The organism is Sphaerisporangium rufum (assembly GCF_016863395.1).
Lineage (GTDB): Bacteria > Actinomycetota > Actinomycetes > Streptosporangiales > Streptosporangiaceae > Sphaerisporangium > Sphaerisporangium rufum.
Genome location: NZ_BOOU01000088.1, coordinates 1 through 57,671, shown reverse-complemented (window position 1 = coordinate 57,671; position 57,671 = coordinate 1). Strand labels below are relative to the sequence as shown.

Annotated in this window: 46 protein-coding genes (1 of these 46 running past the window's edge); 20 read left to right on the top strand and 26 right to left on the bottom strand. The window is 73.6% G+C overall.

All coding sequences use genetic code 11. The features are described 5' to 3' along the window. Positions 1-561 carry the 5' end (the start) of a glutamate-cysteine ligase family protein gene (locus Sru01_RS30525; RefSeq protein ID WP_203992947.1) on the bottom strand. It extends 927 nt beyond the left edge of the window, so the window shows 561 of its 1,488 coding nt (coding positions 1-561); it begins with the start codon at positions 559-561; its stop codon lies beyond the left edge, outside the window. A 273-nt stretch (positions 562-834) separates the two neighbouring features. Between Sru01_RS30525 and Sru01_RS30520 the strand changes: the two genes are divergently transcribed. From Sru01_RS30520 to Sru01_RS30505, 4 genes are all read left to right on the top strand, one after another. After that, complete coding sequence (locus tag Sru01_RS30520; protein ID WP_203992944.1) at positions 835-1,953, top strand: hypothetical protein; 1,119 nt, start codon at positions 835-837, stop codon at positions 1,951-1,953. Between the two features lie 90 nt (positions 1,954-2,043). Further along, positions 2,044-3,369 (top strand): TIGR03118 family protein, encoded by a 1,326-nt coding sequence (locus tag Sru01_RS30515; protein ID WP_203992941.1) that lies wholly within the window; start codon positions 2,044-2,046, stop codon positions 3,367-3,369. A gap of 172 nt (positions 3,370-3,541) precedes the next feature. Further along, a complete protein-coding gene (locus Sru01_RS30510; protein WP_203992938.1) occupies positions 3,542-4,750 on the top strand; it encodes a TIGR03118 family protein in 1,209 nt (402 codons plus the stop codon). Between the two features lie 397 nt (positions 4,751-5,147). Next, a complete protein-coding gene (locus Sru01_RS30505) occupies positions 5,148-6,530 on the top strand; it encodes a DUF418 domain-containing protein (RefSeq protein WP_203992935.1) in 1,383 nt (460 codons plus the stop codon). A gap of 154 nt (positions 6,531-6,684) precedes the next feature. Here the strand turns inward: Sru01_RS30505 and Sru01_RS30500 are convergent, their stop codons facing one another. Then, a complete protein-coding gene (locus Sru01_RS30500) occupies positions 6,685-7,704 on the bottom strand; it encodes a phosphotransferase enzyme family protein (RefSeq protein WP_203992932.1) in 1,020 nt (339 codons plus the stop codon). A 130-nt stretch (positions 7,705-7,834) separates the two neighbouring features. Here Sru01_RS30500 and Sru01_RS30495 point away from each other — a divergent pair, with 130 nt between their 5' ends. The 9 genes from Sru01_RS30495 (at position 7,835) to Sru01_RS30455 (ending at position 17,064) form a co-directional block, all read left to right on the top strand. Then, positions 7,835-8,614, top strand: coding sequence for a CoA transferase subunit A (locus tag Sru01_RS30495; protein WP_239137871.1), 780 nt, complete (start codon positions 7,835-7,837; stop codon positions 8,612-8,614). Then, on the top strand, positions 8,614-9,294 hold the full coding sequence (locus tag Sru01_RS30490) for a CoA transferase subunit B (RefSeq protein WP_203992928.1): 681 nt from the start codon (positions 8,614-8,616) through the stop codon (positions 9,292-9,294). The genes Sru01_RS30495 and Sru01_RS30490 overlap by 1 nt, the downstream gene beginning before the upstream one ends. Next, on the top strand, positions 9,291-10,469 hold the full coding sequence (locus Sru01_RS30485) for a thiolase family protein (protein WP_203992926.1): 1,179 nt from the start codon (positions 9,291-9,293) through the stop codon (positions 10,467-10,469). Before Sru01_RS30490 ends, Sru01_RS30485 begins: the two co-directional genes overlap by 4 nt. A gap of 49 nt (positions 10,470-10,518) precedes the next feature. Further along, positions 10,519-11,373: a protocatechuate 3,4-dioxygenase subunit beta gene (pcaH, locus tag Sru01_RS30480; RefSeq protein WP_239137870.1), complete on the top strand. Its 855-nt coding sequence runs from the start codon at positions 10,519-10,521 to the stop codon at positions 11,371-11,373. A gap of 181 nt (positions 11,374-11,554) precedes the next feature. Continuing rightward, positions 11,555-12,127 carry a protocatechuate 3,4-dioxygenase subunit alpha gene (gene pcaG / locus Sru01_RS30475; RefSeq protein WP_203992924.1) on the top strand — a complete coding sequence of 191 codons (573 nt, stop codon included), beginning with the start codon at positions 11,555-11,557 and terminating at the stop codon, positions 12,125-12,127. 323 nt (positions 12,128-12,450) lie between these two features. Further along, a complete protein-coding gene (locus Sru01_RS30470) occupies positions 12,451-13,362 on the top strand; it encodes an NADP-dependent oxidoreductase (RefSeq protein WP_203992922.1) in 912 nt (303 codons plus the stop codon). A gap of 28 nt (positions 13,363-13,390) precedes the next feature. After that, positions 13,391-14,392, top strand: a complete 1,002-nt coding sequence (locus Sru01_RS30465; RefSeq protein WP_203992920.1) for an LLM class flavin-dependent oxidoreductase — start codon at positions 13,391-13,393, stop codon at positions 14,390-14,392. Between the two features lie 480 nt (positions 14,393-14,872). Beyond that, entirely contained in the window at positions 14,873-16,222 is a 1,350-nt protein-coding gene (locus tag Sru01_RS30460) for a hypothetical protein (RefSeq protein WP_203992918.1), read from the top strand. Positions 16,223-16,446: 224 nt separating this feature from the next. Continuing rightward, the gene (locus tag Sru01_RS30455; protein ID WP_203992916.1) at positions 16,447-17,064 is read left to right on the top strand and encodes a hypothetical protein; all 618 of its coding nucleotides are present in this window, start codon (positions 16,447-16,449) and stop codon (positions 17,062-17,064) included. 108 nt (positions 17,065-17,172) lie between these two features. Here the strand turns inward: Sru01_RS30455 and Sru01_RS30450 are convergent, their stop codons facing one another. The 3 genes from Sru01_RS30450 to Sru01_RS30440 form a co-directional block, all read right to left on the bottom strand. After that, positions 17,173-18,828, bottom strand: coding sequence for an OmpA family protein (locus tag Sru01_RS30450; RefSeq protein WP_203992913.1), 1,656 nt, complete (start codon positions 18,826-18,828; stop codon positions 17,173-17,175). Positions 18,829-19,355: 527 nt separating this feature from the next. Continuing rightward, positions 19,356-26,444: a polymorphic toxin-type HINT domain-containing protein gene (locus Sru01_RS30445; protein ID WP_203992910.1), complete on the bottom strand. Its 7,089-nt coding sequence runs from the start codon at positions 26,442-26,444 to the stop codon at positions 19,356-19,358. A gap of 46 nt (positions 26,445-26,490) precedes the next feature. Further along, the gene (locus Sru01_RS30440) at positions 26,491-30,000 is read right to left on the bottom strand and encodes a LamG-like jellyroll fold domain-containing protein (protein WP_203992907.1); all 3,510 of its coding nucleotides are present in this window, start codon (positions 29,998-30,000) and stop codon (positions 26,491-26,493) included. Positions 30,001-30,298: 298 nt separating this feature from the next. Between Sru01_RS30440 and Sru01_RS30435 the strand changes: the two genes are divergently transcribed. Together Sru01_RS30435 and Sru01_RS30430 are read left to right on the top strand one after the other, a co-directional pair. Continuing rightward, positions 30,299-31,525 carry a sensor histidine kinase gene (locus Sru01_RS30435; RefSeq protein ID WP_203992904.1) on the top strand — a complete coding sequence of 409 codons (1,227 nt, stop codon included), beginning with the start codon at positions 30,299-30,301 and terminating at the stop codon, positions 31,523-31,525. Continuing rightward, entirely contained in the window at positions 31,522-32,193 is a 672-nt protein-coding gene (locus Sru01_RS30430; protein WP_203992900.1) for a response regulator, read from the top strand. The genes Sru01_RS30435 and Sru01_RS30430 overlap by 4 nt, the downstream gene beginning before the upstream one ends. Before the next feature lie 277 nt (positions 32,194-32,470). On the opposite strand, the gene Sru01_RS30425 is transcribed toward Sru01_RS30430, so the two are convergent. The 5 genes from Sru01_RS30425 to Sru01_RS30405 all read right to left on the bottom strand — a co-directional run bounded on the left by Sru01_RS30425 (position 32,471) and on the right by Sru01_RS30405 (position 36,564). Beyond that, complete coding sequence (locus Sru01_RS30425) at positions 32,471-33,598, bottom strand: methyltransferase domain-containing protein (protein WP_239137869.1); 1,128 nt, start codon at positions 33,596-33,598, stop codon at positions 32,471-32,473. Between the two features lie 152 nt (positions 33,599-33,750). Next, entirely contained in the window at positions 33,751-35,055 is a 1,305-nt protein-coding gene (locus Sru01_RS30420) for an NsdA family TPR-like regulatory protein (RefSeq protein ID WP_507763326.1), read from the bottom strand. A 69-nt stretch (positions 35,056-35,124) separates the two neighbouring features. Further along, positions 35,125-35,679 (bottom strand): PIN domain-containing protein, encoded by a 555-nt coding sequence (locus Sru01_RS30415; protein WP_203992894.1) that lies wholly within the window; start codon positions 35,677-35,679, stop codon positions 35,125-35,127. A gap of 1 nt (position 35,680) precedes the next feature. Beyond that, positions 35,681-36,133 carry an excisionase family DNA-binding protein gene (locus Sru01_RS30410; RefSeq protein WP_203992891.1) on the bottom strand — a complete coding sequence of 151 codons (453 nt, stop codon included), beginning with the start codon at positions 36,131-36,133 and terminating at the stop codon, positions 35,681-35,683. Positions 36,134-36,342: 209 nt separating this feature from the next. Beyond that, a complete protein-coding gene (locus tag Sru01_RS30405) occupies positions 36,343-36,564 on the bottom strand; it encodes a hypothetical protein (RefSeq protein ID WP_203992888.1) in 222 nt (73 codons plus the stop codon). 134 nt (positions 36,565-36,698) lie between these two features. On the opposite strand from Sru01_RS30405, the gene Sru01_RS30400 reads away from it, so the two are divergent. Continuing rightward, positions 36,699-37,340, top strand: coding sequence for a TetR/AcrR family transcriptional regulator (locus Sru01_RS30400; protein ID WP_203992885.1), 642 nt, complete (start codon positions 36,699-36,701; stop codon positions 37,338-37,340). Between the two features lie 10 nt (positions 37,341-37,350). Here Sru01_RS30400 and Sru01_RS30395 read toward each other — a convergent pair whose 3' ends face one another. The 3 genes from Sru01_RS30395 to Sru01_RS30385 all read right to left on the bottom strand — a co-directional run bounded on the left by Sru01_RS30395 (position 37,351) and on the right by Sru01_RS30385 (position 38,921). Continuing rightward, positions 37,351-37,758 carry a hypothetical protein gene (locus tag Sru01_RS30395; protein WP_203992882.1) on the bottom strand — a complete coding sequence of 136 codons (408 nt, stop codon included), beginning with the start codon at positions 37,756-37,758 and terminating at the stop codon, positions 37,351-37,353. A gap of 271 nt (positions 37,759-38,029) precedes the next feature. Beyond that, complete coding sequence (locus tag Sru01_RS30390; RefSeq protein ID WP_203992879.1) at positions 38,030-38,269, bottom strand: hypothetical protein; 240 nt, start codon at positions 38,267-38,269, stop codon at positions 38,030-38,032. 223 nt (positions 38,270-38,492) lie between these two features. Beyond that, a complete protein-coding gene (locus Sru01_RS30385; protein WP_203992876.1) occupies positions 38,493-38,921 on the bottom strand; it encodes a winged helix-turn-helix transcriptional regulator in 429 nt (142 codons plus the stop codon). Between the two features lie 107 nt (positions 38,922-39,028). Between Sru01_RS30385 and Sru01_RS30380 the strand changes: the two genes are divergently transcribed. Continuing rightward, complete coding sequence (locus tag Sru01_RS30380) at positions 39,029-39,976, top strand: NADP-dependent oxidoreductase (RefSeq protein ID WP_203992873.1); 948 nt, start codon at positions 39,029-39,031, stop codon at positions 39,974-39,976. Positions 39,977-40,160: 184 nt separating this feature from the next. Here Sru01_RS30380 and Sru01_RS30375 read toward each other — a convergent pair whose 3' ends face one another. The 12 genes from Sru01_RS30375 to Sru01_RS30320 all read right to left on the bottom strand — a co-directional run bounded on the left by Sru01_RS30375 (position 40,161) and on the right by Sru01_RS30320 (position 53,053). Then, complete coding sequence (locus Sru01_RS30375) at positions 40,161-40,958, bottom strand: HpcH/HpaI aldolase/citrate lyase family protein (protein ID WP_203992870.1); 798 nt, start codon at positions 40,956-40,958, stop codon at positions 40,161-40,163. A 19-nt stretch (positions 40,959-40,977) separates the two neighbouring features. Beyond that, on the bottom strand, positions 40,978-42,150 hold the full coding sequence (locus Sru01_RS30370; RefSeq protein ID WP_203992867.1) for a CaiB/BaiF CoA transferase family protein: 1,173 nt from the start codon (positions 42,148-42,150) through the stop codon (positions 40,978-40,980). After that, a complete protein-coding gene (locus Sru01_RS30365) occupies positions 42,147-43,043 on the bottom strand; it encodes a ribokinase (protein WP_203992864.1) in 897 nt (298 codons plus the stop codon). The genes Sru01_RS30370 and Sru01_RS30365 overlap by 4 nt, the downstream gene beginning before the upstream one ends. Further along, positions 43,040-44,653 carry an ADP-ribosylglycohydrolase family protein gene (locus Sru01_RS30360; protein ID WP_239137868.1) on the bottom strand — a complete coding sequence of 538 codons (1,614 nt, stop codon included), beginning with the start codon at positions 44,651-44,653 and terminating at the stop codon, positions 43,040-43,042. Before Sru01_RS30360 ends, Sru01_RS30365 begins: the two co-directional genes overlap by 4 nt. A 76-nt stretch (positions 44,654-44,729) precedes the next feature. Further along, a complete protein-coding gene (locus Sru01_RS30355; RefSeq protein WP_203992861.1) occupies positions 44,730-45,884 on the bottom strand; it encodes an ADP-ribosylglycohydrolase family protein in 1,155 nt (384 codons plus the stop codon). After that, on the bottom strand, positions 45,881-46,852 hold the full coding sequence (locus Sru01_RS30350; RefSeq protein WP_203992858.1) for an ADP-ribosylglycohydrolase family protein: 972 nt from the start codon (positions 46,850-46,852) through the stop codon (positions 45,881-45,883). The genes Sru01_RS30355 and Sru01_RS30350 overlap by 4 nt, the downstream gene beginning before the upstream one ends. Positions 46,853-46,861: 9 nt before the next feature. Next, a complete protein-coding gene (locus Sru01_RS30345) occupies positions 46,862-47,869 on the bottom strand; it encodes an ADP-ribosylglycohydrolase family protein (RefSeq protein WP_203992854.1) in 1,008 nt (335 codons plus the stop codon). Further along, entirely contained in the window at positions 47,866-49,185 is a 1,320-nt protein-coding gene (locus Sru01_RS30340) for an ABC transporter substrate-binding protein (RefSeq protein WP_203992850.1), read from the bottom strand. Before Sru01_RS30340 ends, Sru01_RS30345 begins: the two co-directional genes overlap by 4 nt. 43 nt (positions 49,186-49,228) lie before the next feature. Further along, positions 49,229-50,047: a carbohydrate ABC transporter permease gene (locus Sru01_RS30335; RefSeq protein WP_203992847.1), complete on the bottom strand. Its 819-nt coding sequence runs from the start codon at positions 50,045-50,047 to the stop codon at positions 49,229-49,231. A 1-nt stretch (position 50,048) separates the two neighbouring features. Continuing rightward, on the bottom strand, positions 50,049-50,993 hold the full coding sequence (locus Sru01_RS30330; RefSeq protein WP_203992844.1) for a carbohydrate ABC transporter permease: 945 nt from the start codon (positions 50,991-50,993) through the stop codon (positions 50,049-50,051). After that, positions 50,990-52,003 carry a LacI family DNA-binding transcriptional regulator gene (locus tag Sru01_RS30325; protein WP_203992841.1) on the bottom strand — a complete coding sequence of 338 codons (1,014 nt, stop codon included), beginning with the start codon at positions 52,001-52,003 and terminating at the stop codon, positions 50,990-50,992. Before Sru01_RS30325 ends, Sru01_RS30330 begins: the two co-directional genes overlap by 4 nt. Before the next feature lie 153 nt (positions 52,004-52,156). Beyond that, a complete protein-coding gene (locus tag Sru01_RS30320; RefSeq protein ID WP_203992838.1) occupies positions 52,157-53,053 on the bottom strand; it encodes a helix-turn-helix transcriptional regulator in 897 nt (298 codons plus the stop codon). Positions 53,054-53,273: 220 nt separating this feature from the next. Here Sru01_RS30320 and Sru01_RS30315 point away from each other — a divergent pair, with 220 nt between their 5' ends. After that, the gene (locus Sru01_RS30315) at positions 53,274-54,674 is read left to right on the top strand and encodes an MFS transporter (protein WP_239137867.1); all 1,401 of its coding nucleotides are present in this window, start codon (positions 53,274-53,276) and stop codon (positions 54,672-54,674) included. A gap of 17 nt (positions 54,675-54,691) precedes the next feature. Here Sru01_RS30315 and Sru01_RS30310 read toward each other — a convergent pair whose 3' ends face one another. After that, complete coding sequence (locus Sru01_RS30310; protein WP_239137866.1) at positions 54,692-55,780, bottom strand: GNAT family N-acetyltransferase; 1,089 nt, start codon at positions 55,778-55,780, stop codon at positions 54,692-54,694. 71 nt (positions 55,781-55,851) lie between these two features. Here Sru01_RS30310 and Sru01_RS30305 point away from each other — a divergent pair, with 71 nt between their 5' ends. Both Sru01_RS30305 and Sru01_RS30300 read left to right on the top strand, forming a co-directional pair. After that, a complete protein-coding gene (locus Sru01_RS30305) occupies positions 55,852-56,241 on the top strand; it encodes a spore germination protein GerW family protein (RefSeq protein ID WP_239137865.1) in 390 nt (129 codons plus the stop codon). 405 nt (positions 56,242-56,646) lie between these two features. After that, the coding region (locus Sru01_RS30300; RefSeq protein ID WP_203992831.1) for a M28 family metallopeptidase at positions 56,647-57,671 on the top strand (1,025 nt) is incomplete at its 3' end.

Here is a 57,671-nt window from a genome sequence, read left to right as displayed (position 1 = left end):
GTTGGCGCTCTCCATCACGACGTCCTCGATCTCCAGGTCCAGGCGCTCCACCCCCTCGATCCGGACCCGGAACGGCTCCTCGCGCAGCCGGCGCACCCCGCGGCTCAGTGCCCGGTAGCGGGTCTCGTCGCTGATCGCGTCCCTGGTGAAGTCGAACTCGCTGAACGTCGGCAGGATGCCGATGGGCACCACCCCGCCGCCCAGCGCGCCGGCCGCCTCGTCCACCCGCGCGACCAGCTCGCGCGCCTCGGCCTCGAACGCGGAGAACGGCCGGCCGGCCAGCGGATGCGGGCTCAGGTTCACCTCGATGTTGAAGCTGCCGAGCTCCAGGACCACCCGGTCGTCGGCGACGGCGTCCCGCACGTCCTTGTTGCGGCGCAGCGGCCGGCCGTCCGCGTCGATCAGGAACAGCTCCAGCTCGGCGCCCACGCTGGCCGGACCGGCGCCGAATCCCGGCCGGTTGATCAGCTCGCGCAGGGCGATCACGGAATCCTTCAGGCGCTCGCCGAAGCGCCCGTACTCCGCCTCGGAGAAGCGCTCCTTGGCCACTTCCTGTCCCATGCCACGTCTCCCACAGGTGCTGGTCTCCCGGTCGCCTCCTCACTGTCCAGGCGCGGGCGGTTCATGCGTTGCGCACCGGGCCGCGCGGGCGCGGAGGCGGGGAGACACCGCTCGACCTACCCCCGCCGGCGGGCCGGTACCCACCGGGCGGCGCGACCGGCCCGCGCCGGCGGATCGCGGAGATCCCGGCGGGCCGTTGACGCGGCCCGGCCGAGTCGGTATTCCTTTACGGCGCCGGCCGGCCGGCGAGGACCCGCGGGAAAGGCGGTGGCAATGCGCGTGCTCGTCCACGCCTATCCGTGGGACGTGATCGGCGACCCGCTGTTCATCGGGCGGATGCACGCCCTCGGCTGCGACGGGGTGAACCTGGCGGCGAGCTACCACACCGTCCGGGCCGCGACCCCCTGGCATCCCGAGCACGCGTACCTGGACGCCCGGCACGCCGCCCTGTACCGCCCGGTGCGGCCGCAGGCGTGGACCGGCCGCCGGCTGGTCCCGGGCGAGGCCGGCTGGATGGCCGGCCCCGACCCGTTCGGCGATGCCACGCGCGCGCTGGCCGAGGCGGGCGTCCCGGTCACCGCGTGGATCGTCCTGACGCACGACTCGCGGCTGGGCGCGGCGAATCCGGACGTCTCGGTGGTCAACTGCTTCGGCGAGCACTACCCGTGGGCGCTGTGCCCCTCGCACCCCGAGGTGGGCGAGTACGCCGCGACGCTGGCGCGGGAGGCGGTCCGCGACCTGCCGCTGGACGGGGTGCTGCTGGAGGCGTGCGGCCAACTCGGCGCGGTGCACGGCGGCCACCACGACAAGACCGACGGCGCCTACGACGCCCGCGCCCGCCGCCTGCTGTCGGTGTGCTGCTGCGCGGCCTGCCGGGCCGGGTGGGCGGCCCGGGACGTCGATCCCGAGCCGGTGGTGCGCGACCTGCGCGCCGCGGTGCGCTCCCACCGGCACGAGCCCGCCGCCGAGACCGCCGCCGCGCTGCTGGCCGTCCGGCACCGGGCGGCGCTGGAGCTGCGCCGCCGGGTCGTCGCCGCGCTGCCCGGCCTGCGGGTCGGCCTGAACGCCGACCCCGACCCGTGGGCGACCGGCGCCGACCCCGGCCTCGGCCCGGACGCGGGCGAGGGGGCGGACACGGTGGTGGTCAAGTGCTGGTCCACCGGCCCGGACTCCGTCGAGCGGCTGCGGCGGGCCCGCCGGCTGCTGCCCGGGCGGACGGCGCTCGGCGCGTACCTGACGGTGCTGCCGCCGGTGCGCCCGGAGGAGGTCGCCCCGCACGTGCGCCGGCTGGTGGAGGCGGGTGCCGAGGAACTGCACCTCTACCACGCGGGCCTGGCCGGTCCGGCCCGGCACGCCATGCTCGCCGAGGCCGTCCAGGCCGCCGGCCAATAAATCCTTACCTTCCGCACCGGCCGCGATCCGATGACCGTGCGCGAGCGTCTGCTTACCGTGGGCGCACGCTGAACGATCAGAGGAGATCTGATGATCATCAGGCTGCGATCACGCATGACCTTCGGTGCCGTCGCCTTCGCCGTCGTGACGGCCGCCGGCGGCGCGCCCCCGGCGGCCGCCGGCCCGCTGCCGCCGCCACCGCCGGTCGGGCAGACGAGGTTCGTCCAGGTGAACCTGTTCTCCGACCTGCCCGGCCGGGCCCAGGTGCTGGACCGGGACCTGGTCAATCCGTGGGGGCTGGCGATGGGCCCGCGGCTGTGGGTGGCCAACGCGGGGAGCGCGTCGGCGACCGTCTACGGGGTGGGCGTCACCGGTCAGGGGGTGAAGGAACCGGTCCGGGTCGGCGTGTACGGCGGCCCCACCGGCCAGGTGTACAACCCGGGCCGCGGATTCGTGGTGAGCGGGACCGGCGGGTACGGCCCGGCCCGGTACCTGTTCGCCACGTTGCGCGGCACCATCGCCGGGTGGAACCCGACCGCCACACCCGGCCAGGCGACCACCGCCGTGGTGGTGCCGGGCGCCGCCTTCACCGGGCTGGCGCTGGCCGGCGACCGGCTGTACGCCGCCGACTTCGCCGGGCGCCGGGTCCGCGTCTTCGACCGGTTCTTCCGCGAGCTGCCAGGCGGGCTGCGCACGCCGTCCCGGCCGCGCGGCTACGCGCCGTTCAACGTCGCGGTGGCCGGGCGGAGCCTCTACGTCACCTACGCCGCGCGGCGGCCGGGGGGCGCCGACGCGCTGACCGGCCGGGGACGCGGCCACGTGGACCAGTTCACCCTGGACGGGCGGCACGTCCGCCGGTTCGCCACCGGCGGCGTGCTGAACGCGCCGTGGGCGGTGACGATGGCACCGCCGGGATTCGGCACCTATGCCGGGACGATCCTGGTCGGCAACTTCGGCGACGGCCGGATCAGCGCCTTCGACCCGCGCACCGGCCGGTACCGGGGGACGCTGCGCCACCTGACCGGCCGGCCGATCGCCATCGAGGGCCTGTGGGGGCTGCAGGACGACGGCGCCGGCGCGCTGTGGTTCGCCGCCGGGATCGAGGACGAGCGGCACGGCCTGGTCGGGCTGATCCGCCCGGCCCACGGCCCCGTGCGGCCGGTGCCGGTGACCCCTGGGCCGGGGGCGCCGGGCGGGCCGGGGACGCCGCCGGGTGGGCCCGGTACCCCGGGGCCGGGCGGACCGGGCATGCCCGGTGAGCCGGGTGAGCCGGGTGAGCCCGGCATGCCCGGCGGATCGCGGACGCCGGTTCGGCCCGGGACGCCGGGCGCCGACCTGAAGGCGCCGCCGGCCGGCGGGCCGGCGGCCCCGGGACCGATCAGGAGCACCCCGATGACCCCGCCCGCGCACCGCTGACCGGCCGCGCCGGTCGAGCCGCACGCGCCGCGTCCTGCCCGCCCGGGCGGGACGCGGCGCCGTGACCTGCTTGGACGTCTTCGCCGGCCGCCGCGGAAAAAGTCGTTGAACCGGTGCTCCACCGGCCGCGTACCTCCCACCGTAAGCGCATGCAGACGTCATAGGAGGCCTGATGCGGCCACGCACCGTCACGCTCTGCGCTGCGGCACTCGTCCTGGGCATATCCACCGGCACGATCCCGGCGCACGCCATGTCAGAGTCCACGCAGTCCAAGGAGACCGCCAAGACCGCCACCACCCCCCGCAACTCGGCCGCGATCACTCGCGTCCCCCTCATCTCTGACCTGGCAGGCAAGGCGGACGTCACCGACGCCAAGGTGGTGAACCCCTGGGGGCTCGCCATGGGCAAGACCCTGTGGGTCTCCAACGCCGGCACCGGCACCGCCACCGTCTATTCCGGCATGCCGGGCAACCTGACTAAGGAGAAGACGGAGGTCTGGATCCCCGGCGGCACCCCGACCGGGCAGGTGTTCAACAGCGAGGGCGGCTTCGAGATCGCGAGCAAGGGCAACAAGGGCCCGGCCTCGTTCATCTTCGCCAGCCCGAGCGGCGCGATCACCGGCTGGAACGCCGAGGTCGACCCGGCCAACGCGATCATCGCGGCGTTCACCCGCGGCGCCGACTACAAGGGCCTGGCGCTGATGCGCACCAACCGCGGCCCGTTCCTGCTCGCCGCCGACTTCAAGAACAACCGGATCGACGTGTGGGACGACGACTTCCGCAAGGTGCGGCTGTCGAAGCGCTCCTACCGCGACCCGCGGATGCCGCGCGACTACCACGCCTACAACGTGGAGATCATCGGCAACTCGGTCTTCGTCGCCTACGCCAAGCGCGACCCGGCGACCGGCAAGTCCATCGCCGGCAAGGGCCTCGGCTTCATCAGCCAGTTCGACGCGACCGGCAGGTACATGCGGCGCGTGCAGTCGCGCGGCCCGCTCAACGCCCCGTGGGCGATGGCGGTGGCCCCGCGCAACTTCGGCGCCTACAGCGGCGCGGTGCTGGTCGGCAACTTCGGCGACGGTGTGATCAACGCGTGGAACCCGCGCAACAACCGCTACCTCGGCCCGCTGCGCGATTCGGCCGGCAAGGTCATCGCGATCGAGGGTCTGTGGGACCTGGAGCGCGGCACCGCGGCGGTCGGCGGCGAGAACGCGATGTGGTATGCCGCGGGCATCCAGAAGGCTCAGCACGGCGTGATCGGCGTGCTGATGCCGGCCTCGGCCGCGGGCGGCTCGGGCAGCGGCTCGGGCAGTGGCTCGGCCACGCCGAAGTCGAACTCCGGCGGCTCCCAGAACTACAACTCCAACTCCTCGGGTTACTGACAGAGAGCGAGGTGATCGACGGCCCGGCCGCTCCGGCGACGGGCACTGACCAGTAAGGATTCACCATCTTCTTTCCGAAACAGCACGACCCGCCCGAATGAGCGGAAGTCGGCTGCGGGGTGGCGCGCCCCGCAGCCGGCTTTCGGTTGTTCGGACATTTCACGTTCCCGAGCCGGCCGCCTCCCGGCCCGGGGCCGCTCGCCGTCTCATCGGCCCGCCCCGGCCGCGCGGGCATCGGTACCGCGCCGGCTCAGGCCGCCATCGGCCGGGTACGGTCCGGCCGGCGGGTACCGCGCGGCCGGATCATGCGGTTCGTACCGCCTCACCATCGCCGGCGCCGCCGGATCGGCGGAAATCCCGGCGGCGGCGCCGCGCAGACCGTAGGATCCATGGTTTCGTGACGGAGAGCAACCCGCCGCCTACCCAGGTGGCCGGCGAGCCGCCGCCGCGGCCCGCCCCGCCGGGCGCCGCCGCGGCTCCACCGGCCGCCTCCCCGGCCGCCGACCTGGTCCCCCGCCCGGCCGCGGACCCGGACCCGGCCGCGGACCCGGACCCGGCCGCGGGCGCGATGTCCGGCCCGGCCGCGAGTCGCCCACCGGATGGCTCCGCCCGGTCCCCCGCCGCGGCCCCGGCCGGGGACGCGTCCGGCGGGGGCCGGCTGGCGGGCATCGACCTGGCCCGCTCGCTGGCCGTCCTCGGCATGTTCGCGGTGCACCTCGGCCCGCGGCCGGAGAACGTCGCCTGGGTGCCGGCCGCGCTGCTGCGGGCCTGCCAGGGCCGGTCCTCCGCGCTGTTCGCCACGCTGGCCGGGGTGTCGCTGGTGCTGATCAGCGGGCGCGACCGGCCCAGGCGGGGCCGGGAGGGACGCCGGGTCGCCGCGCGCATCGCGGTGCGCGCGGTGATCCTGATCGCCGGCGGCACCGCGCTGACCGCGCTCGGCACCACCATCTCGGTGATCGTCCCCTACTACGGGATCTACTTCCTGCTCGCGCTGCCGATGCTGCGCTGGCGGGCCCGCGACCTGGCCGGCGCGGCCGCGGTGGCCGGGCTGGCCGGGCCGCTGTTCACCTTCCTCCCCGAGGTGGTGCCGGGCGGCTGGCTGGACGCCTTCGCCGCGGCCGACCCGGTGAACATGGCCGACGGGCGGGGGTTCATCGACCTGCTGCTCGTCGGCGAGTACCCCGCCGCCACCTGGATGTCGTACGTCCTGGCCGGCATGGCGCTGGGCCGGCTGGACCTGCGGGCGGCCGCGGTGCGCGGCCGGCTGGCCGTCACCGGTGCCGCGCTGGCCCTGGCCGGGTACGGCGGCTCGTGGCTGGTGCTCGACGTGCTCACCGGCCTCGGCCCCGCGGTCCGGGCGGCGGCCGCCGCGCGCGGGCCGGAGTTCTCCGGGCCGGCCGAGGGCGCCTCGCTCGCCGAACGGCTGCTGGTGGCCACCCCGCACAGCGGCACGTCCTTCGAGCAGGCCGGAAATATCGGCGTCGCCCTGCTGGTGATCGTGGCCGCGGTGGCGGTGCTGGAGGCGTTCCCCGGGCTGCGCCGCCCGGCCGGGCCGCTGGTGGCGCTGGGCACGATGTCGCTGACCGTCTACGTGGCGCACATCCTGGCCGTCCGGTTCGTCGACCTGGACGCGGTGTTCGGCTCGCCGCAGGCGTCGCTCGCCGTGGTGGTCGCCGGGGCGGTGCTGTTCGCGGCCGGCTGGTCGCGGGTGTTCCGCCGCGGCCCGCTGGAGGCGGTGCTGCACGAGGCGGCCGTGCGCCCGGCCAGGCTGGTCCGCTGATCTCCTCCCCGACGCACGGACGGACGGCACCGCACCCGGCCGGATCCGATGGGCCCGCCCGGCACGGGCCGCCGGCCGGCGCCCGAGCCGCCGTCCCGGCCATGACGCCGTCCCGGCCGCCGCGTCACCCGGCGGTGGCGTCACGGCAGTGGCGTCACCCGGCCAGGGCGGCGCCGGGCCCGGCGGCGAGGTAACGTTCGGCCAGCTCGCAGGTGTCGCGGGTGTAGCCGGCGCCGAGCTCGCGGGCCAGGTCCACCGCCGGGTGCGAGCCGATCCAGGCGACCAGCATCAGCCGGCGCAGCAGCACGAACGTCCACGCCTCGGCTTCGTCGGCCGCCGGGAGCGTGGCGACGCTCCGGTAGCCGCGCAGCCACGACTCCACCATCTCCGGCGCGCGAGGGTGGTGCTCGATGAAGCTCAGCGCGGCGCCGAGGTCGTACAGGTACCAGCCGAAACCGCAGTCGTCGAAGTCGATCACCGAGGTGCCGGCCGCGCCGTCGACCAGCAGGTTGGCGGCCCGCAGGTCGGCGTGGATGAGCCCGAACCGGTCCGGTCCGGTGCCGAACCCGGCCAGCCGGTCGCGCAGCGCCGCCTCCAGCCGGGACAGCACCGCCCGGGCGGCGGCGTCCACGCCGGCCCCGTCCTGCCAGCGGCCCCACCGGGGCGCCGGGCCGAACGCGGCGTCCTCGTCCCAGCGGAACCGGGTGAAGCCGGCCGGCCGCGGCCAGCCGCGCGCGTGCCGGTGCATCCGGGCGGTGATGGCGCCGAGCGGCTCGAAGTGCGCCGGCAGCCGGTCGCCGGCCGGCTCGTCGCCGGGGAGGAACTCGAACATGACGCAGTGCCGCGGCGGGGCTCCGGGGTCCTCGACGGTGACGACGCGGCTCCCGTCCAGGGCGGGCAGCACCGCCGGGGTGCGCACGCCGGCCTCCTCGCGCAGCGCGGTGAGCCAGTCGAGCTCGGCGGCGATGGCCGCGGGCGGGTGGTAGCCGAGCCGATGCACCCGCAGGATCGTCCGCGCGTCGCCGCCGCCGACGGTGAAGGTGGCGTTCTCCGACACGTTGGTGAGCGCCACCGGGGTGCCCGGCGGCAGCCCGTAGCGGGGCAGCGCCCGCCGGGCGACCTCGCCCATCCGGGCGAGCACCCCGCCGCCGGCCGACAGGTCGTGCAGTTCCACGCGCCGCCTCCCTGATCGCTGCGAATCCGCCTCGAAGCAGGACGGTAGCGCGCCGGGCCCAGGCGGGTGGCGCCGCCCCGGCCCGCCCCGGCTAGACTGGCGCCGTACGCACAGGGAACCTACGTTCGCTGTGCGAACAGAAGGGCGGCAGCGGATGGACAAGGTGGTGGCGAGCGCCGCGGCGGCGGTCGCGCGGATCGGCGACGGGGCCTCGCTCGCCGTCGGCGGCTTCGGGCTGAGCGGGGTGCCCACCACGCTCATCCGCGCGCTGCACGACTCCGGGGCGCGCGGCCTGCACGTGGTCTCCAACAACTGCGGCGTCGACGGCGGCGGCCTCGGCGTGCTGCTCGCCGCCGGCCGCATCTCCCGGGTGACCGGCAGCTACGTCGGCGAGAACAAGGAGTTCGCCCGGCAGTACCTGGCCGGCGAGATCGAGGTGGAGCTGGTCCCGCAGGGCACCCTGGCCGAGCGGCTGCGGGCCGGCGGCTGCGGCATCCCGGCCTTCTACACCCCGGCCGGCGTCGGCACCCCGGTCGCCGATGGCGGGCTGCCCTGGCGGTACGGCCCGGACGGCACCGTCGCGGTCGCCTCGCCGGCCAAGGAGGTGCGCGCGTTCGCCGGGCGGGAGCACGCGCTGGAGCTCGCCATCACCACCGACTTCGCCCTGGTGCGCGCCGCCCGCGGCGACCGGCACGGCAACCTGGTCTTCCACCGCGCGGCACGCAACTTCAACCCGCTCGCCGCGATGGCCGGCCGGGTGACCATCGCCGAGGTCGAGGAACTGGTCGAGCCCGGCGAGCTGGACCCCGACCTGGTGCACGTGCCCGGGGTGTTCGTCCAGCACGTGCTGGCCCTCACCCCCGAGCAGGCCGCCGAAAAGGGCATCGAGAAGAGGACGGTGCGCGGCTGATGGCGTGGACCAGGGACGAGATGGCCGCCCGCGCGGCCCGCGAGCTGCCCGACGGCGGGTACGTCAACCTCGGCATCGGCCTGCCCACCCGCATCCCCGAGCATCTGCCGCCCGGGGTGGACGTGGTGCTGCACTCGGAGAACGGCGTCCTCGGCGTCGGCCCCTACCCGCGCGAGGACGAGGTCGACCCCGACCTGATCAACGCGGGCAAGGAGACCGTCACCGTGCTGCCCGGCGCCGCCTTCTTCGACTCGGCGCTGTCATTCGGCATGATCCGCGGCGGCCACATCGACGTCGCGGTGCTCGGCGCCATGCAGGTGTCGTCCGGCGGCGACCTGGCCAACTGGCTGATCCCCGGCAAGATGGTCCGCGGCATGGGCGGCGCGATGGACCTGGTGCACGGCGCCCGCCGGGTGCTGGTGCTTATGGAGCACACCGCCAAGGACGGCTCCCCCAAGATCCTGGAGGAATGCACGCTGCCGCTCACCGGCCGAGCCTGCGTGCACCGGATCATCACCGACCTCGGCGTGCTCGACGTCACCCCCGCCGGCCTGGTACTGGTGGAGACCGCGCCCGGCGTCACCGCCGAGCAGGTCAGGGCCGCCACCGGCGCCGGCCTGCGCGACGGCACCGGGCCGCCCCCGCACCCGGCCGGCTCCAAGGAGGCGAAGGCCCGATGAGCGACGTCTACATCGTCGACGCGCTGCGCACCCCGATCGGCAGGCACGGCGGCGCGCTGGCCGGCACCCGCCCCGACGACCTGGCCGCCCACGTGCTGCGCGCCCTGCTCGACCGCTCCCCCGCGCTGGACCCGGCCCGGGTGGACGACGTGTACTTCGGCAACGCCAACGGCGCCGGCGAGGAGAACCGCGACGTCGCCCGGATGGCCGTGCTGCTCGCCGGGCTGCCGGTCACCGTGCCCGGCGCCACCGTCAACCGGCTGTGCGGCTCGGGCCTGGAGGCCGTCATCCAGGCCTACCGGGCCATCGCCACCGGCGAGGCCCGGGTGGCGGTGGCCGGCGGGGTGGAGTCGATGACCCGCGCCCCCTGGGTGCTGCCCAAACCCGACCGCGCCTTCCCCGCCGGGCCGCAGGAGCTGCCCTCCACCACGCTCGGCTGGCGGCTGGTCAACCCGCGGATGCCGTCGGAATGGACGGTCGCCCTCGGCGAGGGCGCCGAGCTGATCGCCGGTAAGCACACCGTCTCCCGCGAGGCGCAGGACGCCTTCGCGCTGGCCAGCCACCGCAAGGCGGCCCGCGCCTGGGCCGAGGGCCACTACGCCGCCGAGGTCGTCCCGGTGCCCGGCGTCGACCTGCCCCGGGACGAGAGCATCCGGGACGCCACCTCGATGGAGGCGCTGGCCCGGCTCAAGCCGGCCTTCCGGGCCGGCGGCACCGTCACCGCGGGCAACTCCTCGCCGCTCAGCGACGGGGCCGCCGCCCTGCTGCTCGCCGATGAGGAAGGGCTCGCCGAGATCGGCCGCCCGCCGCTCGCCCGCATCCGCTCGTGCGCGGTCAGCGGCATCGAGCCGCAGTTCTTCGGGCTCGGCCCGGTCGAGGCGGCCGGCCGCGCGCTGCGCCGGGCCGGCCGCGGGTTCGGCGACCTGGCGCTGGCCGAGCTGAACGAGGCGTTCGCCGTCCAGGTGCTCGGCTGCCTGGCCGAGCTGCCCGACCTGGACCCCGGCATCGTCAACCCGCGCGGCGGCGCCATCGCGATCGGCCACCCGCTCGGCGCCTCCGGCGCCCGGCTGGCCGGCGCCGTCGCGCACCAGCTCGCCGCCGCCGGGTCCGGTGTCGGCCTGGCAGCGCTGTGCATCGGTGTCGGCCAGGGCATCGCCATGGTCCTGGAACGCTAGCCACCCGCCCGCTCCCCCGCCGGCCGGCGGGGCTCCTCGGAGGTGTCCGATGACCGATGCCGACGCCCGGGCCGCCCGGGCCGCCGTCCCGATCGCGCCGGGCCGCGCCCCGGCGGACCGGCAGGCGCCCGGCGGCGCCGGGCCGCTCGCCCAGGACCAGATCACCGCCGAGATCGTCCAGGAGCACGAGGCGTACGCCAAGCGGGTCGCCGCCGGGGAGCCGGAACTGCACCACGCGGCCCGCGACTTCACGCCGTACCGCAGCAGCCTGCTGCGCCACCCCGAGCAGCCGCCGGTCACCGTGCGGGATCCGGAGGCGGTGGAGCTGACCGGGCCGGTGTTCGGGGTCACCGACGTGACCGCGCTGGACAACGACCTGACCCGGCAGCACGCCGGCGAGCCGCTTGGCGAGCGCATCACGGTCACCGGCCGGGTGCTGGACCGGGCCGGCCGGCCGGTGCGCGGGCAGCTGGTGGAGATCTGGCAGGCCAACGCCTCCGGCCGCTACGCCCACCAGCGCGACGACCACCCGGCGCCGCTGGACCCGAACTTCACCGGCGTCGGCCGCTGCCTCACCGACGGCGAGGGGAACTACACCTTCACCACGGTCCGGCCCGGGGCCTATCCGTGGCGCAACCACGCCAACGCCTGGCGGCCGGCGCACATCCACTTCTCGCTGTTCGGCACCGCGTTCACCCAGCGGCTGGTCACCCAGATGTACTTCCCCGGCGACCCGCTGTTCCGGTTCGACCCGATCTTCAACTCGGTGCCGGACGAGCGGGCCCGGCAGCGCATGATCGCCGGTTACGACCACGACCTGTCGGTGCCCGAGTGGTCGCTGGGGTACCGGTTCGACATCGTGCTGGACGGCCCGGCCGCGACCTGGACGGAGCCGGCCGAGTGAGCCCGGCCCCCGCAGCGGACGCCCGTCCCATCGCCATTCAGACCCGCGCCGCCCGGACCGGCGACGGCCGTTCCACCGCCGGCCGGACCGGCGCCACCCGTCACACCGCCACCCGGTCCCATCGCCGCCCGGACCGGCGACGGCCGTTGCGGCCCACGCTCGCCACCACGATGGAGTGCGCATGACCGCCCTGCCGCCCACCCCGTCCCAGACGGTCGGCCCGTTCTACGGGTACGCGCTGCCGTTCCCCGGCGGCGGCGACCTCGTCCCGCCCGGACATCCGGACGCGATCCTGCTGCACGGTCACGTGTACGACGGCGCCGGGGCGCCGGTGCCGGACGCGCTGCTGGAGTTCTGGCAGGCCGACCCGGCCGGCGGCCTGGCCGGCGCGCCCGGGACGCTGCGCCGCGACCCGGTCACCGGCGCGGTCGCCGGACGCGACCCGGTCCGCTTCACCGGGTTCGGCCGGGTGCCCACCGACGCCGACGGCCACTGGACGCTGCGCACCCTGCGCCCGGGCGGCGCGCCGTACCTGGCGGTGTGCGTGCACGCCCGCGGCCTGCTGCACCACCTCTACACCCGCGCCTACCTGGCCGCCGAACCGGGCGACCCGCTGCTCGACTCGCTGGACCCGGCCCGCCGCGCCACCCTCATCGCCGGCGAGGAGTCTCCCGGCGTCCACCGCTTCGACATCCGCCTCCAGTCCGCCGACCCCGCCGAGGAGACCGTCTTCCTCGACTTCCCCACCACCTGAGACCGGCGCTCGGACCTCTTCGCCGGCCGGCGAGCGGAGCGATCGAGCGGCACCGCCGCCCGGCCGGCGCGGCGGCGAAGCCATGCCGAACCGCCGCTATGAGGCCGACGCCAGAGCGCTGCCTTGCCGCCTGTTCGGCCCCATCGGAGGCGATCGTCCCGTAGCTGCCGGCCTGAGGAGGCAGCGCATCGACCGCACGGTCATCCGTACGTGCGCGACCGGTCCAGGCCGGACTCGCCGGCCGAGACCCGCCCTGGAGTTGACGTCAAGTCGGCTTGAGGTTGCAGGGTTGCTCTTCGTCAGCGGACGACGAAAGGGCTTCGATGAAGGCGGCGGTGTTCTCGCGGTTCGGCGGGCCGGAGGTACTGGAAGCGGCCGAGGTGGCGACGCCGGTGGCCGGCGCCGGGCAGGTGCGGGTGCGGGTGAAGGCGGCCGGCGTACAGCCGATCGACTGCGCGGTGCGGGCCGGCCGGACGCCGCCGGCGATGACGCCGGTGCCGCCCGCGGTGCCCGGCAACGAGTTCGCCGGCGTGGTCGACCAGGTCGGCGCCGGGGTCACCGGTCTCTCGACCGGCGCGGAGGTGCTGGGGTTCGGCCGGCTGGGCGGCTACGCCGAGTACGTGGTCGTCCCGGCGGAGCAGGTGACCGCCAAGCCGGCCGGCATGCCCTGGGAGGTGGCCGGCGGGTTCAGCGCGGCCGCCCAGACGGCGCACATCACGCTGGAGGAGCTGAAGGTCGGTGCCGGCGACACCCTGCTGGTGCACGGCGCGGCCGGTGCGGTCGGCACGGTGGCGGTCCAGCTGGCGGTGCTGTCGGGGGCGACCGTGATCGGCACCGCCCGGGAGGAGAACCACGACCACCTGCGGGCGTTCGGCGCGATCCCGGTCCGCTACGGCGACGGGCTGGCCGGCCGGATCCGGGCCGCCGCGCCGGCCGGGGTGGACGTCGTGCTGGACGGCGCCGGCGGTGACGCGCTCGACCTGTCGCTGGCCCTGGTGGCCGACCGCGGGCGGATCCTCACCCTGGTCGAGCACGGCCGGGCGGCGGAACTCGGCATCCGGACCACGCCGAACCTGCGCTCGGCGGCCCGGCTCGCCGAGCTGGCCGGCCGGTACGCGCAGGGCCGGTTGCGCATCCTGATCCGGTCCACCTATCCGCTGGAGCGCGCGGCCGACGCGCAGCGCGAGGTGGAGTCCGGGCACGGCCGCGGCAAGGTCGTCATCACCGTCGGCTGAACCCATCGAGCATCGGAAGGTGGTCTCCGTGACCTCACTGGAGATCGGGGTGGTCCTCCCCTCCGTCGGGACGCAGCGCGACCAGCGCCTGGACCTGGCGGCGGCCGCGCGGCACGCCGAGAGCGCCGGCCTGGACGGCGTGTGGCACGGCGACCATCTGGCCGCCGGCGCCGGCACCCTCGACTGCGCCGTCGCGCTGGCCGTGGCGGCGGCCGCGACCGGGCGGATCCGGATCGGCGCCGGGGTGTTCGTCCCGGCGATCCGCCCGCTGGCCTGGGCCGCCAAGCAGATCGGCACCCTGCAGTACGTGTCCGGCGGCCGGCTGGTGCTCGGCGTCGGCTCGGGCGGCGGCGCCGCGCAGTGGGCCGCCGCCGGCGTGCCCTACGCCGAGCGGGGGCGGCGGACCGACATCGCGCTGGAGCTGCTGCCGCGGCTGCTGGCGGGCGACCCGGTGCGCCTCCCCCATGGTCCGGTGCCGGGCGCGGCGGGGCGCTCCGCCCCGCAGGACAGCGGGCCCCCGAGCGCGTCCGCGCACGACGGCGGGCCGCCGATCGCGCCCGCCGCCGGAGAGGCGCCGGTCGCCGGCCTGGCGCCGCCCGTTCCGCGGCCGCCGTTCTGGGTGGGCAACGCCTCGCCGGTCGCGCTCCGCCGGGCGGCCCGGCTGCGCGACGGCTGGTTCCCGTCCCTGGTGCCGGCCGCGGAGGTGGCCGCGGGCGCCCGCCGGCTCGCCGAGCTGTCGGCGGCCGCCGGCCGCCCGGTGCCGGTGATCGCCGTCGGGGTCACCGGCGTGCTGGGCTCCGGGGCCGGCCTGCCCACCCGGGACCGGATCGCGGCCGGGATCGCCGGTTCCTACGGCGCGTCCCAGGAACGCGCGATCACCATCCCGATCGCGGGGGAACCGGCCGAGGTCGCCGAGCGGCTGGCCGCATACCGGGACGCCGGCGCGGGGCACATCGTCATGGGCCTGGCCGGCGGTGACTGGCGCGAGCAGTGCGAGCTGCTCGCCCAGGCCCGCGCCCTCCTCCCCTGAGGCGACGGCCGAGCGCGGCCCGGGGCCCGCGCCGGACGAGGTGCCCCGGCGCGGTCTCGCCTCCGGAACCCGGCCGGCCGCCGGGCCCTCAGGGCCGGGTGATCACCCGTCGTGTCCGGCGACGCCGGCGATACCCGACAGATCTTCACCTGCAGCCTGTGGTACGAACCGCGCAAAAGACCCTTCTTACGGACAGAAGCTATAAATTTACCTTAAGGGGCATATCACGACTTTTGCCAGAAAACGACGGCCACCCGAAACAGGTATCGGTATAACGCTAACATTTACGGCCAGTCCGCTTCATTGGTAAGATCGTACATTTATGCATTACTTTGGAAATGTTTGAAATGAGGTATGTTTTTCGTCAGTGACGCTGATTACTCTCCCGATCATGGGTTCTCAACGGGAGGAGCACTCTTGTCACTGAAACTGCGTCGCGCCTTTTCTGCGATCGCCGCGGGGGGTCTCGTCGTCTTGGCGATGGCGAGTCCAGCGGCCGCATTCGCGCCGCCGTACATCGACGAACCCACCGGTCCGTACTCACTGCCGGCGGACCCTGACGTGCCCAAGCGCGGCTGCACCACGACGCTGTCCGACCCCAAGGACGCGAGCACCAGCATCCCGGCCGTTCAGGTGATCTACGCCTGGCATGACGGCGGAGGGAACCACTACGAGGACCGCGTCGAGCAGATCGCCAAGCTCGTCGACCGGATGGACCTGGAGTTAGACGAGTCCACCAACTACGACCAGCACATCAATCTGAGCTGCCGCACCGGCTTCGACACCAGCACCTACTCCGGCTACGCCCACGCCCTGGTGATACCGGAGAAGATCGAGGCCGGCGCGATCAGCGGCGAGACCTCCCCGTACGTCATCACCGCCGACCTGACAGCGGCCGGATACGACATCGCCAATCGCAAGTACGTGGTGTTCGAAGACTTCAACGGCACGGCGAACGGTCTGTGCGAACCGTCGGACCCGAACCCGAAGGTGTGCGCGGCGACCGGCGACGAGTGGTCCAGCAGCACCCTGCTGCACGAACTGCTCCACATCGCCGCGGACGGCTTCTACGTGGACCACCCCAAGGTCGCCGAAACGGTCGACTACCTGACCTACCCCGACATCATGTCCAACCAGACTTTGGACTGGCAGTTGGACCACGACTTCAACAACTACTACGACCCGAGCGAGACCACGGCGACCTTCTACACCGGCAACCAGCCCGACGACACCCGCAAGGTGAACGTCGCGGCCTGGCCGTACTTCACTGCCCCCACCTGCTGCGATGTCGGTTACAGCAATGACCTGCTGACCGCGCAGGAACGCACCGTCGAGGCGGACGCGCCGTACGCCACCCCGACCGGGTTCAGCGTCTCGGGCGGCGGCTGGATCCAGGTGACCCCGCCCGGCCCGACGGCCCAGATCTCGGCCAAGCACTACGACGGCCGCCGGTCGCTCACCATGAACGTGCAGTCGTACGCCGACGGCGTCGTGTCGATCACCCGCAAGCCCGCGGTGACCGCCGGCCAGACCTACAAGTTCTTCGCCAAGATGACCACTGCCACCTCGGGCAACGTCAAGCTGCGCCTGTCGTGGTACAACTCGTCGAACACCCTGATCTCCTCCAGTGACAGTGCCGTCAACGCGCTGACGACCGGCTGGGCGGAGTACCGGCACAAGGCGACCGCCCCGACCGGCGCGACCAGCGTCCAGCTCTCGGTGGTGAGTCCCGCCGGGCAGACCTTCACCTACCAGCTGGACGCCCTCCAGCTCAACCACTGCAACAACGGCAAGACCACCGACGGCTGCCGCCTGGACAGCTGGCAGTGACCGCCGGCTGACACACTGACCCGGCGCCTCCCGGCGGCCCGCTCCCCCAGGGTCCACCGGGAGGCGCTCCCGGCGATTCATCGCATTCTAGGAATTACGGCCATCGTCTATTCGCCGGCTTTTAACGCGACCTTCCAACCATCCATTTCCCGGCGCCGGTCGGGACATACTGGTGAAGCAGGTCGGACTGGACATCGAAGTAGCGTTGAAGGTGGTGCAGGGTGATGCGTGAGATGATCCACCTGATCGTCCGGCCGAGCCTGGACGGCGCCGAGTTCTACGCGACGTCCCCGCAGGCGCCTGGACTGCTGTACGGCCGGCCCGACCTGGACCGATTGCGGGCCGATCTGCCCGAGACGCTGGGTTTCTACTTCGACCATCCGGGGCCGTTCCAGGTCCAGGAGCATCACGAACATCACCATGAGCTTCGCGGCGGCGAACTCGTCGTTCGGACGGCACTGGACAAGCACCTGGCGGCCCGGCGGGCCACCGGTGACGCCTTGAGCGCCGCAGCGAAGGATGCCGACCAGGCCGACGCCTTGCCGGCGGCTCCGGCCGGCAAGACGGGAGAGGTCGTCTACATCTGCGGCGTTCTGTCAGACACCGTCGGCTGGGTGGCGAACCAACTGGATCCACGAGGTGACGCCGCCACCGTGGCCGTCTCGGTCGCCGACCTCATGATCGTCACGGTGCCCTTCGTCCACGACCCGGCGACCGTGCACGGCGGGGTGGTGAGGATCGCCGCCAGGCCCTACGCTCGCGACACCCGGCTGGCCGACCTGGTCCGGGCACTGAAGATCGTCAGCCCGGCGACCGTGACCCGCCTCAGCGCCTGCGCCTGAAGCCGCTCGGGCGATCATCGGCTACCCGGTGGGCGGGCACATCCAGGTCGCGGCGTTCGCCCGCAGCCAGATCATCCTCCGTCGTGATCGACATCGATGGCCGAGGGGTCACAAGATCGGGATGTTCTCCACCTTGCCACTGCCCTCGGCCTCCAGCGTGATCGAGGTCACCGAGTCGGCCGGGGCCGGGTAGTACACGTATCCACGGCCGGACTCGCCAGGATCGAGCACGCTGACATAGTTCTCCACGAACTCGGTGTACATCTTCAGCGGGTGGTACCGGGCCTTGGTCGCCGGGTCCACCAGGATGAAGGCCCCGTAGTCCGATGCCGAGGAGAAGGCGTTGTCATAGCCGGTGAACGGGGCCGGCACCGGGATGAAGAGCGCCGACCCGTCGAAGCGCACGTCGAAGGCCGCGACCAGGTAGGCGCCGTCGCGGCGGAAGGGGTGGAAGTCCACCCTCAGCCGGTCGTTGCCGCGCTGCCAGTTCAGCGAGCCCGCCACCGGTCCCGGATCGGCCTGGAACGGCGCCGGCGGACGGGTGGAGCCCCGGACGTCGTCCGCGGGTGCCGTCGTGGTGACGTCGTCCGGCCGCTGCTGCCTGATGTGGTAGGAGATCTCCACCCGCCGGTTCTTGGCGCGCCCCTCCGGGTTGTCGCTGCCGTCCTTCTTCTCGTTTCTGGCGATCGGCTCGCTCTCCCCCTTGCCCTCGGCCCGGTAGACGTAGCCGGAGCCCAGCTTGCGCACCAGATAGTCGCGCACGGCCTCGGCCCGCTTGACGGAAAGCTCAAGGTTGTAGCGGTCGTCGCCCTTGCTGTCGGTGTGCCCCTTGATGATGATCGGCGGCTTGGCCGGATCGGCGTGCGCACGGGTCTCGGCGACCGCGTCGTCCAGCACGGCGGTGGACACCTTGGAGAGCTTCGCCTTGTCGAAGGCGAACAGCACGTCGGTGCGCAGCGCGACGATCTCCTGGCCGCCCTCCTGGCGGGTGGACCGCTGCGGAGTCTCCACTAACTCGTGCAGGTCCGAGACGCCGGACCAGATCTCACCCGCGGGCGGCACCACCGCCAGCCGGTAGGACGTGCCCGGCGACGACTCCACGTACGGGTCGGCCGATCTCGCCATCGGAGGTGTGCCGCCCTCCCGCACCGGGATGCCGGTCATCGGCGGCATGGGCATGTCCGGGACGATGGAGACCGCCTTGACCTCGGGCGGCAGTGGCGGGAAGTAGACCTCGACCGGGTACCGGACGCCGGGGCGGAAGTCTTGCGGGAACCGGGACGTTGGAGTGGGATGACGGCTGCCGAAGGCCGGCCCCTCCGCGGTCTTCTCGCGCAACGTGAAATAGACCTTCCGCCCGACCGGATCCAGCAGCCGGAACCTGCCGAAGCTCACGCTCTGCCCCCGCAGACCGTCGTATCCGAAATGGCCGGGTATGGAGGTCTGTGCAGTATTAATGACTTCCATCCGCAGGACGGTGAGGTTCCGCTGCCGCTCGAGGGACTGCACCGTCATCCGGAACGGCCCGGCCGCGTCATACCCGACCAGCCCTTCCGCCACGAACCCCGACGCCGCTTCAGCCGTCGGCAACCCGGACGGCGAGCCACTCGGTGACGTTGTGGCGACGGACGCCGCCGAGGACGCGGGTCCCGCGGGCGACACGCCGCCGGCGTCCGGCGGGCCGGACGCGCCGCAACCGGCGACGACCAGCACGGCCAGGACGACGATCGAACTCTCGGCACGTATTCGGCACCCGCTGATCATGGACCATTGATCCCTTTCATTGTAATCTTGTCGGTCGCGGTGGCGGCTAGGGCCACATGTGCGGCGAGCTAGGGCTCCCAGCAATACGGCGGTCAGCCAAGACCGGCAATGGCCATAGCTCAGCCGACGGCGCCCACCGCGATCTTTTGACGCAACCGTCGTCCGCTCACGTTTCTGGCAGCGCGGCCGCTAAACGCTTGAGAGGCCCCACCTGATACCTGTTCGATGGAGCCTCGCAAACTTGCACAACATGCAACGGCTGAGGTCGAATTACCGAATTACCTGAAGGTGCTCCTCCAGTGTGTCCAATGAAATCTCACCTTGTACCCATGCGGTGACATATTGCAGATCATGAACTGAGAGACCGAAGGCTGATCGAAGCACCTGCGCCAGCCGCAACGGCGTCGACCTCAAATACGGGTGCCTGTCGACTAAGAGATCGACAATCTCTGCGACACTGCACCCGATTCCGTGGTACTCGACGGCCAGGTGCGCCAACCGTTCGACGTCCTCATCCATCGATTCCCTCACCTCCGGAACATGACAATAACTTGATCGAAGTCCCCGTCGAGCCTCGGAACCGCTTCATCGATTCTGGCGCGAATGAAGCCATGCCTGGCCGCTTGTCTACCAGTCCACTGCGCCTTAGCTGCAGACACCAGGCTCGCACCGCCCCGGACAGCTTCATTGAAACCTGCAAGGTTATCTCCATAGACCCAGATCCCCTGGATTCCCTGAACCCGGTCCCCGAAGTGGCCCATAACCTCGTCGAACATCCCCTCACCCCGCAGCGGCGATCCCTTTTTGGGATAGTTGTGCATCATCATAGTTAGAACTCCATCACTATCAAGGTCGGCGATCACACCACTTCCACTTGCGTGGTGCGAGATAAAGTAGCTAGCTTCATCGCCACCGCGGATAACTTCGCAGTTATGGACAAGGACCGGCTTAGATCCCGCCAGAACATAGTAAGTGTGGGTGTCGGCGATGGTGAGGTCGTAGACCGGAGGGTGGTCCTGGAGAGTGGACGAGCCGATGACCGAGACGGTGGCGCCCTGAGGGGTACGGAGGCGGTCGGCGGGGGTGAGGCGGTCGGCGCGGACCCACTCGTGGTCGCGGGTGTCCCAGAAGAGGTGGTGCTCGGTGGCGAGGATGACGCCGGTGGCGTCGCCCTTCTTGCCGTCGGTGTCGACGGTGATCTGGACGAGGTTGAGGTAGGCGACGCCGGAGAAGGCGGCGAGCACCGGCCTGGGCATGGTCTTGCCGGTCCGCGGGTCGGTGGCCAGGACCTTGTCCCCGGGCTTGATCCGCTCGATGGCCTTGCTGGTGCCGTTTGCCAGCTTGACCATGGTGCCCGCGGTGAAACTGTTAAGGCAGCGGGGTCGTGCACCTGACGTGGGACGTGCCTTGCCGCCCGCTGCCTTGCGTGCCGCCGACCTGCCGGCTGCGGCGCCCGCGGATTCGCCGCCTTCGGCCGCCGCGCCGCCGCCGCGTCCCAGGGCGGCTCTTGCCTTGCCGGCGGCCTTGCCTACTGCTCCGCTGACCGCGCGGCCGGTGGCCGTGGTGGCGAGTTTGCCCAGGAGCGCCGAGGCTCCCTTGCCGACGACGCCGCCGGCCGCGCCGGTGATGGCGCCGACCGCGGCGGCCTTGAACGCGCCGCCGGCGCTCCATTCGTCGCGCGGGGTGGAGACCAGGTAGCCGGCCAGGTTGCCGGCCGCGCCGCCCGCGGCGGCGCAGCCAATGCTGCCGGCGCCCGCCGTGGCCGCCTCACAGCCGACCGTGACGACGACCGAGACGGTGACGTTGACGATGGTGGCCTTGTGCTCGTGCCAGATCTTCTTGGACCTGCAGCCGAGGTCCCAGCCCGAGCAGTGCGGCGGGCTGCTCGGCTGCGATGGCGAGTAACCACCACCACCGCCGCCACCGCCACCACCGCCGCCGCCGCCTCCGCCACCGCCGCCACCGCCGGGGGACGGGTTGCAGGGGTTGGGGATTTTCCCGTACCCGCACTGGCCGCCGCCGTCGAGCATCAGGCCGTCGGGGTCGGAGGCGGTCACCGGGTTGTTGTCGGCGTAGGTGTATCCGTTCCAGCTCTGCGGGTCGCCGGCGTCGAAGATCGGGTCGACGGAGACGAAGCGGCCGGTCTCGGCGTCGTACTCGCGGGCGCCGAGGTGGGTCAGGCCGGTGGCCTCGTCGATGATGCCGCCGACGAAGCCCCGCTGGCCGGGCCAGTAGTCCGGCGGGACGCCGCGCTGCCCGCCGAACGGGGTGAAGCGGCGGCGGCTCACCAGCTGGGCGGTGGTGTCGGCGACGGAGGTGTCGGCGGTGCCGTGGTGGTCGGCGCCGAGCCAGGTCACGCCGGTGGCGGTGCGGGTGGCGATGGTCCGCCCGGCGAAGTCGTAGTAGCGGGTCGCGCTCCTGGCGCCGGACTTGGTGTCGAGCCGGATCTCCATGCCGGCGACGTAGAGGGTGGTGGAGGTGGGGTCGCGGCGGATGAGCCGCTCACCGTTCGCGTCGTAGACGAAGGTGCTGACGCCGGTGGGGTCGGTCGACTTGGCCAGGTGGCCCTCGACGTCCCAGTCCAGCAACCGGCCCGAGCCACGTTCGGTGGTGTTGCCGGCCTTGTCGTAGGTGTAGGTGTCGATCTGGCCGTCGCGCGAGCCGCCCTGGTAGGCGACGGAGGTCAGCGTGTGCGGCTGGGGCTTGCCCGGCCCGGCGTAGGTGTAGGTCTTGGTGATGTCGCCGGTCGCCTGGTGGTCGACCTCCTTGGTGCGGTTGCCGACGGTGTCGTAGGAGAAGGACTGCCAGTACGGCGCGGGCCCGCCGACGATGTTCTGCGCGGGGCCGGCGGCGCAGTCGTCGGTGGCGGTCCACGCCTCGGTGAGGCGCTGCAGCCAGTCCTGGCGGAAGCACTGCACGTCGGGCGTCTGGCCGGACGGCGTGTCGGCCAGCTTGGTGATGTTGCCGGCCTGGTCGTAGCTGAAGCGGGTGTCGGACACCGAGATCGGCGCGGTCTCCCGCTCGAACACCGAGCGGGTGAGCCGGCCCGTGCCCTCCTCGTAGAAGTTGGTCTCCTTGACCCGCTTCAGGCCGGTGCTCAGCGTCAGGTCGAGGACCTGGCCGAGCTTGGAGTAGGTCGTCGAGGTGACGTAGTCGGTCAGGCCCCGCATGGTGGTGGGGTTGCCGAGCCGGTCGTAGTCGTACAGGAGCGTCTCGCCGAGCAGGCCGCCGGCGGCGGGCAGCACGGTGCGGTGCACGGTGCCGTCGGGGTTGTAGTCGGTCGAGGTCTTGTAGGTCCCGGCCAGCGCGCCTTCGGCGGCCGGGATGACGACCTGGGCGCCGGTGGGCCGGTAGGCGCTGTCGAAGCCGGTGACGCTGCTGCTGTAGGCGTCGGTCGCGCCGGTGGCGGGGTTCTTGACGTAGCGGGTGGCGCCGGTCGGCTGCCCCTTGACGACGGTGCCGTCGGGCAGCCTGTCGAACGTCCACTCGGCGAGCTTGGTGCCGGCGGTGGAGGTGCCGGCGTACTCGGCGGTCTTGCGGCCCAGGGCGTCGTAGGTGAAGTGCAGGCTGGCGTCGCGGGCGTCGGTAATCGTGGTGAGCCGGTCGTTGCGGTCGTCGTAGGTGAGCTTGGCGGTTCCCTTGTCGGGGTCGTCGACCTGGATCATGCGGCCGCGCAGGTCGTAGTGGTAGCTCCAGGTGTTGCCCGCGGTGTCGGTGACGGTGGCCGGCTGCCCGGCGCGGGTGTAGGTGTACTTGGTGGCGTCGTAGTCGCCGGTGGGGGCGTCGCCCTTGTACTGGCGGACCTCGACGGTCTCGCCCTGCGCGTTGGTGATCGTGGTGGCGGGGGTGGCGCCGGCGGGCGGGTCGACGCTGATCCGGTCGCCGCCGTAGGTGGTGGTGGTGCGCCACTGCTCGGTGCCGCGCTTGCGGAAGATCTGCGCGGTCGGCCACTCCATGCCGTTGTAGAGGGTGACGCTCTGGCCGGGGACGTCGTCGTCGCTGCCGGGCACCCACAGCGTGTCGCCAGGGTCGCCTTCGGTGTAGTAGTCGGCGTTGGTCTTGTAGACCAGGCCGCGGGTGTCGTAGAAGGTGTCGTTGATCAGCCGGCCGCCGCCGATGGCGGGCTGCTGGGTCTGGCGGGCGCGCAGCAGGCCGTCGTAGAGGGCGTAGCCGGTGGTGTAGGTGGCGCCGTCGGCGCGCAGCGTCGAGGTGCTGACGGTGGTGGGGCCGTCGGTGCGGATCCGGTAGCCGAACTTCAGGTTCGGCGTCGAGGCGTAGCCGGATTTCGCGTGGCCGGGCAGCCACACGCCGGTGAGCCGGCCGAGCGGGTCGTAGGCCAGGTCGGCGCGCCGGCCGTTGGCGTCGGTGGTGGCGGCGGGCAGGCCCCAGGCCGGCTCGATCTGGGTGGTGGTGACGTGGCCGAGGGCGTTGGTCTCCTGCTTGGCGGTGACCGGGCCGGTGGCCGGGGTGTAGGCGGTCCTGGTGGTGGTGCCGTTGGGGTCGGTGACCACCAGGGGGCGGCCGTAGACGTCGAAGGTGGTGGTGCCGGCGGTGACGTACTTGGGGCCGCCGTCCCAGGAGCCGAGCTTCTCGGTCCGGGTGACGTCGCCCTTGGTCGGTGCCACGTCGAACGCCTGGCCGTCGTAGTACTTGCGCACGTCGGACAGCACGTCGGTGGGCCGGTCGGGGGTGGCGGCGCACGCCTTGGCGACGGTCTCGACGCGGCTGGCGTACGACACCATCCAGCGGCCGGCGTCGCGGGCGTAGCCGGTGCGCGTGCACCGGTCGTCGGCGGCGGTCGCCTCGTCGCCGATCTCGTCGACCTGGGTGGGCAGTCCGTCGGTGTTGTAGTCGGTGTCGGTGCGGGTGGTCCGCCAGCCGCCGGCGGCCAGCGCGGTGCGGTTGCGGGTCCGGTCGGCGCGGACCATGTGCGCGGTGGTGGTGGCCCAGGAGCGGACCCGCTTGGCGGTCTGCCTGGTCCAGTAGCCGGTGATGACGCCGGTCTTGGCGGCCCCGCCCGGGCCGTCGTAGTGGATCTCCTCGCGGAGCCGGCCGGCCAGCGGGTCGGCGTCGGTGACGGCGGTGCCCTGGGAGTCGGTGACCTTGACGTCACGGGTGCCGCCGCCGGACAGCTCGTCGCCGTCCATGCCGCGGAAGTAGGTGTACTCGGTGCTGGAGCGCTGCTCGCCGACGGCGCCGCTCAGCACCCGGACCTTGCCGTAGCCGCGCCACTGCGACCAGGTCTTGTACTTCTCCTTGGTCAGCCCGTCATCGTCGTCGTGGTGCCAGGCGCCGCCGCCGAGGTACTCGTAGGTCTCCAGCACGTCGGGGGCGCCGCCGGTGCGGTCGATCTGCTGCACCTGGGTGACGACGTACTTGTGGAACCAGTCGCGCTTGGGCGAGGTGGCGCCCTCCGGCGACCAGTACTGCGGGTAGCAGCGGCGGGTGTTGGAATCGGGGTCGGGGGTGTTCCCGGCGGTGCAGTCCTCGTCGGAGTAGGTGACGGACAGCGCGCCGCCGGTCTCGTTGTCGATCGCCGACACGCGCCACTTGGTCAGCGGCGGCCGGCCCTCCAGGGCGTCGACCCGGTTGGGGCGCTGCACGCCGGCGAACCGCACCTGCGGCAGCGCCGCGCTCCCGCCCACCTTGCCGGTGTGCTGGATGCCGGCCAGCCAAAGCCCGGCGGCCGTCCCGTCGCCGGGGGCGCGCAGCTGCTGGTCGAGCGTCCAGGTGTCGACGTTCTGGTACGCGCCGCCGGACAGCACCTGGGTGGTGACGGACGCCAGCCGCTTGCGGGTCCAGAACGTGGGCGAGTACCGGTCCAGGCACTTGTCACCGGAGTCGCAGTTCTGGTCGAAGGGGACGTCGGGCCAGTACTTGGCGTTGTCCTTGGTGAACTTGGCCTCGGCGCAGTCGAAAGTGGAGGTCGGGACGCAGCGCTCCTTGACCTCGAAACCCACCCGGGCCGGCGCCGAGGTGGTGAAGATGGCGTCGGCGCGCTGGCCGTAGTCGATGCGCTTGAGGTAGCCGCCGCGGTCGTAGGAGGTGGGGGTGCCGTTGGGCACGCCGTCGGTCAGCGTGGTGACGTCGCGGCGGTAGTAGTTGGTCTCCCGGCCGTACCAGAAGGTGCTGACGGTGCCGTGCGGGTCCACGACGTAGTCGAGGTTCCACCGCCAGGCCTGCCGGCACCAGGAGTCGGCGAAGGCGGACTTGTGGCAGGGCTCGCCGTCGTCGTCGCCGAACACCGGCACCGTCCACGCCGACTGCGTCTCGGCCTTGCCGTCGGCCCAGCCCGGCAGGTGGTTGCGGCCGAACAGGTACTGGGTGCCGTCGGGGGTGGTGACCCGCCAGTACTCGCCGTCGTTGTCGCCGTTGTCGGCGCCCGTCAGCCTCTCGATCTTGGAGCCGTCGTCGTCCTTGGGCTGCCAGGTGCCGGTGGCGTCGTCCAGGATCAGCTCGGTGGCCTGGCCGTTCAGCGACAGGGTGGCGTTGTGGTCGCCCCAGCACTGGTCGTTGCGCTTGGGGGTCACCCCGTCGTCGGCGCACGCCTTGTACCGGCGCTCGATGAACCCGGGCCAGTAGTCGAAGCCCTCGCCGATCCAGGACGCCTGGTTGTTGGTGGCGACCGTCCGGCCGTCGACGCTCCCGGAGGAGTAGACGAAGCCGATGTTCGGCGTCGGCCCACCGGGGGTGGGCGGCAGCCGCAGCGGATAGGACCAGGAGAACGCACCGGTCTGGCTGCTGACGTTCCAGGTCGCCGACGGCGACAGCGAGGTGGCCTCGTAGCTGCCGGCCGCGCCGGACGGGGCCGCCTCGGCCGCCAGCGTCGTGGTGGCGGCGTTCAACGCGACCTCGGCGGTCAGCCGGCCGGTCTTGACGTCGTTGCGGGTGGGCAGGGCGGTGCGGGTCTGGCACCGCGGCAGGTCGGGCGTGGTCGCCGCGCAGGCGGGCAACCGGACCAGGCGCAGCCGCGAGGCCCAGTCGCCGCCGTAGGCGTACCGGAAGCCGGAGTAGTCGACCTCGACCGTCATCCGGGCCGCGCCGGGCGGTGCGGCCTGCGGGGTGAGCTGGATGCCGAGCCCGGCGATGCCGGACCTGCTCGCGGTGGCGGCGTCCATCGTGCGCACCTGGACGGTGGTGGCGGCCGGCGGCCGCGCCGCCGGATCGGCGCCGTCCTTCGGCGCGGCCGGGGTCCGTTTCGCGGGATCGTCGCTCGTGTCCGGCGCAGCCGGGGTCCGGGCCACCCGATCGCCGTCCTCGGGCGCGGCCGGGCTCAGCCAGACGGGCAGCCCGCCCGCCCGCACCTTGCCGGCACCGGTGCCGCCGCCGCGCGCGGCGGCGTCCGGCGCGGCGGCGGTACCCGGCAGGCCGACCGTCGCCTGGGCCGCAGGCGGCCAGGAGACGGGCGGCGCGTCCTTCAGGTCGTACCCGGCACCCGGGTCCGTCAGGGGCCCTCGTGCCCCGACGGCGTGACCGGGCACCGGGTGTTGCTCCTGGGCCTGCTGCCAGGCCGGGTCGTCGGTCGCCTGGGCGGTGACCGGCGACAGCAGCGTCGCCGGCACCGCCACGGCCAGGATGGCGGCGATCTGGATCAGGGCTCGCCTCGAACCGGGCACGGCTCTCCTCCGGAAGGGGGTTGGGGGACGTCGGTGACCCGGGGGTCTAGCCGTCGATGGGCTGGTTCATCGCGAGGTTGAGGACCTGGTGGTCGGTCAGGGTGCCGGTGTAGGCGCGCACGTCGTCGACGGCGCCGGCGAAGTAGTCCACCGCGGTGCTGTTGTACCTGGCCCGGCCGATCTGCAGCGCGCCCGCCGGCCAGCCGCCGGTGACCGGACGCTGGTCGTTGAGCTGGCCGTTGACATAGAGGCGGATCTGCTTGGCCTGCTCGTCGTACACGCCCACCAGGTGGGTCCAGGTGTTGAGCGACGCGCAGTCGACGCGTTCGGCCGAGGTCGCGTGCGTCAGGGTGCCGCTGGTGGCGGCCGGGCTGGTGGAGAAGGACCAGTGCGGCCACACGCCGCCGCCCTCCGCGATGAGTCGGTAGCCCAGGTAGAAGGAGCTGTAGGTGGCGCCGTCCTGGGCCAGCACGGTCATCGCGTGGTCCGGCAGCACGCAGCTGTCGTCACCTGCCAGCCGGACCCAGGCCGACACCGCGTAGCTGTGGTCGGTGCGCAGCGGCGCCGACGGGGTGGCCGCGTAGGCGGTGGCGCCGTTCAGGGCGAGCGCGCCGCCGCCGTCGAAGCCGTCGTCGGTCCAGCCGGCGCCGCCGGCCAGGGTCGCCGGCCATCGGCTGTCGGGGGTGTTGACCGCGGTGGTGCCGGTGCCCTCCTCGAACTTCCACCCGCCGCGCTGGAGAGGCGGCTGCTTGGCCATGGCGGCGATCTCGTTGCCCAGCGCGGGGGCGTTGACGGTGCGCGGGTCGTCCGACAGCTCCCGCTTCCAGATCTTCACCTCGTCGATGTCGCCGGCGAAGTTCTCGATGTAGGCGCCGTGATACCGCGTCCGGCCGATCTGCAGCGAGCCGGTCGAATCCCAGGGTTTGTACGGGTAGGCACCCTTGGTGGCCTGCAGGATGCCGTTGACGTACAGGCGGAGCTGCCGCTCCGGGGCGTCCCATACGCCGGTCAGGTGGGTCCAGATACCGGTCGTCGGTTCGGTGTCGCCGACCGCCCGGACGATGGTCATGTCGTCGACGTCGGCGTCGTACTTGTTGAAGACCCACCGCTTGTAGCTCGCGGAGTAGTAGAGCTGGAATCCCGAGCCGCGCACGGCGTCCTGGCTGACCACGGTGGAGTTCTTGGTCTTGTCGTTCAGCAGCACCCAGGCCGACACGCTCATGCTCCGGTCGGTGTGCACCACCGGCCCGTCGGTGCTGCCGTACCCGGTGGTGCCGTTCAGGCGCAGCGCGCCGGCGACCCGGCCGCCGCTCCAGGAGGTGCCGCCGGCCAGCGTCGCGGGGTGGGTGGTCGCCCCGGAGTCGGCGGCGGTGGTGCCCGCGGTCTCGTCCAGCCGCCAGTGCCCCTCCGGGCCGAACCCGGGGTTGACGTAGAAGGTGTAGACGGCGTAGTTCTTGCCGACGTTGCCCGCCCGGTCGACCGGGAAGACGTACACGGCGTTCTCCCAGTCATGGCGTGGTGCGATCCGCACGTTCACCGACGTCTGCCCGGCCGGGATGGCGATCTGGGTGGCGGCGGTGGCCAGGTTGTGGTCGTCGAGCGCCCAGCGGAAGGCCGCCACGTCGGTCTCGCCGTCGCCGGGGGCGAAGGTGAAGCCGCCGGCCCAGCCCACGCTGCCCTGCCAGGCGTCCGGAGTGTCCGCCGGGTAGTCCAGCGAGCTGACCTTCGGCACGGTGGCCGGGTCGATGGTGTCCACGGTGAACTCACACCATTTGCTCCACGCGCTGGCGTCGGTGCCGTCGTAGGCCCGCACCTTGAAGGCGTAGCTCTGCCCGTTGGCCAGCCCGGACAGCTTGACCGAATGGTCGGTGGCCGAGGTGGTGTACTTGTAGGCCGTCCGGCCGTCGCCGGGCATGCTCCCGGTGATGTCGTCCCAGACGCCGGTGGTGGTGTTGTAGCGGTGCAGGACGAACTCGGCCCGCACGCCGTCGTTGGCCTTGTCCGGGTCGTAGATCTTGGCCTTGAGCTGCAGCGGGTTCTCGGCGTCCCCGCCGTTGACGCCCGGGCGGCCGGCGCCGGTGACGCAGGGCGTCGCCGGGTAGGTGCCGATGCCCGCCGGGGCCGCCGGCGGGGTGTTGTAGTCGATGACCAGCTTGGGCGAGTTGCTGAAGCCCTTCCAGCCCCACACGCTGCCGCCGGTGTCGTTGTAGTCCTTCAGCCCGAACGTCGTGTTCGACCAGCCGCCCTTGGCGGCCTTGACGATCGCCGGCGTGACGTTGAACTCGATGCCCTTGTCCGGGCAGGAGGAGCTGTAGCCGGCGTCGGAGGACACGCTGTCCTGCCAGTCCACCCAGGACGGCTGGTGGCTCCAGTTGGTGGAGCTCGAGATGGCACCGGTGAGCCAGAGCTGCACGGCCTGCGGGTCGGAGGTGCACCCCCAGGACTTGATCTGGTTGATGCGGAAGGTGGCCTTCAGGATGTGCTTGCCGTTGACGTTGTTGGAGTCCATCCGGAAGAACGAGCGCTTCACCCCGCCGCCGTAGGCGCCCGCCTCCGGCATGTGGCTGGAGTTCCAGTACTCCTGGGACGGGTACGCCTTGTCCACGTACGTCCAGGCCAGCTTGGACCCCGCCCACTGCGGGTCGATGTAGACGGGGTAGGTGGTGTCCGCCGCGGTCAGCAGGTTCCGGTCCGGCACGATGGCCAGGCGGTCCCGGGAGACGTCCACGCCCATCACGGCCTGCCGGCTCGCGCGGGCCGGCCCGGCCTCGGGCGCGGCGGGGACCGGCGCCGCGCCCGAGGAGTCCCACATGCGGGGCGCCGGCGCGTGGAACAGCTCGGCCCCCGACTCGGTGACGGCGCTGAGGCCGCCGGCCGCGGTCTCGCGCACCGACACCCCGTTCGCGCGCATGCCGAAGGTGAGCTCGGCGAGCGCCGGGTCGGCGGCGGCCTGCCGGTTCTTGACCACCAGCACCTCGGAGAAGCCGAGCACCGACGCGGTCACCTTCAGGTCCACCCCCGGCAGCACCTCGCCGTACGTCGCGGTGCCCCCCTCGAGCACCGGCTTCGGCAAGGGATGCGGCCAGGTCATCGCCACCGAGCGCCCGCCCTCGCCGATGGCGGCCAGCGGCGCGGTCCCGCCACCGGAGAAGGTCAGCTCCAGCGGGGTCGCCACGGTGCGCACGCTGCCGTCCGGTGCGAAGGCCAGCGTCGGATCGACGTCGGCCCAGCCGTCGCCGCGCCGTACCCGCTCGGGCAGCGCCGCGGTCTCGGAGGTGAACGAGCCGTCGGGGTTGGCGAACACCTGCCGGGTCTCGGTCCGCAGCGGCAGCACCTCGACGCGCCGCCCGCTGTCGCGGGCCTGCCGCACGGCCGCCCGCTCGCCGGGCGCGGGCGGATCCCCGGTCGCCGCCCGCGCCGGAGTCGCGGCGGCCGGGACGGCCACGGCGGCCAGGGAGCAGGCCGGCAGCGACACGACCAGGGCGGCCGCCAGCGGCGCGACGTGCATGGCCGCGGCACGGACACGGCTGAGGACGCTGCGGGGGGTGCGGCGCATCGGGTCTCCAGGAATGACGGCTAGAGGTGCTCGGGCGAGCTGCTCATCGGTTCCAGCACGTCCCCGGACGTCGCGTGATCGGGAGCGGTGACGCGAACCGGCCTCATTTATAGGAAAAACCGGTCGTCGTGCCGTCAAACTGCCGGGTAAAGATCGCTGGGACATTCGCGGTACGACGCCACCGGCGGGGTGAACCTGCGCGGTAGCCGGCCGGCCGGCCGGCCTACCGCCGCGGTTGCAGGCAGGACCGGCCGATCAGGCGATGAGGAACGCCGCACCCGGCGGTTAACATGCGCGGATGCGCGCGAAGATGCTGTCGTCGCTCCGGCGGGTCGCCGCGATGAACCCCTTCCTCACCGACCTGATCTTCAGCGTGCTGATCACCGGCGTCTCGGTGGTGTTCGGCCTGGTCCTGTCGGCGGACGGACCGGTGTCCGGCTACGCGCGCCACCCCTGGGAGGCCACCGGTGCGGGGCTGACGCTGGTGGCCGGCCTCGCGCTGACCTGGCGGCGGCGTGCCCCGCTCACCGTGCTCATCGTCACCTGCGTCGCCGAGGTCATCTTCCACCTGCTCGGCTACGACGCCCGGTTGAACGAGGTCCCGCCGCTGCTCGCGCTCTACACCGTCGCCGGCCGCCGGCCCCCGGCGGTGTCCCTGCCCGGCGCGCTCGCCGTGGCGGCCGCCTGGTGGCACGCGGCGTTCCTCGGACCGGCCGACTTCACCTGGGCGAACGTCTTCCAGTCCGGCCTGATCGTGGCGGTCGCCTGGGTGTTCGGCAACCAGACCCGGATGCTGCGCGAGCGCAACGCCCAGCTCGCCCGGCTCACCGAACGGCTCCGGCGCGACCAGGAGGACCGGGCCCGGCGCGCCGTCACCGAGGAGCGGGTGCGCATCGCCCGCGAGCTGCACGACGTGGTCGCGCACCACATGTCGGTCATCGTGATCCAGGCCGGCCTGGCCCAGTACGTCTTCGCCTCCGACCCGCCCACCGCGCGCGGCGCGCTGGCGACCATCGCCGGCACCGGCAGCGAGGTCATGGCGGAGATGCGCCGGCTGCTGACGGTGCTGCGCATCGACACCGGCGACGCCGACAACCCCGAGGAGGGGGACGGCGGTTACGATCCGGCGCCCGGCCTGGACCGGCTCGGCCAGCTCGTGGACCGAGTACGGTCGGCCGGCGTCCCGGTGGAGCTGTCGGTCACCGGCGTCCCGCGCCCGCTGCCGCCCGGCATCGACCTGTGCGCCTACCGGGTGCTGCAGGAATGCCTGACCAACGTGCTCAAGCACGCCGGCCCCGCGACGGCGCGGGTCTTCCTGCACTACGGTGCCGCCCTGGAGATACGCGTCAGCGACGACGGCCGCGGCGCCCCGGCCGTCCCCACCGAGGACGGCCACGGCTTGATCGGCATGCGGGAACGCGTCAGGCTCTACAAGGGAACGGTCAAGGCCGGCTCGCAGCCGTCAGGAGGATTCGAGGTCGTGGTCACCCTGCCCCTCGCCCCGTCCGGCGGGCCGAACCAATGATCAACGTGCTCGTCGTCGACGACCAGGTGCTCATCCGGGCCGGCCTGGCCGCGCTGCTGCGCGCCGCCCCCGGCATCGACGTGGTGGGTGAGGCCGCCAGCGGCCAGGACGCCATCGCCCAGGCGGCCGCCACCCATCCCGACGTCATCCTGATGGACGTCCGGATGCCGGGCATGAACGGCGTCACCGCGACCGAGCGCATCCTGGCCGCCCATCGCGACCGGCCGCCCCGGGTGGTCATCCTCACCACCTTCGACCTCGACGAGTACGTGTACGACGCGCTGCGCGCCGGCGCCTCGGGGTTCCTGCTGAAGGACACCCCGCCCGAACGGCTCATCGCCGCCGTCCACACCGTCGCCGCCGGTGACATGCTGTTCGCCCCCACCGTCACCCGGCGGCTGGTCAACGCCTTCACCCACCGGCCCGACCCCAACCGCCGCCAGGCCGCACCGGCGCTCGACGCGCTGACCGCCCGGGAGGCCGAGGTGCTGAAGCTGGTGGGGCACGCCCTGTCCAACGCGGAGATCGCCGCCCGGCTGCACGTCAGCGAGGCCACCGTCAAGACCCACCTCAACCGGGCCATGACCAAACTCGACCTCGGCAGCCGCGCCCAGGTGGTCGCCCTGGCCTACGAGACCGGCCTGGTCGTCCCCGGCGAGGAGAACTGACCCCGCCGCCCGCGAGCAGGTCCGGAGTGGTGGATCCGATCCGGTCGCCGGCGCCGCGACGACCGCCGAGATCGAGTCCGCATCCGGCCACGAGCCTCGGGCCGCACCGCGACACGGATCCGCCTGGCACGGCGTCCCACAACAGCAGCGGCCCCCGGCCGGGACTCGCCGGTGGGGCCCACCGGCCCGCCTGGACGAACATGAAAGCCGGCGGAAGGAGAGCCGGTGGAGTCGGCCGCCGCACCGGTGGGCCGGTGCGGCGACGGCGCCGGCCGGTTCATCCGGTGCCGGTGGGCGGGCGGGTGAGGATCTGGTGGGGGGCGTCGAGCCAGATGTGCTGGCCGGTCGGGGTGACGGTCAGCCCGAACCGCTCCATGCCGGGGGCGCCCCAGGCGACCCAGCGCAGGAAGGCGGTCGCCAGCTCCTGCCACAGGTCGCGCGGCCCGCGCTGCGCGGCCACTCCCCCGGGCGGACCGGCCGGGCGGGTCACCTGGGCCTCGGAGTCGGCGGACCACAGCGACAGCTCGAATTCGCCGTTCGCCCCCTGCCGGTGGCTGCCGTGCAGGTCGGGCAGCAGCGCCGAGATCGCGATGCCCGCCCCGGGCGACTCGCGGACGACCCGCCGCGGGTCCAGGCAGAGGTCCGACGTCCGGTAGGCGTCCTGGACGCGCGGCCGGGACCAGCGCTGGGAGCGCAGTGGCATGAAGTTCACCGTGCCGTGGAACCGCCCGACGGCGGTGCCGTCGCCGACCGCGACCAGCCGGACGAAGTGCCCGCCCTCGAAGCGCGGCATCCACGGCATGACCAGCACCGCCCCGGGCCGGGCCTGCTCCACCCACGCGTGCGGCACGTCGCTGACCCCGCAGGTCACGTGCACCCGGTCGTAGGGCGCCAGATCCGGCCACCCCTTGGCGCCGTCCCCGAGGACGGTGCGCACCGGACGGCCCGCCCGGCGCAGGTTCTCCTCGGCCGTCGCCAGCACGGCCGGGTCGATCTCCACGCTGGTCACCCGGTCCGGCCCGAGCCGATGCGCGAGCAGCGCCGCCGTCCAGCCGGTGCCGGTGCCGATCTCCAGCACCTCGTCACCGTCGTAGGGGTCGAGCAGCGCCAGCTCGGCCGCGACGATCCGCGGCGCCGAGGTGGAGGAGGTGTACCGGCCCTGGCCCAGGGTGACCTCGACCGCGCCGTCGTCGAACTGGGTGATGATCGCCGCGTCGGAGTAGACGGCCGCCAGCCACGCCTCCGGATCGGCGGCCCGGTCGATCGGATGCCCGTCCCCGGCGCTGGAATGGCGCCAGGCCCGATCCGGGACGAACAGGTGGCGCGGCACGTCGTGGAACGCGCGGCGCCAGCGAGGCTCCAGGCCCGGCAGCCGGTCGGCCAGGGCGTCGATCCGTTCCGCCACACTCACCTCCGGCCCGGCCCTCCGTGCCGCCCCCGCCCCCCGGGCCGGGCGGAACAGGGGTCGCCGTCGTCGGTCTCGCCGTCCTGCGGCGGTGCGCCGCCGTCATGGTGTCCCACCGGGAAGCTCCCTCGCGCTCTGGAACCGTTCTTGCCTCACCGGGTGGCGGACGCGATGCCCAGGACGTGGAGTCGGTCATCCAGCCGGCGCACATGATTGTTACCGGACCACGGCGCCAGGCGGGCCCGAACGCGGCGAATCTCCTGCGGCAACCGCCCCGAACTGTGCCGCCCGGTCAGCCCCGCCGCCTCCTCGATCCGCGCGACAGCCTCGGGGATCTCCTTCTTGCGGACGAGAACGTCGGCGTACTGCAGCAATGTCTGACCGCGCACCAGCATCGGGGTCGCCGGCGACCCCAGGGTGTGGCTGATGGAGGCGATCGCGTCGTCGAGCCGCCCCCATGCGAGCAGGCAATCGGTGGTGTGGCTCTGCATGCGACTGGACGGCCACCAGTACAGGTAGCCGGGGTCGCCGTCGGTACGCGGTTCGGCGGCCAGCGTGACGGCGCGGGCCAGCGAGCGTTCGCTCTCCTTGACCCGGCCGTCGAGCGCCAGCACTCGTGCCGTCTCCATCGCGTGGACCGAGCGCACGACATTTCCGGCCGCGCGCCCGGCCCAGCCCTGCGCGGCGAAGACATGGTCGAGCGCGCGGCCCACGTCACGTTGGTAGACGGCCACATAGCTCATGCAGATGTGCAGGTAAGCGATCAGCGCCGGATCGTCCGCCTCGTGAGCGGCGGTGAGGGCGTCCTGGTAGCAGTGGTGGGCGCCGGGGTAGTCGGTCAGGTCGTAGTGCAGGTACCCGGCGAGCTGGCCGAGCTGGGCGTAGGCGTGGGTCAGCCGGGTGCGCAGGCCGGGGAGCAGGCTGTGGTCGCGTAGCAGGCCGGCGACCATCGCCCGCTGGCCCTGCACGACGGGCAGCACGGTGGCCGGGCCGTGCGCGTCGTCCAGCCGGCGGCAGTGCGCGGTGAGCTTCTCGATCACCTCCACCGTGCCCGCGTCCACCCGCCCCGGCGGCCGGACCGCCGCCGCCAGCCGGTCCTTCTCCGGCGGCGACAACCGCCGCAGCAACACCAGCGCCGGCGTGCCGCCCAGCGCCAAGGCCAGCTCGAACAGAAGCTCACGTCGCCGCACATCGGCCTCCTCCGACGTCAGGGCGCGCAGCAACGCCGGGCAGTCGACCGCCGGCACCGCCACCACCCCGCGCCCGGAACACCCCGCCGGGAAACCCGGCCCGGCCGGGTGCGCGGGCGGGCCCGGATCGTCCAGGCCACCGGAAGGGAGCCGACCCACTATCGTGGTTTTCGCCCTCTGGCGCGAGCCGGCCCCGAGCTTGGCCGTAAATCCCGTCCCGTTCAGTAATCGGACACCATCGTTCGAGCCCTGAACCTCGCGAAGCATCCGCACCCATTCCTGGACGAGGTCCCGATGCCTGCCGGACAAGCGCCCTTGACAAGTAGTACCGAGGCGTCAGCCCGCCCGAAGCGAGCCGACCGCCTCGACGAGGCCGGCGGCCTCCAGAGCATCGAGAACATCCTCCACGGTTTCCGGTGGATTCGACCGCGAATCCGCGATCTGCTGAACGCACGCCCACACGACCCGGGCATCGAGACCAATTTGATCGAGCACGAAGTCATCGGGAGATAGGGCTTCGATGCCCCAACCGCCCAGTTCCGAGGCGGGGAAATCCCTGAGGTTGGAAGTGACGATGACCTGGGCTCCCGCCTTGATCGCCGCGGCTAGCACATGCCGATCATCGGCATCGGGAAGTTTCAATCCCTCGATCAATGGCTCGTACCCCTCGACGAGGCAGTCACGGACCGCCGAGTTCATCAGCCGACAGAGTCCGTCCAGCTTCTCGGGTGCGATGTCCGGACGATTGATCAAAAGGTTTCGCCGCATCTCCTCAAGGATCCGGTGTGTCCACTTGGCCTGCACCCGGCCGGTCATGGCCAGTCGGATGAGTAGGTCGCGAAGAGCGTTGCCGTACAACGCGTTGGCATCGTAGATCGCTACGAAGGTCACGTCAGGCGCCCAGTTCTTGACCTAGAGCGCCCAGTTGGTCCGCCGCGCTGCGGCGCCTGGCGTCATCATGTCGCTTGTAGTGCTGCAAGGCTTCGTAGGTGACGCGCCGATGCCTGCCTACCAACCGGAAGGGGATCTCGCCGGACTCCAGAAGTTTGATCAAGTACGGGCGTGACACGTTAAGCACATCCGCCGCCTGCTGGGTTGTCAGCTCTGCTTGCGACGGTATGACGGTTACCCCGCGCCCTTCTGCGGCCTGCGCGAGGACGAATGCCAGAAGACTCACAGCCTCCCGCGGTAGGACCAACGCATCCTCGCCGCCATGCTCGCCGGACACCGGGATCGTGGCCTGCTGGGGATGGCGCATGAGATAGTCCTTGATCCGGCGCACCGCCCGTCCGGCGACATGTGCGTCGATGACTCCCGGTTCCACTCGCTTGGCCTGTACATCCATTGCCCACCTCCTCTATTCGCAGTATCCGCAACGAACGAACTGTTCGCAACCATCCAGGCGAACTGAAGTGGTCTCACGCTGAAGAGCCGCTTGGTGACCGACGAGGCGGGTCGGAGATGTCGTCGGCATCGGCGGGGCGCCATCCGCCGCGAGCATCCATGCGCTTGCCGGTAGGGCGAGATTCGCGGCCGGCGCCGGCGTGCGACCGGTCATCGTCCGCGCCCGTTCCACTTGGCCTTCTTGCCACCCCAGCCGGCCAGCAATGCTCCGATGATGGCGACCACCGCGTAACACGCCAGCCACACCGCGAATCCGCCGGGCAGCCAGGCGAGCAGCCCGGCGTTGTCGTGGTCGGCGATCAGCCGGATGGCGCCTTGTGCTCCCAGGACCAGCAGGAGCATGCCAATGGTCAGCACGGTGACATGCTTCATATGCGCTCTGTCTCCCATCGCCCCGAAGGGCCGCGACAGCAGGCGTGGACGCCCGCCCCAGTTTATGGTGCGATCGAACCATAACACTGGTCTTGGTACGATCGCACCATGAACGAGTCGCAAGGACGGATGGCATGCCACGACAGGTGGACCACGACCAGCGCCGTCGCCAGATCGCTGAAGCCGTCTGGCGCCTGGCCACCCGCGGCGGCCTGGAAGACGTCACCCTGAGGCAGGTCGCCGCGGAGGCCGAAGTTTCCGCCCGGCTGCTGCAGTACTACTTCGGCACCCGCGAACATCTGCTGCTCGGCGCGTTGGAGATCCTCAACGACGACGCCGAGCGGCGAGCCCGCGAACGCCTCGCGCAGCTCGGCGAAGCGCCCGGTACGCGGGCGATCGTGCGCGGAGTGCTGTTCGAGTTGCTCCCGCTGGATGAGGAACGGCGCAGCCGGCACCTGGTGTACACCGCCTACTTCGTCCGCTTCCTGACCGACCCCGCCCTGGCCACGGTCGCCCGCGACGCACCGCGTGCGCTGGAGAACCTGGTCGCCGGCCTGCTCGTGCAAGGGCAGGAGTCCGGCCAGGTGCCCCAGAACCTCGACGCCGCAGCCGAGGCCGCGTTCCTGGTAGCGGGGGCCGAAGGGCTACAGTCGAGCGTTCTGCTGCAGCAGCGATCCGCCGAGGACGCCATAGCGATGATCGACCACCAGCTTGCCCGCGTCTTCACCACGCCGTTCGAACCGCCACCGGCATCGCCGGCCGCGGGACCGGCGTGACGTCCGTCATTCAGCCGGGGACGGCGCAGAGTTGGGAGGTCAATGTGGCGCGGGCCCACTGTTCCCAGGTGTCCGGTGACCAGCCGCGGTCGCGGACGAAGATCAGGTAGAGCTCCGGGCTGAGCAGGCCGAACAGCAGGTCCGCCGCCATCTCGACGGGGAGGCCGGGACGGATGTCGGGCTTGCGGACCAGGGCTTCGGCCGCCGCGTACTTCACGGTGGAGGTGACTTGCGGCGCCGGCCGGGGGCGGCCGGCGGGCCTGTCGAGGTGCTGCTGGGGGTACACGACCGCGGCGGGGGCGGCGTCCCCCGGTTCGGCGCGGAGCTGAACCGGGATGGGGAGGGCGGGCGCGGGCTGGCGATGGTGGCCGCGCTCGCCACCCGGGCAGGCCATCATGGCAGCCCGGCCGGCGGCCACCGCGTCTGGGCCTAACCTGTCCCGCTGGCCGGGTGGAGCGGCGTCCTGTTCCGCCGCGGCCAGGGGCGGGCGGACATGCGCGACGATCGCGACGGCGATAAGCGCTCCGGCCTCCAGGCCGGGGTGAAGGCCCGCGCGGGAGTGCGCCGTCCAGGCGGGTCACCACCCAAGACAAGCGGGCACCGGAACGCTCCTGGCCGGGCGCACCCGACGTGCCCGTAAACGACACGCCCCCGGCCCGAACCGGGGGCGTTGTCGCGTTTCAGGACTCCTACGCCAGCCGCCGCTGAATGTCGATCAGGATCTCCAGCATCTGGCGCTGCGAATCGCCAAGCCCCCCAACCTTCGTCCTCATATCCCCCATCTCCTCGCGCAGTTCCTTGAGGCTGTTGGACACTCCGTTGATTCGCTCGGTCAGCTCCTGGCCCTGCTCCATCTGGTCGGCCCGGATCTGGATCAGCTCGTTCTCCACCGCGGTGGCGTACCGCAGCGCCGCATCCTTGATACTCATGTCGATCTTCGCTTACCTTCAGTGGTAAGGGACCTGGCTGCTAACCCCAGTCAGGTCCCGCTCCCGCCTCTTCCCGAGCGTAACCCGCCGACCGCCCCGCCGTCGCGGGGCGACAACACGCACCGGCCCTGGGGCCCCCACTTCACCGCGATCTACGCACCTCCCGACGGCATCGAATCGGGCAGCACGGGCTGAGTCCCCACCGTTCAGGCCAGGGACCGCGTCAAGCGACGGATTCCGCCTTGCCGGACGCCGGGCCGATCGGGGCGGGATCGGGGGCGGCGTCGTAGGCGGTGCGGGCGGTGATGATCTGCTCGGCGTGCTTCATCGACCAGTCCGCGATCGCGCCGGTCAGCTCGCCCGCCTCCACCCCGAGCGGGGTCAGGCCGTACTCCACCCGGGGCGGCACCGTGGGGTACACCGTCCGGCGGACCAGGCCGTCGCGCTCCAGGGCGCGCAGCGTCTGGGAGAGCATCTTCTGGGTGATGCCGTCCAGGACACGGCGCAGCTCGCTGAAGCGCATCGGCCGCTCGCGGCGGCGCAGCACCGCCAGGACGTACAGCGCCCACTTGCCGGCCAGCACCTCGATCACCGTGCGCGAGGGACAGTCGCGGCCGAAGATCCAGTCGCAGTCCGGGTCCTTGGTATCCATCAGGTACCTAGATACCAGATGGGTGCGTTCTTCACAACGGATACCTGGTGCCTCGATGATGGGCGCGGTGATCAACCATCGCTGACGAGGAAAGGACGAGCATGCGCATGCGCGCGATCAGCCAGCGGGCCTTCGGCGGCCCAGAGGTGCTCGAGGTGGTGGAGGTCGACCGGCCGGTGCCCGCGGCCGGCGAGGTGCTGGTGCGGGTCCATGCCGCGGGCGTCAACCCGGCCGACTGGAAGCGGCGCGACGGTTCGCTGCGCCGGTTCGGCGAGCCGCCGTTCATCCTGGGCCTGGACGTGGCGGGCGAGGTGGCGGCGACGGGCGACGCGGTCGAGGGATTCCGGCCGGGCGACGCGGTCTACGGGATCGTGCTGCCGCCTCGCGGGGCTTACGCGGAGTACGTGACCGTGCCGGTGGAGTTCCTGGCGCCGGCACCATCCGGTCAGGAGTTGATCCACGCCGCGGCGCTGCCCATCGCGGGGCTCACCGCCTGGCAGTCCCTGGTCTGGGTGGCCGAGGTCCGCCCCGGGCAGCGGGTGCTCGTGCACGCCGCGGCCGGCGGCGTCGGCCACCTGGCCGTCCAGATCGCCAAGGCCCGCGGGGCGCACGTCATCGGCACCGCCAGGCAGGACAAGCACGCGTTCCTCAAGGAGCTGGGTGCCGACGAGCTCATCGACTACACCGTCACCGACTTCGGGACCGCCGCCCGCGATGTCGACATCGTCATCGACCCGATCAGCGGCGACTACGGGCCGCGGTCGCTGGCCGTACTCGCCCCGGGCGGGGTACTCCTCGACGTGCGGGGCACCGGTCCTGACCGGACGGCGGTGCGCGAGCAGGCCCGGGAACGCGGCCTGGGCTTCGTCGAGTTCGGCTTCACCCCGTCCGGTGCCGACCTGCGCGAGATCACCACGCTGGTCGAGCGGGGGGTCCTCCGCGCGGCCGTCCAGCAGACCTTCCCGCTGGAAGAGGCGGCCCGGGCCCACCGGCTCGGCGAGACCGGCCGGACGCAAGGCAAAATCGTCCTCACCGTGCCATCGGCGGCCCGGTAGCGTCCCGGATCCGGGAGGCGGCGCAGGAGCCCCCCCGGGGGGTACGGACTTCGCCCGCGCGGGCGCGCCGATCACGGGGACATCGGCGCGGCCGGGCCGGGCCTTTCCCGGCCCCCTCAGCGCCTTGGACGCGCTCGGTCCCCCGGGTGGCCTCCGGCCTGGACCGAGCGCCGTGCCGCGCCGATCAGAGGGCGGCGTCGGCGATGATCGAGCGGGCCTGGCGGACGATCGCCTCGTCCACGAAACGACCGTCCGGCAGGGCGACGGCGCCGGCCCCGGCGGCGGCGACGACCTCCTCGGCGGCGGCCACCTCCGCCGGGGTGGGCCGGTAGGCGGCCTCGATGACGGCGAGCTGCGCGGGGTGGATGGCGGCCCGGCCGCGCAGGCCGATCTCCCGGCCGGCGCGGCAGGAGGCGGCCAGGCCGGCCGGGTCCCGCACGTCGGGATAGACCGACTGGGCGGGGGCGGGCAGCCCGGCGGCGCGGGCCGCGACCACGATGCGGGACCGCGCCCAGGCCAGCGGTGCCTCGCCGGGGCCGAGGCCGAGGTCGGCGCGCAGGTCGGCCTCGCCCAGGCCGATGCTCGCGACCGCCGGGTGGGCGGTGGCGATCTCGTGCGCCCGCTCCAGGCCGAGCGCCGACTCCAGCAGCGGGTGCAGCGCGACGCCGGGCGCGGCGCGGGCGATGTCGCGCATCTCGGCCGCGGACTCGACCTTGGGGATGCGCAGGCCGGCGCTACCGGCGGCCGGTCCGGCCAGCGCGCGCAGGTCGGCCCGGCCGGTGGCGGTGCGGACGTCGTTGATCCGGACCTGTACCCGCGGTCGGGGCTCGGCGAGCAGAGCGGCCGCCGCGGCGCGGGCGGCGTCCTTGCGGTCCGGCGCCACCGCGTCCTCCAGGTCCACGATCACCACGCCGGCCGGGCCGGCCAGTGCCTTGGCGACCCGGTCCGGCCGGGTCGCCGGCACGTACAGCCAGGTCAGCATGCCCGGCTCCGCCGGCGGTTCATACGACGCCCTTGGCGCGCAGCGCGTCGATCTCCGGCGCGGCCAGCCCGAGTTCGGCGAGCACGGCGTCGGTGTCGGCGCCGTGCGGGCGACCCGGCCAGCGGATCTCGCCGGGGGTGTCCGACAGGCGGAACATCACGTTCTGCATGCGCAGCCGGCCCAGCTCGGGGTCGGTGACGGTGGTGATGGCGTCCAGCGCGGCGAGCTGCGGGTCGGCCAGCACGTCGCGCACGTCGTAGACCGGCGCGACCGCGGCCTGCGCCCGTTCGAAGGCGTCCAGCACCTCGGGGCGGCTGCGGGCCCCGATCCAGCCGGCGACGGCCGCGTCCAGCTCGTCGGCGTGCTCGGCGCGGCCGGCGCCGGTGGCGAACCACGGCTCGCCGGCGTACTCGGGGCGGCCGACCAGGCGCATCACCCGCTCGGCGATGCTCTGCGCGGAGGTGGAGACCGCCACCCAGGTGCCGTCCGCGCACCGATAGGTGTTGCGCGGCGCGTTGTTGACCGAGCGGTTTCCGGTGCGCGGCTGGACCACGCCGAGCCGGTCGTAGATGGTGGGCTGGGCGCCCAGCACGGTGAGGATCGGCTCGATGATCGACAGGTCGGCGACCTGGCCGGTGCCGGTGGTCTCGCGGGCGCGCAGCGCGGCCAGCACGGCGAACGCGGTGGCCAGCGCGCAGATGCCGTCGGCCAGCCCGAACGGCGGCAGGGTGGGCGGGCCGCCGGGTTCGCCGGTCATCGCGGCGAACCCGCTCATCGCCTCGGCCAGGGTGCCGAACCCGGGGCGGGCCGCGTACGGGCCGAACTGGCCGAAGCCGGTGACCCGGGCCAGCACCAGGCGCGGGTTGGCGGCGCGCAGGCGCTCGTAGGAGAGGTTCCAGCGTTCCAGGGTGCCGGGCCGGAAGTTCTCGATGACCACGTCGGCGTCGCCGGCCAGCCGGAGCAGCAGCTCCTGCCCTTCGGGCCGGGACAGGTCCAGGGTCATGGCGCGCTTGTTGCGGCCGAGCATCTTCCACCATAGGCCGTCCGGGCCGTGCCCGCGCGCCGGGTCCGGCCGCCCCGGATGCTCGATCTTGATCACGTCGGCGCCGTGGTCGCCGAGCATCATCGCCGCGGTCGGGCCGGCGAACAGGGTCGCCAGGTCGAGCACCCGGACGCCGTCCAGGGCCTTCATCGTTCCTCCTCGGTGGTGGCCGCGAGGGTCGCCTCGATCTCGGCCCGGGCCGGCATGGACGGGCCGGCGCCCTCGCGCTGGACCGACAGCGCGGCGGCGGCGGTGGCGAAGCGCAGGGCGTCGCGGTGCGGGCGTCCCTCGGCGCGGGCGACGGCCAGCGCGCCGGCGAAGGTGTCGCCGGCCGCGGTGGTGTCCACCGCGCGCACCGGCGGCGCCGGGACCCGGGCCCGCTCGCCGGACCGGGAGCCGTAGATCGCGCCGGCCGCGCCGAGGGTGATCACGACCTCGGGGACCAGGTCCAGCAGCGCGGCCAGCGACTCCTGCGGGTCGGCCAGGCCGGTGAGCGCCGCGGCCTCGTGCTCGTTGGGGATCAGCAGCCCGACCGCGGCGAGCAGCTCGCCGGGCAGCTCCCGGGCGGGCGCGGGGGTGAGCACGACCGGGACCTCGGCCTGCGTGGCCGCGGCGACCACCGCGTCCATCGGCAGCTCCAGCTGCAGCAGCAGCGCGTCCGACCGGCGGATGGCGGCGAGGTCGGCGGCGTCCGGCCCGGTGACGGTGCCGTTCGCACCCGGGATGACGATGATCGAGTTGCCGCCGTCGCCGTCCACCACGATGTGCGCGATCCCGGACGGGCCGGGGACGGTGCGCAGCCGGGTGACGTCCACGCCGGCGCCGGCCAGCGCCTCGCGCAGCACCGGGCCGAACTCGTCGGCGCCGACCGCGCCCAGGAACGCGGCCCCGGCCCCGGCGCGGGCCACCGCGATCGCCTGGTTGGCGCCCTTACCGCCGGGCACGGCGCGGAAGGCCCGGCCGGTCACCGTCTCGCCGCGCCGCGGGGCGGTCGAGACGTAGGCCACCAGGTCCATGTTGGCGCTGCCGAACACCGAGATCATGGCTGCTCCTCGCGGCCGGGACGGGTGGGGTGCAGAGCGAGGGTGCGGCGGGCGAGGGCGTCGAGGGTGGTGCCGTCGAACCCGCGCACGCTGCTGGCGATCGGGCCGGGCAGCTGCCACCCGGCGGGGATGCCGGCGGCGCCGAGCAGGCCGCCGGCGATCGAGCCGACGGTGGCGCCGGCCGAGTCGGTGTCCCAGCCGGCGGCCACCGCGCCGGCGATGGAGGCGGTGAAGTCGCCGCGGCCGTGCACCAGCGCGGCGGCGACCAGCGCCGCGTTGTTGACGGTGTGCACCCAGTGCAGGCCGCCGTGCCGCTCGTACAGCCGGTCCACGACGCGTTCGAAGTCGGGTTCGCGCCGCGCGTCGGCGACCGCCGCGGTCACCGCCGCCGCCAGCCGCGACCCGGCCGGGACGACGGACAGGCCGGCCGCGACGACCTGGTCCACCGAGGCGGCGACCAGCGACTCGGCGCACATGGCGGCGACCATCATCGCGCCGTAGACGCCGTTGGCGGTGTGGCTGAGCCGGGCGTCCCGCCAGGCCATCGCGGCGGCGGTCACCGGGTCGCCCGAGGTGGCCCAGCCGTACACGTCGGCCCGGATGAGCGCGCCGATCCATTCGCGGAACGGGTTGCGGGTGGTGGCGGTGCGCGGCGGCTCGACGCCGGCGAGCAGGTTGCGGTAGGCGACCCGCTCGGCGGTGAAGACCCGGCCGGCGGGCAGCTCGTCCAGCCACAGCGCGGCGACGTCGGCGGTGGCGAAGTCGCGGCCGGACCGTTCGAGCAGCGCCAGGGCGAGGAAGGCGTAGTTGAGGTCGTCGTCCTCCGGCACGCCGTGCGGGGTCTCGGCCAGCCGCTCGGCCAGCGCGGTGGCGGCGCCGCGCCGGTTCCACGGCCACCGGGCGGCCACCTCGGCCGGCAGCCCGGCGGCGGTGAACCAGCCGCGGATCGGCCGGTTGCCGGTCGCCTCGGCGATCTCCCGGATGCCCTCGCGCGGGATCTTCTCCACCGGCTTGCCCAGCACGCACCCGGCGGCCCGCCCCAGCCACGCCCCGAGCACCCGGTCCGCCAGGTCGCCCGAGCCGTCCAGCCCGCCCCGGTCGCCCGAGCCGTCCAGGCCGCCCCGGCCGTTCGAGCCGTCCGGACCGTGCGCACTGTCCAGGTCGCCCGGATCGCTCGCGCTGTTCGCACCGGCCGGGCCGTTCGGGGTATCCAGGCGGTCCGGGACGGCCGCGGTACCGGCGGTATCCGGGCGGTCCGGGGCGGCCGGCCCGGACGGGTGGCGCGCGGTCCGGCCGGCGGGGGCGGCGGCCAGGATCTCGGGCAGGCCGGCCGGCTCGGGCAGCGGGGACGGCAGCGCGGCCAGCTCGTCCAGCAGCTCCCCCGCGAGCGCGCGCAGCCGGTCACCCGCGGGATCCGGCGAGGCGCCGGCCCGGGGCGGGGCGTCGTGGCCGCCGGCCGCGTGCCAGCGGCGGGTGATCGCGGCCACCGCGGCGGGGTCGCGGCCGTCCTCGGCGGCCTGCCGCAGCTCGTGCCCGACCAGGTCCTCGGGCTGCACCCAGGTCAGCCGCAGCGGCCGTTCCGACGCGCCGCCGGCCCGCCCGCCGGTCACGACCGCTCCCCGAGGGCGGTCGAGGTCAGGGCGGTGCGAGCGGTCTCGTGGGCGCGGCGGGCGGCCAGGTCACCGGTCACGACCGCTCCGTCCAGGTCAGCGCGGTGAAGGCGGTCTCGTGGGCGCGGCGGGCGGCCAGGTCGCCGGCGTGCACCCGGCGGGCGACCTCGGCGATGGCGGCCCCGGGGGCGGCCAGGTCGAGCCGGCTGGCCGCGGCGACCTGGTCGCGCCACTCGGCGGGGACGGCGGCGGCGCCGCCGAGGGCGCCGGCCACCGCGCCGCCCATGCTGGCGATGGAGTCGGCGTCCCGGCCGTAGTTGACCCCGCCGAGCACGGTGTCCCGGTAGCCGCCGCCGGCGATCAGCAGGAAGGCCAGCGCCAGCGGCAGCTCTTCGATGCTGTGCACCCGGCTGGGCCGCCGGGCGCCCAGGCCCTGGTCGCGGTAGGTGTCGGCGACGGTGTCGTAGGGGGCGACCGCCGCGCGCAGCGCCGGGAACGAGCCGTCCCAGTGCCCGAAGTCGCGCGCCCGGTCGCAGACCGCCTCGATCGCGGCGCGGGTGCCGTCCCGGGCGAGCCGCAGGCAGGTGGCGACGACCGAGTCGGCGGTGGCGCCGGGGCGCATGGCCTCGGCGACCGCGGCGGCCAGCACCCCGGCGGCCTCCCGCCCGTAGCTGGACTGGTGCGCGCCGGCCAGGTCGACGGCCTCGGCGTAGGCGGCGTCGGGGTTGGCGGCGTTCACCACGCCGACCGGTGCCATGTACATGGCGGCGCCGCAGTTGACGATGTTGCCGGTGCCCGCCTCCCGCGGGTCGACGTGCCCGTAGTGCAGCCGCAGCACCAGCCACTTCTCGGCCAGGAAGATCCGTTGCAGCGGCAGCGCCTCGGCCTCCAGCTCCGGGATCCACCGCCGCTCCCCCATCAGCTCGGGGACCAGGTGGTCGGCGGCGGCATAGGCGTCCAGGTGCCCGCCCACCTTCTCGTACACCCGGATCAGCGCGTGCGTCATCAGGGTGTCGTCGGTGACGTGCCCGTCGCCCTTGTGGTACGGCGCGATGGGCCGGGCGTTGCGCCAGTCGGCGAAGAACGGCGGGACGACGCCGGTGACGTGCCCGCCGTAGCGTTCCTGGATCTGCTCGGGGGGCCAGCCCTCGGTGGCGCCGCCGAGCGCGTCGCCGACCGCCGCGCCGGTCACGCAGCCGACGGCCTTGTCGGTCAGCAGGTCCTCGGTCATACCAGTCCTCCAGCGATGTCGATCAGATCCGTGCCGGCCAGTTCGGGCAGGCAGCACCCGGCCAGGGTGCGGGCCGCGGCCGTCCAGCCGGCGGGCTGCGCGGAAAGGCCGGTGCACGCCCCGGTGAGCGCGCCGGTCAGCGCGGGGGCGGAGTCGGCCAGCGAGGCCAGGCAGGCCGCGGCCGGCACCGCCGCGGCGAGCGCGCCGCCGGAGACCTCGGTGAGGGCGAGGGCCACCGCCACCGTCTGCGCGGCGCCGACGCCGTAGCTGTACACGTGGTCCAGCAGCACGGCGTCCAGCGCGGGGACGGCAGCGAACGGATCACCGGCCGCGCGGGCGGCGGCCAGGGCGAGCCGGGCGGCATGCCCGATCGCGGTGTCGCCGGGCAGTTCGGCCAGCGCCGCGACCACCGCCGCCTCCGCCGGGGCGCCGGCCACCAGCTCGGCGACCGCGGCGGCCACCGCCACCGCGGCGAGCACGCCGTCACCGGAGTTGGTCACCTCGGCGTCGGCGCGCGGGTCGGCGCCGGCCGCGCCGAAGGCGACCGCGCGGACCGCGGCGGCGTCGTCGAAGAAGTGCGGGTTGTCGTGCCCGCTGGCCGGTGGCGGCTTGCCGGCGGCCAGGTTGTCCAGCGCGGTGCGCACCGAGACGCGGGCCCGCAGGTCGTCGCGGCCGGCCAGCGCGCCGAACGCGGCGGCCCGGTCCTGGCCGATGGTCAGCGCGGTCCAGGCCAGCCACTCGGCGTCGTCGGACGGGCCCAGGGCCAGCGGCTCGACCGGCTGGTTCAGCGCGAACGGCACCGGCAGCGTGGTGAGGCGGTGCTCCTCGGCGAAGGCGTCCAGCTCGCGGGCCAGCCGGCGGCTCCACGGCGCGAGCAGCGCCGAGCGGTGCCGGGCGGCCGGCCAGCCGGCCGCGTCCCCGATGGCCAGCCCGGCGAAGGCGCCCCGGATCCGATCCCCCGATCGCATGTCCCTCCCCTATCCCTGGTCCAGGTGCGGCGAGCCGGACGGTGCCCGGCCCTGCCCGTGCTCGCGTTCCCGGGCGGCCACCAGACCGCCGGCGGCGTCCAGCACGTGCCGGCCGGCGACGAACGGCAGGCAGCGGCCGGTGGCCGGGCCGATCTCCCGGGCCCAGCGGTCCGGGACGGCGCCCTCCCCGCGCCCGGCGCCGGCCAGGGCGCCGGCGATGGCCGCGGTCGTGTCGGCGTCCCGGCCCAGGTTGGCGGCGGTGACCACCGACTCCTCGACGTCGCCGCCGCCGAGCAGGTAGGCGGCGAAGGCCAGCGCGACCGCCTCGGGTGCCAGGTCGGTCCACGGGTAGTGCCGCACGACCACCGCCTGGCGCAGCCGGCCGGCGTCCCCGGCGGCCGCCGCGGCGACGGCGGCGCGCAGGTTGCGCCCGGTCCAGGAGTCCGCCGGGACGGCGGCGACGCCGGCGGCGGCGACCTCGCCGGGGGTGGCGCCGGCCATCGCGGCGGCGACGGCGGCGGCGACGGCCCGGCCTCCGTGCAGGCCCTCGCCGCTGTTGCTCACCGCGCCGTCCACCTCCACCAGGCGGGCCGCCTCGGCGGGGTCGCCGGCGGCGAACACCCCGTACGGGGCGGCGCGCATGGCGAGCCCGTCGGACCAGCCGTGCGGGTGCCAGCGGCCGGTCATCGGCGGGGCCATCCCGCGGCGCAGCGCCTGGACGGCGCCGAGCTCGGAGAACCCCGCGCCGCGCATCGGCCCGGCGATCGCGGGCAGGACCCGTTCGCGGTACTCCCGGGCCACGTCGTCAGGTGTCATCGCGGCGCCGTACCGGCACAGCAGATCGGCGGCGAACAGCGTGTACTCGGTGTCGTCGGTGCCGCCGCCGCCGGGCTCGATCTCGGTGAGCCGGCCGAACCGGCGGGCGATCTCCGCCGGTTCGAGGTTCTCGGCGGGCCGCCCGAGGGCGTCGCCCGCCGCCAGGGCGAGCAGGCACCCCCGGGCCCGGTCGATGATCACTTGTTGTACCGCTCCAGCACCTGGTTCCCCTCCTCGACCAGGGTCTTCGCCGCCTGGTCCAGGCTGATCTTGTTCGCGAAGTAGCTCTGCAGGGTGGGGGTGGCGACCTTGCTCTTCCACTCGTCGTACCCGTTCACCTTCAGGTAGGGGGCGACCACCAGGTTCTTGGCCGAGGCGGTGGCGACGTCCCAGCCGTTCTCCTTGGTGGTCATGGCCGGGTCGGCGGCCGCCTTGACGCTGGTGGGCAGCAGCCAGTCGCCCTTGGCGAGCTTGACCTGGTTGGCGCTGTTCAGGAAGTAGGAGATGAACGAGGTCGCCTGCTCGGGGTGCTCGCTGTCCGCGGCGACCGACAGGGTCTGCGAGATGGCGCCCTGCTCGGCGGTGGTGCCCTTCAGCGGCGGGATGGTGACCCACTCGAAGCCCTCGGGCGCCTGCTCGACGACCTGCTGGCGCAGGTAGACGCCGGTCGGCAGCAGCGCGTACTTGCCGGCGTAGAAGCCGGGCAGCGGGTCGGCGGTGCCCATGCCGAGCGCGGACGGGTCGGCGGAGCGGTCCTTGTAGAGCTGGTCGTGGATGCGGCTCAGCACCTCGCGCTCGGCCGGGCCGACCTTGACGGTGGTCTTGGTGCCGTCGGTCTGGAAGAAGGTGCCGCCGAAGTTGAGCGCCTGGGTGAGCACCTTGTTGACCGGGGCCTTCAACGGCCAGGCCGTGCCGAAGGCGCCGCCCTTGGTGAGCTTCTTGCTGATCTGCGCGAACTCGTCCCAGGTCCACGGGTCGTCGGGGGTGGGGACGCGGACCTTGGCGGCGTCCAGCAGCTTCTTGTTGCCGATGATGACCTGCGATTCCTGCAGGAACGGCACGCCGTACACGCCCTGGCCGCCCTTGCCGTCGCCGAAGGTGACGGTGTCCCAGGCCTGCTGCGGGATGTCGTTCTTCAGCTCGGCGGGCAGCTTCCCGGCGAGGTCCAGCAGGTAGCCGCGGGAGGCGAAGCCCGCCAGCGCCGGGGAGTCCTCGTGGATGACGTCCGGCGGGTCACCGGCCTCGAAGGAGGTGACCAGCTGGTCGTTGACGTTGTCCCAGCTGCCCTGCACGTATTCGACCTGGATGTCGGGGTTGGCGGTGTTCCAGGCGGCGACGATCTCCTTGTTGGCGGCGATCGACTCCTTCTGCCAGGCGAGGCTGAGGAATCTCAGCTTCACCGGCCCGGAGTCCCGCCCGGTGTCCTGCCCGCCGCCGGCGTTCCCGCCGGACGAGCAGCCCGCGGTGAGCACGGCGACCGCGGCGGCGGCCGCGGCCAGTGCGGTTCTGGTGCGCAAGGGTCTCTCCTATCGATGGTGACGCGGAAGGCTCAGTGCGATGTCATCCCTTGACGGCGCCGGCCATCAGGCCCGACCGCAGCCGGCGCTGGATGATCGCGAAGAAGGCGAGGCTCGGGATGGTGGCGAGCAGTGAGGCCGCGGCGAGCGGGCCCAGCCGGGCCACCCCCTCGGCGCCGGTGAACTTCACCAGGGTCAGCGGCAAGGTGGCGATGTCGGGGTCCTTGAGGACGACCAGGGCGAACAGGAACTCGTTCCAGGAGGAGATGAAGGCGAACAGCGCGGTGGCCACCACGCCGGGGGCGAGCAGCGGCGCCACCACGGCGGCCAGCGAGCGCAGCCGGCCGGCCCCGTCGACGGCGGCGGCCTCCTCCAGCTCGCGCGGGATGGCCCGGACGTACCCCTGGAGCATCCACAGCGCGAACGGCAGCACGAAGGTGACGTGCACGATGGCCAGCCCCGGCAGGGTATTCACCAACTCCAGGCGGCGCAGCACCATGAACAGCGGGATGATGATCAGGATGAACGGGAAGACCTGGCTGACCAGCACCCAGCCGATGGCGAACCGGTTGAGCACCGTGCGGTGCCGGGCCAGGGCGTAGGCCGCCGGCAGGGCGAGCAGCACGGCCAGCGCCGAGGTGGCGACCGCGACGCCGAGGCTGCGCAGCGCGGCGCCGACCAGGTCCTGCTCGGCGAAGGCGTCGGCGAAGTTGCCCAGCACCGGGTCGCGCGGGATCCAGGAGGGGTCCAGGCTCGCCATCTCCCGCGGCGTCTTCAGCGCGGTGGACAGCAGCCACACCAGCGGGAACGCCAGGAAGAACAGGTAGCCGAGCAGGGCCAGGTACTGCAGGGGTCTGCGCATGTCAGTCCGCCTCCCGCATCTGCCGCCACAGGTAGACGCCCAGCACGGCCAGCACGACGATCACGATGGCGACGCCCAGGGTGGCGGCGTAGCCGAAGAAGCCGTAGCGGAAGGCCTCCTCGTAGGCGAACAGCATCGGCAGCCGGGTCCGGCCGCCCGGGCCGCCCTGGGTGAGCACGTAGACCAGGCCGAACTGGTTGATGTTCCAGACGAAGTCCAGCGAGGTGATGGTGACGACGACCGGGCGCAGCTGGGGCAGGGTGATGTTCCAGAACCGGCGCCAGGTGCCGGCGCCGTCCACGTGCCCGGCCTCGTACAGCTCCCGGGGCACGCTCTGCAGGCCGGCCAGCAGGACCACCGTGGTCTGCGGCATGCCGGTCCACACGCCGACCACGATCACCGCGGGCAGCGCCACCGAGAAGTCGTTGAGCCAGTCGACGCCGTCCCCGATCAGGCCGAGGCCGAGCAGCATGTCGTTGAGGACGCCGGCGTCGGGGTGGTAGACCAGCCGCCACATCAGGCCGATGACGACCGGCGGCATGGCCCAGGGCACCAGCGCGAGCACCCGGGCGAACCCGCGCAGCCGCAGGTTCTCGTTGAGCAGCAGGGCCAGGCCGAGCGAGGCGGCGAACTGCAGCACGGTCACCGAGATCGCCCACACCATGCCGATGCGGAAAGAGGACCAGAAGTCGCCGTCGGCGAGCAGGTCGCCGAAGTTGGCCAGGCCGACGAAGGAGGTCTCGGCGTTGCGGCCGGAGCGGGCGTCGGTGAAGGCCAGGTAGATGCCGTACAGCAGCGGGCCGACGCTGAAGACCAGCACCGGCACCAGGGCGGGCAGCATCAGCAGCAGGGTCTCGCGGGCGGTGCCGCGGGTGGCGCGCGGGCGGGACGGGCGGCGCGGCCGGCCGGGCGGCGCGGCGGCGCGGCGGCGCGTGCCGGCCGTCATGGCGTCTCCTGCCCGGCGGTCGAGCCGCGCACGACCAGCCGGGGCTCGACGGTGACCACCCGCGGCCCCTGGCCGTCGCCGGCCAGCCGGTCCAACAGCAGCCCGGCCGCCGCCCGGCCCCGCTCGGCCGAGCCGAGCGACACGCTGGTCAGCGCCGGCCAGGCCAGGGTGGCCAGGTCGGTGTCGTCCATGCCGGTGACGGCCACGTCGTCCGGCACCCGGCGGCCGCGCCGCCGCAGCACGTCGAGCGCACCGAGCGCGATGAGGTCGTTGGCGCACACCAGCGCGTCCAGGTCGGGCACCCGGTCCAGCAGCCGGCCGGCGGCGGCGGCGCCGTCCGCGCGGTAGAAGTCGCCGACCTCGGTGAGCTCGGGGCCGGCCGGCAGGCCGAGCGCCCGGCTCGCCTCGGCCCAGCCGGCGGCGCGGGCGGCGCCGGGCACCGTGTCCGGCGGGCCGTTGAGGAAGCCGATCCGCCGGCGGCCGAGAGCGTGCAGGTGGGCCAGGGCCAGGCGCACGCCGGTCCGCGAATCGGTGCGCACGTTGTCCACCGGGGCGCCGTCCGGGGCCGCACCGATGATCACGATGGGCGCGCGGGCGGCGTGGAACATCTTCAGGTGCTCCTCGGTCATCCGGAGCGGCACCATGATCAGCCCGTCGGCGTACCGCTCGCCGAGCCCGCGCAGCACCTCGATCTCCTCGGCGATGTCGCTGCCGGTGGAGTGCAGCACCAGCCGGTAGCCGGCCGCCTTGAGCAGCGGCTGGATCTCCCGGATCATCGCCAGGTACGCCGGGTTGCCGATGTCGGCGATGGCGAATCCGACCTGGTTGCTGCGCCGGGACTTCAGGGAGCGGGCCACCGAGTTCGGCACGTAGCCGAGCTCGCCGGCCGCCTGGAGCACCCGGCGCTCGGTCTCCGGCCGGGTGGGCAGGCCGTTCAGCACCCGCGAGACGGACGCGATGGACACGCCCGCGCGCTGCGCGATCGTCGTGATCGTCGGGCCTTCGGTCACCCGCCACCTCGTTTCCGTCCGACGGTAAACGTTTACAGTCGACCCGGAAAAGCATCGGTAAACGTTTACGGAGTGGAGGCACTGTAACCGGCGGATACCGGCCGCCGTCAAGTCACAATCGGGTAAATCGGACAGCCCGTAACCCGGTTCCGCTCAGCGGGCGACGGTGCCGGCCTGGTCACGCAGCCAGGCCATCTTGTCGCGACTGTCCTGGTCGAGCGGGGTGTAGACGACCATCCGGGCCTCCGGCGCGCCGGACAGCGCCATGCTGGTGGTCGAGGTGCGCACCAGGCCGGCCACCGGGTGGCGGAAGGTCTTGGTCCGGCTCCCCGGACCGGCCACCTGGTGCTCCCGCCACATCCGGTCGAACGCCGGGCTGGCCGCGCGCAGCGCCGCGACGAACTCCTCCCAGGCCGGCTCGCCGACGTGCCCGGCGAACGCGGCGCGCAGCGTGGCGACCATCCATGGATACTCGGTCTCCGGGCTCTGCACGCATTCGTGGCAGAGAGTGCAGGTGAACACGTGCCAGATCGCGTTGCGCTCGGCCGGCCGGGCCGAGACCAGGGTGGGGAACAACGCGGCGTAGGAGGAGTTCCAGGCCAGCAGGTCGTACCGCCCGTTGTACACGCAGGCCGGCAGTGGGTCCAGGTGGTCCAGGATGGTGCGCACCGCGGGCTCCAGCCCCGCGCAACCGGCCGGCCGCGGCACCTCGGGCACGTCGGCCAGCCGGTACAGGTGCGCGCGCTCGGCCGCGTCCAGCCGCAGCGTGCGGGCGATGGCGTCCAGCACCTGCACGCTGGCGTTGATCCGCCGGCCCTGCTCCAGCCAGGTGTACCAGGTGACCCCGACCCCGGCCAGCTGGGCGACCTCCTCCCGCCGCAGCCCCGGGGTGCGCCGGCGCAGTCCCGGCGGCAGCCCGACGTCGGCCGGGGTGATGCGCTCGCGACGGCTGCGCAGGAAGGCGGCCAGCTCGCGGCGCCGCGGCGCTCCCGGCGCGGCCTGGCCGGGGACCGCGGGGTCGGCCGCACGCCAGGCGGCGGTCGTGGTCATCGGTGTTCCTCCCGGGTGCGGCGGCGACCGGGCGATCGCCGCGATCGGAGACCGGGTGATCGCCCTGCGGCGGTGACCGGACGATCCCCCTGCGGGACCGGAGATCGGTCGCCCCCCGGTCCCTATCCTGGCGGCCGGGCCCCGCGGATGCCAGGTGCTGCCGGTACCAGGATGCGCAGGCTCTCGTTACCGGTACCCCGATACGGCGATCATCGTCGTCATGACCGCAGTCACCACCTCTCCCCCGGTCGGCCGCCGGGTACGCTCCCGGCCCGGTGCCCTGCTCGCCGTCGTCCTCACCGGCCAGTTCATGGCGATCATGGACGTGTCGATCGTCAACGTCGCCGCGCCGACCATCCGCGCCGATCTCGGCGCCTCCGGTGCCGCCCTGCAGCTCATCGTCTCCGGATACACCATCGCCTACGCGGTGCTGCTGATCAGCGGCGCCCGCCTCGGCGGGCGGTTCGGCCCCGGGCGGGTCTTCCAGCTCGGGCTCGCCCTGTTCACCGCCGCATCCCTGGCCTGCGGGCTGGCCGGCTCGGCGGCGACGCTCGTGGCCTTCCGCCTGCTGCAGGGCGCCGGCGCCGCGCTCATGGTGCCGCAGGTGCTGAGCACCATCCAGCTCAACTTCGCCGGCGCGTCCCGGGCGCGGGCGCTGAGCGTCTACTCGGCGGTGCTGGCCGGCGGCGTGGTGGCCGGCCAGGTGCTCGGCGGGGCGCTGGTCGCCGCGGACCTGCTCGGCGCCCAGTGGCGCCCGGTGTTCCTGGTCAACGTGCCGATCGGCGCCGTGCTGCTGGTCGCCGGCCGCCGCGCCCTGCCCGCGGGACGGGGGCCGGCGGGCCGGGGGGCGGACGTGGCCGGCCTGGTGACCCTGGCCGTGGCGGTGTCCCTGCTGGTGGTGCCGCTGGTCCTCGGCCGCGAGCAGGGCTGGCCGGCCTGGTGCCGCTGGTCGCTCGCGGGCAGCGTGGTGGCCGTCGCGCTGTTCGCCGCGGTGGAGCGCCGGGCGGCCCACCCGCTGGTGCCCGGCCGGCTGCTGCGCGCCCCGGGCCTGGTGCCCGCCGCCCTCGGCGTGTTCGTGGCCATGGTGACCTGGGGCGGCTTCCTGTTCGCCATCGCCCTGCACCTGCAGGGCGCGCTCGGCTACGGGGCGCTGGCGGCCGGGCTCACCTTCGTGCCGGGCGGTGGCGGCTTCGCGCTGCTCAGCCTGACCTGGCGGCGGCTGCCCGGCCGGGCGCACCGGCCGCTGATCCTCGCCGGGTTCGCGCTGGCCGCGGCCGGCTATCTGGGCGTGGGGTACGCCTTCGCATGGTCGGCCACCGCGGCCGGAGTGGCGCTGCTCGCCCTGGCGGGCATCGGCCTCGGCGCGGCGTACAGCCCGCTGTTCACGGTGGCGCTGGCCGGCGTCGCGCCGGCCGACGCGCCGGACGCCAGCGGGGTGATGGCGATGATGCTCCAGCTCGGCCAGGTCGTCGGGGTCGCCACCTTCGGCACGCTGTACCTGGCCATGGCCCCCTCGCCGGACGCGATCGGGGTGACCTGTGCCTGGCTGGCCGCGCTCGCGCTGGCCGGCGCCGGCTGCGCCGCCCCCCTGCTGCGCCGCCGTCCCGCCGCCGCGGCCTGACACACCGGCGGGGGCGGTCAGGCCCCGGCGGGCGAGTCCGGTGCGGGCTGGACGGCGCCGCGCCAGACGTCGATCACCAGGACGGGGCGCATGCCGGCCGACAGGTAGAGGGTCAGCGCCGGGGTGGTGTTACCCGCGTCCACGTGCAGGTAGGTCCCGGACCGGCCGCGCCGGGCGTCGGCGGCGAAGGCGTGCCGCAGCAGGGTGCGGCCGATGCCACGGCCCCGGTATCCGGGCAGCACCGCCAGCAGGCGGACGTACCCGCAGTTCTCGTCGGCGGCGAACATGTCCGAGCCGAGCAGCATGCCGGCCGGCCGGCCGTCCGCCTCGGCGACCAGCAGCTGCGACCAGTCGCTGGTGGCGGAGGCCCCGTAGGCCGACAGCCAGGCGTCGTAGCTCTTCGGCACGAACCCGAAGTGCTCGGCGAACCCCTCCTGGTGAATGCGGTACGCGGCCCGGGTGAGCTCCGCCGACCCGTGGGCGGCCCGGACGGTCACCCCGGACGGCGGGTCCGGGTCGGCGACCGGCCCGACCGGGTGGTCGGCGCGCAGCCGGTGGAACCCGGTGGCCACCTGGAAGCCGTACGAGGCGGCGACCTCGGCGGTGGCGGCGTCCTGCCGGTAGACCTGCACCGAGACGACCGCGCGCGGGCTGCCGGCCGCCCCGGCCATCCGGCCGGCCCGGGCCAGCACCGCGTCCCACAGCGGCCGGACCAGCCGCTCGTCGGCGGCGTAGACCTCGATGTCGACCTCGGCGGGGACGCCGGCCTCGGCGCGCTGCCGCCAGGCCTGCGCGTAGCCCGCCACGGTGTCCGGCGCGCCGGGCGGGTGGACCAGCCAGGCGTCCCGGCCGAGGTCGAGGGAGGCGTCGGTCAGCTGGTCGGTGAGGTCGTCCAGGGTGGCGTCGGGGTGACCGAGCACCTCCAGGTCGCGGGCGGACACCAGGCGGTGCACGGCGGCGGCGTCACCGGGCACCGGCCGGCGGGCGTGGTACCCGGCCGCCGTCACGCCGGGGAGATCCGCCGGTTCCGGCCGGGGACCGGCCGTCTCCTCGGGTGGTGCGGGCGGGGCGGTGGCGGCGGCGTGGGCGGGAACGTGCGAAGTCACGCCCCTTTGTACCGCCCGCACGGTGCCCGGCACGAGTGAATAATCCGCCGGCCGGTACCCCTGGGGGATGATTGCCGCACATCGGCATTCCCTTCGACATCGAGCGAGGCGGCGTGGAAATACGCGAGTTCTTCGAGCAGCTGACCGGGGCGCAGCGGGTGTACGGCGAGCCGTACGAGAAGGACGGGGTGACGGTCATCCCGGCCGCGGCGGTGCGGGCCGGCGGCGGGTTCGGCAAGGGGGACGTGCGGGGGCAGGTGGCCGGCGGCACCGGCGGCGGCGGCGGGGCGATCTCCCGCCCGGTCGGCGCCTACGTGATCCGCGACGGCGAGGTCCGCTGGGAACCGGCCGTCGATGTCAGCCGGATCGTGCTCGGCGCGCAGATCGTCGCCGGGCTGGCGCTGGTCGTGTACGCCCTGCGGGCCGGACTGGCCGGCCGCCGGGACGCCGGCACCCGCTGACCCGTTCGCCCACCGGCGTCACCGCGACCGTGTCGACCGTCACCGCGACCGTATCGGCCGCCGTGACCATGACCGCCGGCGCCGCCCCGTGGTCACGGCGGGCGCGGCGTTCCCCGCCGACGCCGGTCGCGTCCGGCGCCGTGCCGGCCGGGCGGCCCCCGAACGGGTCACCCGGCACGGCGGCGTCACCCGGGCGGCTTTTTCGGTATACGTACGGATGCCTCTACGGATGGTGTGACCGGGTCGCCCGCTCTAGCGTCGCGCACAGGCCGGCTCCCCGCGGGTGAGCCGGCCGTCCTCTCACCCCCCGAGCCCGCCCGCGTCCCCGCCGTCCCGGTGCCAGGGCGCGATGCGCGCCGAGGCCTGGCCGGCGGCCGGCGGCGGGCGGCAGAGAAAGGACAGCGCATGAGGCGCAGACTCCGGCCGGTTTCGGCCGTCGCCCTCGCCGTGGCCGCCCTGCTGGCGACGGCCGTCCCGGCGGCTGCCGAGCCCCCGCCCGCCGCCCCGGCGGCCGTCACGGCAGCTAAGGCCGCGGGCGGCGTGACGGGCGGCATGACGGGCACGGCACTGGCCGCCCCGCCCGACGTCAGCCTGCAGAACATCAAGGCCCATCTGCAGCAGTTCCAGAGCATCGCCACCGCCAACGGCGGCACCCGGCGGGCGGGCGGCGCCGGGTACACCGCGTCGGTCGCCTATGTCGAGCAGAAACTGCAGGCCGCCGGGTACACCACGACCCGGCAGGCGTGCACGTCCGGCTGCAGCAGCGGGGCCGGCCCGAACCTCATCGCCGACTGGCCGGGCGGCGACGCCAACCAGGTGATCATGTCGGGGGCGCATCTGGACAGCGTGTCGGCCGGACCGGGCATCAACGACAACGGGTCGGGGTCGGCGATGCTGCTGGAGGTGGCGCTCACCCTGGCCGCGAGCCGCCCGGCGATGGCCAAGCACGTGCGATTCGCCTGGTGGACCGACGAGGAGCAGGGCCTCAACGGCTCGGACTTCTACGCCCGGACGCTGAGCACCACCGAGCGAAGCAAGATCAAGGTCTACCACAACTACGACATGGTCGGCTCGCCCAACGGCGGCTACTTCATCAACCACATCTCCAGCACGGCCGCCCGCGAGCTAAAGGCGTTCTACGACGCGCTCGGCGTGCAGCCGGAGGAGAACACCGAGGGCGCCGGCCGGTCGGACGACTACTCGTTCGAGGCGGTGGGCATCCCGACCTCGGGCGTCGCGGCCGGCGCGAGCTACACCAAGACCTCGGCGCAGGCCGCCAAGTGGGGCGGCACCTCCGGCCGGGCGTACGACTCCTGCTACCACCGGTCCTGCGACACCACGGCCAACATCAACGACACGATCCTGGACCGGGCGGGCGACGCCTCGGCGTCGGCCATCTGGGCGCTGGCCGTGGGCTCGGGGACCGGCAA

Coding starts and splice junctions, on each gene's coding strand:
- Sru01_RS30520 (WP_203992944.1), top strand. CDS start 835: ATGCGCGTGCTCGTCCACGCCTATCCGTGGGACGTGATCGGCGACCCG.
- Sru01_RS30515 (WP_203992941.1), top strand. CDS start 2,044: ATGATCATCAGGCTGCGATCACGCATGACCTTCGGTGCCGTCGCCTTC.
- Sru01_RS30510 (WP_203992938.1), top strand. CDS start 3,542: ATGCGGCCACGCACCGTCACGCTCTGCGCTGCGGCACTCGTCCTGGGC.
- Sru01_RS30490 (WP_203992928.1), top strand. CDS start 8,614: ATGGCGTGGACCAGGGACGAGATGGCCGCCCGCGCGGCCCGCGAGCTG.
- Sru01_RS30485 (WP_203992926.1), top strand. CDS start 9,291: ATGAGCGACGTCTACATCGTCGACGCGCTGCGCACCCCGATCGGCAGG.
- pcaH (WP_239137870.1), top strand. CDS start 10,519: ATGACCGATGCCGACGCCCGGGCCGCCCGGGCCGCCGTCCCGATCGCG.
- pcaG (WP_203992924.1), top strand. CDS start 11,555: ATGACCGCCCTGCCGCCCACCCCGTCCCAGACGGTCGGCCCGTTCTAC.
- Sru01_RS30470 (WP_203992922.1), top strand. CDS start 12,451: ATGAAGGCGGCGGTGTTCTCGCGGTTCGGCGGGCCGGAGGTACTGGAA.
- Sru01_RS30460 (WP_203992918.1), top strand. CDS start 14,873: ATGGCGAGTCCAGCGGCCGCATTCGCGCCGCCGTACATCGACGAACCC.
- Sru01_RS30455 (WP_203992916.1), top strand. CDS start 16,447: ATGCGTGAGATGATCCACCTGATCGTCCGGCCGAGCCTGGACGGCGCC.
- Sru01_RS30450 (WP_203992913.1), bottom strand. CDS start 18,828: ATGATCAGCGGGTGCCGAATACGTGCCGAGAGTTCGATCGTCGTCCTG.
- Sru01_RS30440 (WP_203992907.1), bottom strand. CDS start 30,000: ATGCGCCGCACCCCCCGCAGCGTCCTCAGCCGTGTCCGTGCCGCGGCC.
- Sru01_RS30435 (WP_203992904.1), top strand. CDS start 30,299: ATGCGCGCGAAGATGCTGTCGTCGCTCCGGCGGGTCGCCGCGATGAAC.
- Sru01_RS30430 (WP_203992900.1), top strand. CDS start 31,522: ATGATCAACGTGCTCGTCGTCGACGACCAGGTGCTCATCCGGGCCGGC.
- Sru01_RS30420 (WP_507763326.1), bottom strand. CDS start 35,055: ATGCTTCGCGAGGTTCAGGGCTCGAACGATGGTGTCCGATTACTGAAC.
- Sru01_RS30410 (WP_203992891.1), bottom strand. CDS start 36,133: ATGGATGTACAGGCCAAGCGAGTGGAACCGGGAGTCATCGACGCACAT.
- Sru01_RS30405 (WP_203992888.1), bottom strand. CDS start 36,564: ATGAAGCATGTCACCGTGCTGACCATTGGCATGCTCCTGCTGGTCCTG.
- Sru01_RS30400 (WP_203992885.1), top strand. CDS start 36,699: ATGCCACGACAGGTGGACCACGACCAGCGCCGTCGCCAGATCGCTGAA.
- Sru01_RS30390 (WP_203992879.1), bottom strand. CDS start 38,269: ATGAGTATCAAGGATGCGGCGCTGCGGTACGCCACCGCGGTGGAGAAC.
- Sru01_RS30385 (WP_203992876.1), bottom strand. CDS start 38,921: ATGGATACCAAGGACCCGGACTGCGACTGGATCTTCGGCCGCGACTGT.
- Sru01_RS30380 (WP_203992873.1), top strand. CDS start 39,029: ATGCGCGCGATCAGCCAGCGGGCCTTCGGCGGCCCAGAGGTGCTCGAG.
- Sru01_RS30375 (WP_203992870.1), bottom strand. CDS start 40,958: ATGCTGACCTGGCTGTACGTGCCGGCGACCCGGCCGGACCGGGTCGCC.
- Sru01_RS30370 (WP_203992867.1), bottom strand. CDS start 42,150: ATGAAGGCCCTGGACGGCGTCCGGGTGCTCGACCTGGCGACCCTGTTC.
- Sru01_RS30365 (WP_203992864.1), bottom strand. CDS start 43,043: ATGATCTCGGTGTTCGGCAGCGCCAACATGGACCTGGTGGCCTACGTC.
- Sru01_RS30355 (WP_203992861.1), bottom strand. CDS start 45,884: ATGACCGAGGACCTGCTGACCGACAAGGCCGTCGGCTGCGTGACCGGC.
- Sru01_RS30350 (WP_203992858.1), bottom strand. CDS start 46,852: ATGCGATCGGGGGATCGGATCCGGGGCGCCTTCGCCGGGCTGGCCATC.
- Sru01_RS30335 (WP_203992847.1), bottom strand. CDS start 50,047: ATGCGCAGACCCCTGCAGTACCTGGCCCTGCTCGGCTACCTGTTCTTC.
- Sru01_RS30330 (WP_203992844.1), bottom strand. CDS start 50,993: ATGACGGCCGGCACGCGCCGCCGCGCCGCCGCGCCGCCCGGCCGGCCG.
- Sru01_RS30320 (WP_203992838.1), bottom strand. CDS start 53,053: ATGACCACGACCGCCGCCTGGCGTGCGGCCGACCCCGCGGTCCCCGGC.
- Sru01_RS30315 (WP_239137867.1), top strand. CDS start 53,274: ATGACCGCAGTCACCACCTCTCCCCCGGTCGGCCGCCGGGTACGCTCC.